General features: G+C 74.5%; 57 protein-coding genes and 1 pseudogene (2 of these 58 cut by a window edge). 30 read left to right on the top strand and 28 right to left on the bottom strand.

Annotated features, from left to right (window positions below):
• The 3 genes in view from ACL02O_RS04500 to ACL02O_RS04490 are tightly spaced (at most 54 nt apart) and all read left to right on the top strand, a layout consistent with a single transcriptional unit that may run on beyond the window.
• On the top strand, positions 1-1,240 hold the 3' portion of the coding sequence (locus ACL02O_RS04500; protein ID WP_412816656.1) for a glycoside hydrolase family 15 protein. Its footprint begins 593 nt before the window's first position; 1,240 of the gene's 1,833 nt are visible here — the last part of the coding sequence; its start codon lies off the left edge, out of view; its stop codon occupies positions 1,238-1,240.
• Positions 1,237-2,016: an SDR family NAD(P)-dependent oxidoreductase gene (locus ACL02O_RS04495; protein ID WP_412816655.1), complete on the top strand. Its 780-nt coding sequence runs from the start codon at positions 1,237-1,239 to the stop codon at positions 2,014-2,016. Before ACL02O_RS04500 ends, ACL02O_RS04495 begins: the two co-directional genes overlap by 4 nt.
• Positions 2,017-2,070: 54 nt before the next feature.
• On the top strand, positions 2,071-3,066 hold the full coding sequence (locus ACL02O_RS04490) for an NAD(P)/FAD-dependent oxidoreductase (RefSeq protein ID WP_412816682.1): 996 nt from the start codon (positions 2,071-2,073) through the stop codon (positions 3,064-3,066).
• Positions 3,067-3,081: 15 nt separating this feature from the next.
• Here ACL02O_RS04490 and ACL02O_RS04485 read toward each other — a convergent pair whose 3' ends face one another.
• From ACL02O_RS04485 to ACL02O_RS04475, 3 genes are all read right to left on the bottom strand, one after another.
• The gene (locus ACL02O_RS04485) at positions 3,082-4,377 is read right to left on the bottom strand and encodes a cation:proton antiporter (protein ID WP_412816654.1); all 1,296 of its coding nucleotides are present in this window, start codon (positions 4,375-4,377) and stop codon (positions 3,082-3,084) included.
• A 115-nt stretch (positions 4,378-4,492) separates the two neighbouring features.
• Positions 4,493-5,170, bottom strand: a complete 678-nt coding sequence (locus tag ACL02O_RS04480) for an HAD family hydrolase (RefSeq protein ID WP_412816653.1) — start codon at positions 5,168-5,170, stop codon at positions 4,493-4,495.
• A 41-nt stretch (positions 5,171-5,211) separates the two neighbouring features.
• Positions 5,212-7,350, bottom strand: coding sequence for a SpoIIE family protein phosphatase (locus ACL02O_RS04475; protein WP_412816652.1), 2,139 nt, complete (start codon positions 7,348-7,350; stop codon positions 5,212-5,214).
• Positions 7,351-7,550: 200 nt separating this feature from the next.
• Between ACL02O_RS04475 and ACL02O_RS04470 the strand changes: the two genes are divergently transcribed.
• Positions 7,551-8,411: a mechanosensitive ion channel family protein gene (locus ACL02O_RS04470; protein ID WP_412816651.1), complete on the top strand. Its 861-nt coding sequence runs from the start codon at positions 7,551-7,553 to the stop codon at positions 8,409-8,411.
• A 59-nt stretch (positions 8,412-8,470) separates the two neighbouring features.
• On the opposite strand, the gene ACL02O_RS04465 is transcribed toward ACL02O_RS04470, so the two are convergent.
• Complete coding sequence (locus ACL02O_RS04465; protein ID WP_412816650.1) at positions 8,471-8,833, bottom strand: DUF6401 family natural product biosynthesis protein; 363 nt, start codon at positions 8,831-8,833, stop codon at positions 8,471-8,473.
• A gap of 176 nt (positions 8,834-9,009) precedes the next feature.
• On the opposite strand from ACL02O_RS04465, the gene ACL02O_RS04460 reads away from it, so the two are divergent.
• Positions 9,010-9,441 (top strand): hypothetical protein, encoded by a 432-nt coding sequence (locus tag ACL02O_RS04460; RefSeq protein ID WP_412816649.1) that lies wholly within the window; start codon positions 9,010-9,012, stop codon positions 9,439-9,441.
• Positions 9,442-9,577: 136 nt separating this feature from the next.
• Here the strand turns inward: ACL02O_RS04460 and ACL02O_RS04455 are convergent, their stop codons facing one another.
• Positions 9,578-10,165 carry a hypothetical protein gene (locus ACL02O_RS04455; protein WP_412816648.1) on the bottom strand — a complete coding sequence of 196 codons (588 nt, stop codon included), beginning with the start codon at positions 10,163-10,165 and terminating at the stop codon, positions 9,578-9,580.
• Between the two features lie 458 nt (positions 10,166-10,623).
• On the bottom strand, positions 10,624-10,836 hold the full coding sequence (locus ACL02O_RS04450) for a hypothetical protein (RefSeq protein WP_412816647.1): 213 nt from the start codon (positions 10,834-10,836) through the stop codon (positions 10,624-10,626).
• Between the two features lie 178 nt (positions 10,837-11,014).
• Here ACL02O_RS04450 and ACL02O_RS04445 point away from each other — a divergent pair, with 178 nt between their 5' ends.
• Positions 11,015-12,391 carry an MFS transporter gene (locus tag ACL02O_RS04445; RefSeq protein ID WP_412816646.1) on the top strand — a complete coding sequence of 459 codons (1,377 nt, stop codon included), beginning with the start codon at positions 11,015-11,017 and terminating at the stop codon, positions 12,389-12,391.
• Between the two features lie 39 nt (positions 12,392-12,430).
• Here ACL02O_RS04445 and ACL02O_RS04440 read toward each other — a convergent pair whose 3' ends face one another.
• From ACL02O_RS04440 to ACL02O_RS04425, 4 genes are all read right to left on the bottom strand, one after another.
• A complete protein-coding gene (locus ACL02O_RS04440; RefSeq protein ID WP_412816645.1) occupies positions 12,431-12,694 on the bottom strand; it encodes a hypothetical protein in 264 nt (87 codons plus the stop codon).
• Positions 12,695-12,800: 106 nt separating this feature from the next.
• The gene (locus ACL02O_RS04435) at positions 12,801-13,262 is read right to left on the bottom strand and encodes an SRPBCC family protein (protein WP_412816644.1); all 462 of its coding nucleotides are present in this window, start codon (positions 13,260-13,262) and stop codon (positions 12,801-12,803) included.
• Between the two features lie 55 nt (positions 13,263-13,317).
• On the bottom strand, positions 13,318-13,734 hold the full coding sequence (locus tag ACL02O_RS04430; protein ID WP_412816643.1) for a DUF2795 domain-containing protein: 417 nt from the start codon (positions 13,732-13,734) through the stop codon (positions 13,318-13,320).
• A gap of 73 nt (positions 13,735-13,807) precedes the next feature.
• On the bottom strand, positions 13,808-14,782 hold the full coding sequence (locus tag ACL02O_RS04425; RefSeq protein WP_412816642.1) for a YihY/virulence factor BrkB family protein: 975 nt from the start codon (positions 14,780-14,782) through the stop codon (positions 13,808-13,810).
• A gap of 144 nt (positions 14,783-14,926) precedes the next feature.
• On the opposite strand from ACL02O_RS04425, the gene ACL02O_RS04420 reads away from it, so the two are divergent.
• Positions 14,927-15,331, top strand: coding sequence for a ChaB family protein (locus ACL02O_RS04420; RefSeq protein WP_412816641.1), 405 nt, complete (start codon positions 14,927-14,929; stop codon positions 15,329-15,331).
• Positions 15,332-15,389: 58 nt separating this feature from the next.
• Here the strand turns inward: ACL02O_RS04420 and ACL02O_RS04415 are convergent, their stop codons facing one another.
• On the bottom strand, positions 15,390-16,823 hold the full coding sequence (locus ACL02O_RS04415) for an aldehyde dehydrogenase family protein (protein ID WP_412816640.1): 1,434 nt from the start codon (positions 16,821-16,823) through the stop codon (positions 15,390-15,392).
• Positions 16,824-16,895: 72 nt separating this feature from the next.
• Here ACL02O_RS04415 and ACL02O_RS04410 point away from each other — a divergent pair, with 72 nt between their 5' ends.
• A complete protein-coding gene (locus ACL02O_RS04410; protein ID WP_412816639.1) occupies positions 16,896-18,488 on the top strand; it encodes a phytoene desaturase family protein in 1,593 nt (530 codons plus the stop codon).
• 269 nt (positions 18,489-18,757) lie between these two features.
• On the opposite strand, the gene ACL02O_RS04405 is transcribed toward ACL02O_RS04410, so the two are convergent.
• The gene (locus tag ACL02O_RS04405; RefSeq protein WP_412816638.1) at positions 18,758-19,525 is read right to left on the bottom strand and encodes a polyprenol monophosphomannose synthase; all 768 of its coding nucleotides are present in this window, start codon (positions 19,523-19,525) and stop codon (positions 18,758-18,760) included.
• A 307-nt stretch (positions 19,526-19,832) separates the two neighbouring features.
• On the opposite strand from ACL02O_RS04405, the gene ACL02O_RS04400 reads away from it, so the two are divergent.
• The 8 genes from ACL02O_RS04400 to ACL02O_RS04365 are packed head-to-tail and all read left to right on the top strand — an operon-like array spanning position 19,833 to position 28,521.
• Positions 19,833-21,518, top strand: coding sequence for an HAD-IIIA family hydrolase (locus ACL02O_RS04400; protein WP_412816637.1), 1,686 nt, complete (start codon positions 19,833-19,835; stop codon positions 21,516-21,518).
• Positions 21,515-22,489: a glycosyltransferase gene (locus tag ACL02O_RS04395; RefSeq protein ID WP_412816636.1), complete on the top strand. Its 975-nt coding sequence runs from the start codon at positions 21,515-21,517 to the stop codon at positions 22,487-22,489. The genes ACL02O_RS04400 and ACL02O_RS04395 overlap by 4 nt, the downstream gene beginning before the upstream one ends.
• Entirely contained in the window at positions 22,474-23,691 is a 1,218-nt protein-coding gene (locus ACL02O_RS04390) for a glycosyltransferase (RefSeq protein WP_412816635.1), read from the top strand. The genes ACL02O_RS04395 and ACL02O_RS04390 overlap by 16 nt, the downstream gene beginning before the upstream one ends.
• Complete coding sequence (locus tag ACL02O_RS04385; protein WP_412816634.1) at positions 23,691-24,374, top strand: D-sedoheptulose-7-phosphate isomerase; 684 nt, start codon at positions 23,691-23,693, stop codon at positions 24,372-24,374. The genes ACL02O_RS04390 and ACL02O_RS04385 overlap by 1 nt, the downstream gene beginning before the upstream one ends.
• A gap of 11 nt (positions 24,375-24,385) precedes the next feature.
• Positions 24,386-25,882, top strand: a complete 1,497-nt coding sequence (locus ACL02O_RS04380) for a PfkB family carbohydrate kinase (RefSeq protein ID WP_412816633.1) — start codon at positions 24,386-24,388, stop codon at positions 25,880-25,882.
• On the top strand, positions 25,879-26,583 hold the full coding sequence (locus tag ACL02O_RS04375; protein ID WP_412816632.1) for an SDR family oxidoreductase: 705 nt from the start codon (positions 25,879-25,881) through the stop codon (positions 26,581-26,583). The genes ACL02O_RS04380 and ACL02O_RS04375 overlap by 4 nt, the downstream gene beginning before the upstream one ends.
• Positions 26,580-27,548: a glycosyltransferase family 9 protein gene (locus tag ACL02O_RS04370; RefSeq protein ID WP_412816631.1), complete on the top strand. Its 969-nt coding sequence runs from the start codon at positions 26,580-26,582 to the stop codon at positions 27,546-27,548. The genes ACL02O_RS04375 and ACL02O_RS04370 overlap by 4 nt, the downstream gene beginning before the upstream one ends.
• Complete coding sequence (locus ACL02O_RS04365; RefSeq protein WP_412816630.1) at positions 27,532-28,521, top strand: DNA topoisomerase IB; 990 nt, start codon at positions 27,532-27,534, stop codon at positions 28,519-28,521. Before ACL02O_RS04370 ends, ACL02O_RS04365 begins: the two co-directional genes overlap by 17 nt.
• A 260-nt stretch (positions 28,522-28,781) precedes the next feature.
• Here the strand turns inward: ACL02O_RS04365 and ACL02O_RS04360 are convergent, their stop codons facing one another.
• From ACL02O_RS04360 to ACL02O_RS04335, 6 genes are all read right to left on the bottom strand, one after another.
• Positions 28,782-29,771: a helix-turn-helix domain-containing protein gene (locus ACL02O_RS04360; protein WP_412816629.1), complete on the bottom strand. Its 990-nt coding sequence runs from the start codon at positions 29,769-29,771 to the stop codon at positions 28,782-28,784.
• 137 nt (positions 29,772-29,908) lie between these two features.
• A complete protein-coding gene (locus ACL02O_RS04355; RefSeq protein ID WP_412816628.1) occupies positions 29,909-30,412 on the bottom strand; it encodes a hypothetical protein in 504 nt (167 codons plus the stop codon).
• 63 nt (positions 30,413-30,475) lie between these two features.
• Positions 30,476-32,107 (bottom strand): RecQ family ATP-dependent DNA helicase, encoded by a 1,632-nt coding sequence (locus ACL02O_RS04350; protein WP_412816627.1) that lies wholly within the window; start codon positions 32,105-32,107, stop codon positions 30,476-30,478.
• A 47-nt stretch (positions 32,108-32,154) separates the two neighbouring features.
• Positions 32,155-32,487: a hypothetical protein gene (locus tag ACL02O_RS04345; protein ID WP_412816626.1), complete on the bottom strand. Its 333-nt coding sequence runs from the start codon at positions 32,485-32,487 to the stop codon at positions 32,155-32,157.
• A 175-nt stretch (positions 32,488-32,662) separates the two neighbouring features.
• Complete coding sequence (locus tag ACL02O_RS04340) at positions 32,663-33,613, bottom strand: TIGR03557 family F420-dependent LLM class oxidoreductase (protein ID WP_412816625.1); 951 nt, start codon at positions 33,611-33,613, stop codon at positions 32,663-32,665.
• A 69-nt stretch (positions 33,614-33,682) separates the two neighbouring features.
• On the bottom strand, positions 33,683-33,805 hold the full coding sequence (locus ACL02O_RS04335; RefSeq protein WP_255352235.1) for a hypothetical protein: 123 nt from the start codon (positions 33,803-33,805) through the stop codon (positions 33,683-33,685).
• 136 nt (positions 33,806-33,941) lie between these two features.
• On the opposite strand from ACL02O_RS04335, the gene ACL02O_RS04330 reads away from it, so the two are divergent.
• Positions 33,942-35,441 carry a glycoside hydrolase family 3 N-terminal domain-containing protein gene (locus ACL02O_RS04330; protein ID WP_412816624.1) on the top strand — a complete coding sequence of 500 codons (1,500 nt, stop codon included), beginning with the start codon at positions 33,942-33,944 and terminating at the stop codon, positions 35,439-35,441.
• A gap of 64 nt (positions 35,442-35,505) precedes the next feature.
• Here ACL02O_RS04330 and ACL02O_RS04325 read toward each other — a convergent pair whose 3' ends face one another.
• Both ACL02O_RS04325 and ACL02O_RS04320 read right to left on the bottom strand, forming a co-directional pair.
• Positions 35,506-35,793: a GNAT family N-acetyltransferase gene (locus ACL02O_RS04325; RefSeq protein ID WP_412816623.1), complete on the bottom strand. Its 288-nt coding sequence runs from the start codon at positions 35,791-35,793 to the stop codon at positions 35,506-35,508.
• The gene (locus ACL02O_RS04320; protein WP_412816622.1) at positions 35,790-37,016 is read right to left on the bottom strand and encodes a cysteine desulfurase-like protein; all 1,227 of its coding nucleotides are present in this window, start codon (positions 37,014-37,016) and stop codon (positions 35,790-35,792) included. The genes ACL02O_RS04325 and ACL02O_RS04320 overlap by 4 nt, the downstream gene beginning before the upstream one ends.
• Positions 37,017-37,090: 74 nt before the next feature.
• Between ACL02O_RS04320 and ACL02O_RS04315 the strand changes: the two genes are divergently transcribed.
• The 7 genes from ACL02O_RS04315 (at position 37,091) to ACL02O_RS04285 (ending at position 41,462) form a co-directional block, all read left to right on the top strand.
• Positions 37,091-37,456, top strand: coding sequence for a hypothetical protein (locus ACL02O_RS04315; protein WP_412816621.1), 366 nt, complete (start codon positions 37,091-37,093; stop codon positions 37,454-37,456).
• Between the two features lie 59 nt (positions 37,457-37,515).
• On the top strand, positions 37,516-38,340 hold the full coding sequence (locus tag ACL02O_RS04310; protein ID WP_412816620.1) for a DUF1206 domain-containing protein: 825 nt from the start codon (positions 37,516-37,518) through the stop codon (positions 38,338-38,340).
• A gap of 79 nt (positions 38,341-38,419) precedes the next feature.
• A complete protein-coding gene (locus ACL02O_RS04305) occupies positions 38,420-39,616 on the top strand; it encodes a mechanosensitive ion channel family protein (RefSeq protein ID WP_412816619.1) in 1,197 nt (398 codons plus the stop codon).
• Positions 39,617-39,927: 311 nt separating this feature from the next.
• Positions 39,928-40,362, top strand: coding sequence for a phage holin family protein (locus tag ACL02O_RS04300; protein WP_412816618.1), 435 nt, complete (start codon positions 39,928-39,930; stop codon positions 40,360-40,362).
• Positions 40,359-40,700 carry a DUF3618 domain-containing protein gene (locus ACL02O_RS04295; RefSeq protein ID WP_412816617.1) on the top strand — a complete coding sequence of 114 codons (342 nt, stop codon included), beginning with the start codon at positions 40,359-40,361 and terminating at the stop codon, positions 40,698-40,700. Before ACL02O_RS04300 ends, ACL02O_RS04295 begins: the two co-directional genes overlap by 4 nt.
• On the top strand, positions 40,697-40,969 hold the full coding sequence (locus tag ACL02O_RS04290) for a DUF4235 domain-containing protein (RefSeq protein ID WP_412816616.1): 273 nt from the start codon (positions 40,697-40,699) through the stop codon (positions 40,967-40,969). Before ACL02O_RS04295 ends, ACL02O_RS04290 begins: the two co-directional genes overlap by 4 nt.
• A 289-nt stretch (positions 40,970-41,258) precedes the next feature.
• Positions 41,259-41,462, top strand: a complete 204-nt coding sequence (locus ACL02O_RS04285) for a cold-shock protein (protein ID WP_007075740.1) — start codon at positions 41,259-41,261, stop codon at positions 41,460-41,462.
• A gap of 105 nt (positions 41,463-41,567) precedes the next feature.
• Here the strand turns inward: ACL02O_RS04285 and ACL02O_RS04280 are convergent, their stop codons facing one another.
• Both ACL02O_RS04280 and ACL02O_RS04275 read right to left on the bottom strand, forming a co-directional pair.
• The gene (locus ACL02O_RS04280) at positions 41,568-41,765 is read right to left on the bottom strand and encodes a hypothetical protein (RefSeq protein ID WP_412816615.1); all 198 of its coding nucleotides are present in this window, start codon (positions 41,763-41,765) and stop codon (positions 41,568-41,570) included.
• Positions 41,766-41,856: 91 nt separating this feature from the next.
• On the bottom strand, positions 41,857-42,840 hold the full coding sequence (locus tag ACL02O_RS04275) for an aldo/keto reductase (protein ID WP_412816614.1): 984 nt from the start codon (positions 42,838-42,840) through the stop codon (positions 41,857-41,859).
• Between the two features lie 84 nt (positions 42,841-42,924).
• On the opposite strand from ACL02O_RS04275, the gene ACL02O_RS04270 reads away from it, so the two are divergent.
• Positions 42,925-43,719 carry a trans-aconitate 2-methyltransferase gene (locus tag ACL02O_RS04270; RefSeq protein ID WP_412816613.1) on the top strand — a complete coding sequence of 265 codons (795 nt, stop codon included), beginning with the start codon at positions 42,925-42,927 and terminating at the stop codon, positions 43,717-43,719.
• Positions 43,716-44,741: an adenosine deaminase gene (locus tag ACL02O_RS04265; protein WP_412816612.1), complete on the top strand. Its 1,026-nt coding sequence runs from the start codon at positions 43,716-43,718 to the stop codon at positions 44,739-44,741. The genes ACL02O_RS04270 and ACL02O_RS04265 overlap by 4 nt, the downstream gene beginning before the upstream one ends.
• On the opposite strand, the gene ACL02O_RS04260 is transcribed toward ACL02O_RS04265, so the two are convergent.
• The 3 genes from ACL02O_RS04260 to ACL02O_RS04250 form a co-directional block, all read right to left on the bottom strand.
• Positions 44,698-44,985 (bottom strand): hypothetical protein, encoded by a 288-nt coding sequence (locus ACL02O_RS04260; protein ID WP_412816611.1) that lies wholly within the window; start codon positions 44,983-44,985, stop codon positions 44,698-44,700. The two genes, ACL02O_RS04265 and ACL02O_RS04260, sit on opposite strands and share 44 nt — an antisense overlap.
• A gap of 235 nt (positions 44,986-45,220) precedes the next feature.
• A complete protein-coding gene (locus tag ACL02O_RS04255; protein WP_412816610.1) occupies positions 45,221-46,612 on the bottom strand; it encodes a HAMP domain-containing sensor histidine kinase in 1,392 nt (463 codons plus the stop codon).
• Positions 46,613-46,641: 29 nt separating this feature from the next.
• On the bottom strand, positions 46,642-47,331 hold the full coding sequence (locus tag ACL02O_RS04250) for a response regulator transcription factor (protein ID WP_089155714.1): 690 nt from the start codon (positions 47,329-47,331) through the stop codon (positions 46,642-46,644).
• A gap of 73 nt (positions 47,332-47,404) precedes the next feature.
• Between ACL02O_RS04250 and ACL02O_RS04245 the strand changes: the two genes are divergently transcribed.
• Positions 47,405-48,331 (top strand): ADP-ribosylglycohydrolase family protein, encoded by a 927-nt coding sequence (locus ACL02O_RS04245; RefSeq protein ID WP_412816609.1) that lies wholly within the window; start codon positions 47,405-47,407, stop codon positions 48,329-48,331.
• 428 nt (positions 48,332-48,759) lie between these two features.
• Here the strand turns inward: ACL02O_RS04245 and ACL02O_RS04240 are convergent.
• Positions 48,760-49,263, bottom strand: a pseudogene (locus ACL02O_RS04240) (DUF1775 domain-containing protein); the annotation flags it as partial.
• A 220-nt stretch (positions 49,264-49,483) separates the two neighbouring features.
• Here ACL02O_RS04240 and thrS point away from each other — a divergent pair.
• Positions 49,484-51,496, top strand: coding sequence for a threonine--tRNA ligase (gene thrS, locus ACL02O_RS04235; RefSeq protein WP_412816608.1), 2,013 nt, complete (start codon positions 49,484-49,486; stop codon positions 51,494-51,496).
• Positions 51,497-51,837: 341 nt separating this feature from the next.
• Positions 51,838-52,395, top strand: a complete 558-nt coding sequence (locus tag ACL02O_RS04230; protein ID WP_412816607.1) for an HIT family protein — start codon at positions 51,838-51,840, stop codon at positions 52,393-52,395.
• A 26-nt stretch (positions 52,396-52,421) separates the two neighbouring features.
• On the opposite strand, the gene ACL02O_RS04225 is transcribed toward ACL02O_RS04230, so the two are convergent.
• Complete coding sequence (locus ACL02O_RS04225; RefSeq protein ID WP_412816606.1) at positions 52,422-52,958, bottom strand: hypothetical protein; 537 nt, start codon at positions 52,956-52,958, stop codon at positions 52,422-52,424.
• A gap of 101 nt (positions 52,959-53,059) precedes the next feature.
• Here ACL02O_RS04225 and ACL02O_RS04220 point away from each other — a divergent pair, with 101 nt between their 5' ends.
• Positions 53,060-54,118 (top strand): aldo/keto reductase, encoded by a 1,059-nt coding sequence (locus tag ACL02O_RS04220; RefSeq protein WP_412816605.1) that lies wholly within the window; start codon positions 53,060-53,062, stop codon positions 54,116-54,118.
• Between the two features lie 218 nt (positions 54,119-54,336).
• Here ACL02O_RS04220 and ACL02O_RS04215 read toward each other — a convergent pair whose 3' ends face one another.
• Positions 54,337-54,673, bottom strand: the 3' portion of a protein-coding gene (locus ACL02O_RS04215; protein WP_412816604.1) for an elongation factor G-like protein EF-G2. 1,826 nt of this gene lie beyond the right edge of the window; only the last 337 of its 2,163 coding nucleotides appear in the window; its start codon lies off the right edge, out of view — the gene reads right to left on this strand; its stop codon occupies positions 54,337-54,339.

Below are 54,673 nucleotides of genomic sequence, written 5' to 3'. Positions count from 1 at the left end.
CGACGCCGACCAGGTGGTGGCCGAGACGGTCGCCGGCTGGCGGTCCTGGACCGGACTGCACGAGTATCGCGGGCTGTACCGGGACGAGGTGCGGCGCAGCGCCCTGGTGGTGCAGGGGATGACCTACGGGCCGAGCGGGGCGGTCGTCGCGGCGGCCACCACCTCGCTGCCGGAGCAACTGGGCGGCGACCGCAACTACGACTACCGCTACGTCTGGATACGCGACTTCAGCCTGACCCTCCAGGCACTCTGGCGGGCCGCCTGCCCCGACGAGGCGAACCGGCAGTTCGCCTGGGTGTCCCGGGCGATGGGCCGGATCGGCGACGAACGGGTGCCGATCATGTACGGCGTCGAGGGCGAGCGGGACCTCACCGAACACCACCTCGACCACCTCTCCGGGTACGCCGACAGTCGGCCGGTGTTCATCGGCAACGACGCCTGGCGGCAGCGGCAGACCGACGTGCTCGGTGAGGTCCTCGACGCCGCCTGGCTGATGCGGCACTACCTCGACCCGATGTCGCCGGACGTCCGCCACCTCCTACACGCCCTCGCCGACCAGGCGGTACGGGACTGGCACCGCCCGGACGCCGGGATGTGGGAGGCCCGCGACGCCGAACGTCACTACCTGTCCTCGAAGGTGCAGTGCTGGACCGCCCTGGACCGGGCCGTCCGGTTCGGACCGCTGATCGGCGACGCCGACGACGTGGCACGCTGGGCGGCGGCCCGGGACGAGGTGCGCGAGGCGGTGCTGACCCGGGGCTGGAACGAGCGGATCGGGGCGTACACCGGGGCGTTCGACTCCGACGACCTGGACGCGTCGGTGCTGATCATGCCGCTGGTCGGTTTCCTGCCGGCCGACGATCCCCGGATGCGGGCCACCGTCGACGTGGTGGAACGCCGGCTCTCCCGGGACGGCCTGCTGCGGCGGTGGGACGACGATCCCGCGGGTTTCGTGATCTGTTCGTTCTGGCTGGTCGGCTGTCTGGCCGAGGCCGGTGAGCTGGACCGCGCCCAGCGTCTCTTCACGCAGTTGGCCGCCCGCGTCAACGACCTCGGCCTGTACGCCGAGCAGATCGACCAGCGCACCGGCGAGCAGCTCGGCAACTTTCCGCAGGCCTTCTCGCACATCGGCCTGATCAACGCCGCCGGGCACATCACCGACGCCGCCGAACGGCTCGGCGCTGCCGCCCGACAGACCGTGCCGCCCGGTACGGCGATCACGAAGGGAGCACCCGGATGACCGGACGACTGGCGGGCAGGACCGCCCTGATCACCGGATCGGACTCTGGCATCGGCCAGGCCACCGCCATCGAGTTCGGCCGTGAGGGCGCCGACGTGGTGGTGCACTACCTGCACGACCACGCCGGGGCGAACCACACCAAGGCCGAGATCGAGAAGGCCGGCCGGCGGGCGGTGGTGGTGCAGGGCGACATCAGCGTGGAACACCAGGTCGACGCGATGTTCGACGAGGCCCTCGCGGAGTTCGACCGGCTGGACATCCTGATGAACGACGCCGGGGTGGACGCCTCCGGCATCCCGGTGGCCGACCTGGACACCGAGACCTGGGACCGGTGCATCCGGACCAACGTCTACGGCACGTTCTTCTGCTCGCGCCGCTTCGTGCGGCACCGGAGGGACCAGGGCGGCGGTGGTCGGATCATCAACATCACCTCCATCCACCAGGAGGTGGCCCGGGCCGGTGGCGCGGACTACGACGCCAGCAAGGGGGCCATGCTGGAGTTCGCCAAGAGCCTCGCGCTGGAGGTGGCGCCGATGCACATGAACGTCAACAACATCGGCCCCGGCATGGTGCTCACCCCGTTCAACCAGCGGGCCATCGACGACCCGAAGTACCTGGAGGAGCAGGTGCAGAGCATCCCGTGGAAGCGGGCCGCGCAACCCGAGGAGATCGCCAAACTGGCCGTCTTCCTGGCCAGCGACGACGCCGAGTACGTGACCGGGTCGACGTACTTCATGGACGGCGGCCTGATGCAGAACCAGGGACAGGGCGCCTGACCCTCACGCGGATGGCCTCGAACAGGTGTGCACCACCCGGGCCTCCGGCTCTTCATGCCGGCCGCCGAATACGCTCATCGGGTGACTGCGGACCGGGCAGGTGTGGTGGTGGTCGGTGCGGGCATCGCCGGGGTGGTGTGCGCCAACGAGTTGGTGCGGGCGGGCATCCCGGTGGAGGTGCGGGAACGGGCCCGGGTGACCGGCGGGCGGATGGCCAGCAAACGCTTCGACGGCCGTCCCGCCGACCTCGGCGCGGCCTACTTCACCGTCGACGACCCCGACTTCGCCGAGGTGGTCGAGGGGTGGCGGGCCGCCGGGCTGGTGCGCGAGTGGACCGACACCTTGGTGACGTACGGGCCGGACGGGCGGCGCGAGACGACAGGTCCGACCCGCTGGGCGGCGCCGCTGGGACTCCGCTCACTGGTCGAGCGGTTCGCCCGGGACCTTTGCGTGGCGCACAACCGCCTCGTCATGATGGTGGAGCCCGGTCCCCGGGTGGACGGCCGGGCCGTCGAGGCGGTCGTGCTCGCCATGCCGGGCCCGCAGGCGGCCCTGCTGCTGGACCCGGCACTGGCGGCGGCAACCCGGGCGGTGGCCGGGCAGCGCTGGGCGTCGGCGCTTGCCGGTGTGCTTCGCTTCCCGGCCCGGCGCTGGCCGGACTTCCATGGCGCGTTCGTCAACGGACATCCGGTGCTCGGCCTGGTCTGCGACGACGGCGACCGGCGCGGTGACGGGGCGCCGGTGCTGGTCGCGCACACCACTCCCGAGTTCGCCGCCAGGCACCTGCTCCAGCCCACCGCCGCCGGCCCGGCGATCGAGCAGGCGGTCCGGGACCTGCTCGGGCTGCCCGAGCCGGCCGAGCTGACCCACGTGCACCGCTGGACGTACGCGAAGCCGGTCGCCGGCGGCGACGGGACGTACCACCTGGACGACGACGGGATCGGCCTCGCCGGGGACGCGTTCGGGCGGCCCCGGGTGCAGAGCGCCTGGCGCTCCGGCCGGGACCTGGGCCGGGCGCTGGCCGCCCGGCTGCTCGCGGACCGTGGCTGAGCGTCGCCACCCGGGTCAGCCCGGGACGCCGCCCAGGACGGGCTCGTCCGTCCGGCTGGGCGCTGAGTCGGCGCGGGTCCGCTCACCCGCCCGGTCCAGCAACTGCATCACCGGGGTGGCCGCGATCCCGTGCACCACGACCGAGACGACCACCACCAGGCCGACCGTGGCCCAGAGCAGCTCGGCCTGCGGGAAGTCCGTCTTGCTGGTGGCGTACGCCAGGTAGTAGAACGAGCCGACGCCGCGGATGCCGAACAGCGCGATCACCCAGTGCTCCGCCGGCCGACCGGGGGCGCCGCGCAGCGACAACCAGCCGGCCAGCGGCCGGATCACGAAGACCAGGGCCAGCCCCACCAGCGCCGCCGGCCAGGTGAGCGGGGCCAGTAGCCCGCCGACCACCGCGCCCCCGAGGAGCAGCAGCAACAGCACGGTGAGCAGCCGCTCGACCTGCTCGGCGAAGTCGTGCAGCACCGAGTGGAACTCGTGGGTCCGTTCGGCCGCCCGGATCGCCCGGGCGGCCACGAAGACGGCCAGGAAGCCGTACCCGCCGGCCACCTCGACCAGGCCGTAGGCCAGGAAGGTCGCGGCGAGGGCGAGGAAGCCCTCGGCGTGCCGGGCCAGCCGCAGCTCGCTGGGCGCGCGGAAGAAGAGCTTGCCGAGCAGCCAGCCGACGAGCAGGCCGCCGCCCACCCCGACGGCCAGCTTGTAGAGCACGTCGACGGTGAACCAGCGGGCCAGCCAGTCCGCCGGGGCGAGGCTGGTGGTGGCGATCGCGATGGCCGCGTACACGAAGGGGAACGCCAGGCCGTCGTTCAGCCCGGCCTCGGAGGTGAGGGCGAAGCGCACCTCGTCCTCGGAGTCCTCCACGTCGGTCGGCTCGCCCACCTGCACGTCGGAGGCGAGCACCGGGTCGGTCGGGGCGAGGGCCGCCCCCAGCAGCAGCGCCCCCGCCGGCACCAGGCCCGCCCACCAGCAGCCGAGCAGCGCCACCGCCGCGATGCACAGCGGCATGGCGACGGCCAGCAGCCGCCAGGTCGACGACCAGCGGGCCCAGCTGAGGGGCCGGTCGAGCTTCAGCCCGGCACCCATCAGCGCGACGATCACGCCGACCTCGGTGAGGTGGGTGGTGAGCTCCGGCCAGCGCAGCGGGTCCGGCGAGGGCAGCCCGGTGGGCAGCAGCGAAACCAGCATGCCGAGCCCGAGAAACGCGATCGGCATGGAGAGCGGCCGGCGCTCCAGCGCGCGCGGCAGGATCCCCGCCAGCAGCGCGCCGACGCCCAGCAACGCGAACATGACATCGACCGGTTCCACGGCACCACCCTTCCCACCGCCCGCGCACCCGGGGTGGTCACCTGTGCCCGGTAACCGCGTCCGCTATGCCTGGGCGTCCGGGTTGTTCGGGTGGGCCCGGTCACCGGGCGCCGGGTCAGCCCAGCGCGGCGATGGCGCTGTCGCCGAGACCGTGGAGCAGCGCCGCCGGGTCGTCGTAGACCGCCACCGCGCCGGCACCGGCGAGCTCCGCCCGGCTGGTGCCGCCGCAGGTGAGGCCGATGCAGGGGATGTCCAGCTCGCCGGCCGCGGCCACGTCCCAGACCGAGTCGCCGACGAACACCACCCGCCCGGCGCTCAGCCCGGACTGGTGCAGCGCGGCGACCAGGATGTCCGGCGCCGGCTTGCTCTCCTCGGCGTCCGCCGAGGAGGTGATGGTGTCGATCACGTCGTCGGCGCCGAGGGCGGCGCGCAGGGCGGCCACCTCGTGCTCGGCCGCCGAGGTGGCGAGCACCACCCGCAGCCTGCGGGCGGCGCAGGCGCGCAGCAGGTCCACCGCGTGTGGCAGCGGCGTCAGCCGCTCCCAGTACTCGGCGTAGCGGGCGTCGTGCGCGTCCCGCAGCCTGCCGTCGCCGCTCCGGTCGCGTTCGGGCCCGAGCAGGTGGTCGAGGAGCTTGTCGGAGCCCATGCCGACCGAGCGGTGGATGCGGGCCATCGGCACCCGGTGGTCGGCCTGGCGCAGCGCCTCCCACCAACTCACCGTGTGCAGATACGTGGTGTCGACCAGGGTGCCGTCCACGTCGAAGAGGACGCCGCAGCGGTTGTCGTCAGGCATGGCGCTCCTCCTACCCGCCCGCGTCGTCGCCGACGCGCCGCTCAGTTGGTCGGGATGAGGATCTCGAACCAGACGGTCGAGCCGCGCACCGTCGGGTCGGTGCCCCAGGCGTCGCTCAGCTCCTCGATCAGGCCGAGGCCACGGCCCCGGCTGCTCAGGGTGTCGGTCCGGGTCCGGGTCACCTGACCCCGGGTACCGGAGTCGGCCACCGAGACCAGCAGCCGTTCCGCGCTCAGGTCGATCTCCACCCGGGCGGCGGTGCCGGCGTGCAGCAGCGCGTTGGTGGTCAGCTCGCTGGTGCACAGCACGGCCGCGCCGATCACGCCCTCCGGCACCTGCCACTCGCTGAGCTGCGCGGTCATCCAGTGGCGCACCCGGCTCGGCGCGGTCGGCTCGGCCGGCACCTCCATGCCCGCCGAGCGGCTCGGCCGCACCGCGTGCTCCACCGCGAGCACCGCCACGTCGTCCTCGGTGGCACCGGGCACGGCGGCGGTGGCCACCGCGCAGAGGGCCCGGGGGTCGCCGCTGCCGGCGGCGGTCACGGCCGCGCCCAGTCCGGCCAGGCCGGCGGTCAGGTCCTGCCAGCGCCGCTCCACCACCCCGTCGCTGTAGAGCAGCAGGGTGTCGCCGGGGCGGAACGGCACGGCGGTGGTCCGCGGCTGGCAGCCCAGTCCCAGTGGCGGGCCGGGTGGCAGCTCGACGTACTCGGCCGCGGGCTCCGCGTCGTCCGGGCAGCGCCGGATCAGCGGGGCGGGGTGGCCGGCGCTGGCCAGCGTGATCCGCTCCCGGTCGGCCTCCACCACCCCGAACACCACGGTGACGAAGAGCTCCTGCGTACCGCCCTCGACGCCGAGGCTGGCGACCAGCCGGTCGAGGCTGGCCAGCACCGCGTCCGGGCGGGGGTCGCTGAGCGCCAGGGCGCGCAGCGCCGCGCGCACCTGGCCCATCCGGGCGGCGGCCTGCACGTCGTGCCCGGCCACGTCGCCGAGGACCACGCCGAGCGCGCCGTCGGGCAGCACGAAGGCGTCGTAGAAGTCGCCGCCGGCGGCGTTGCCGTCCACGCCGGGGTCGTACCGGGCGGCGATCCGCAGCCGGGGCAGGTCGGGCAACCTCTCGGGGAGCATGCTGCGCTGGAGCAGTTGGGCGGTGCCGTGCTGGGTCTCGAAGCGACGGGCCCGCTCGGCGGCCTGGCCGACCAGCTCCGCCGACGCGGCGAGCAGCGCCCGCTCCGCCGGGGACCAGGGGTGCTTCGCCTGGTAGCCGACGGCCAGCGCGCCCCGGACCACCGTCGAGCGCAGCGGCAGCGAGGCCAGCGCCCGGATCTTCTCGTCGTGCCGGTCCGCCGCGGTCTCCCGCAACGGCTGCCCGTCGCCGATGAAGGAGGGCACCCCGCTGCGGGCGGTGACCACGATCGGGACGGCCGTGTCGGCCGGCATCCGACGCCACAGCGGGGGCAGCCGCTCGTCGGCCTCGTCCAGCAGCTCACCCCGGACCCGGCGGACCATCCGCCAGGCGGAGCCCTCGTCGACCACGAAGGCGACCCGGTCGGCGTCGAAGGAGTGCAGGCAGTAACGCAGGGTGACCCGGGCGACGTCGTCGAGGGTGAGCGTGCCGGAGAGCGCGGCGGCGAAGTCGCTGAGGCTCTGCAGCTGCTGGGTGACCTGGGTGGTCTGCGCGGCCACGCTGAGCACGCCGACGATCTGGCCGGCGCTGTTCCGGACCGGGGAGTAGCCCCGGGTGAACACGGCCGGCTCACCACCGCCGCGGTGCCGGTCGACCGGCAGCACCGCCTCCCGTTCCAGGAAGGGCTCCCCCCGCCGGTACGCCCGCTCCAGCACTTCCCCGATGCCCGGTTCGTGCCAGATGTCGGCGTACACCTCCGCCGCTGGTCGTCCGAGCGCGCCCGGGTGGCGGGCGCCGATCAGCTCGGCGTACGCGTCGTTGTAGAGCAGGACCAGGTCTGCGCCGTAGAGCAGGGCCATCGGTACGGGCGAGGCGAGCACCAGGTCGACCACCGCCCGCACCGCCGGGTCCCAGCCCTCGGGCGCGCCGAGCGGGGTGTCCGCCCACGGGTGGGCCAGCACGGTGCCGGCCGTCCCGGAGCTGGCGGCACCCTGCTCCGGGGAGGCGCCCGGGGTGGGGGCTGATGGCGTGGGAACCCGCCCGACGGTGCCTGGCATGACCGCAGCCTATCCGGAGCGTGGCGGACACGTTCCGATCGCGTGTCCGGGTGCCGTACCGGGCCGTCGCGACACGGCTGTCCGGGCTGGTCGGGGCCGGTTCGATGGGTCTTGTCGGGAAATTGCCGGGGCCGGGCGCGGCGTGCTGACGCAACCACCGGGTATGCGGGCGTCGCAGTTCACGCGACAGGAGGGACATCATGCCGAAAACCCTCGCGGTCGGGCAGGTCGACATCGGTGCCGCCCTGACCGATTTCTGGAGGGCGGTGCTGCTATTCATCCCGAGGGCCGTCGCGTTCATCGTGATCCTCGTGGTGGGTTGGCTCATCGCCCGTGCCGTCCTCAGGATCGTGGACGTGGCACTCGAACGGGTGGGCTTCGACCGGGCGGTCGAACGCGGCGGCGTCAAACGCGCGCTCGAGCGAACCAAGTACGACGCGAGCGACATTCTGGCCAAGTTGGCCTACTACGCCGTCCTGCTGTTCACGCTGCAGTTCGCCTTCGGCATCTGGGGGCCAAACGCGATCAGTGACCTGATCCGCGGCGTGGTCGCCTGGCTGCCGCGGGCGTTCGTGGCGATCGTCATCGTGGTCGTCGCCGCCGCCATCGCCAACGCGGTCCGGGACCTGATCACCGGATTCCTCGGCGGGCTCTCGTACGGCCGGGTGCTGGCCGACCTGACCGCGATCTTCATCCTGGCGCTCGGCGTGATCGCCGCGCTGAACCAGGTGGGTATCGCCACCACGGTCACCACGCCGGTGCTGATCGCGGTGCTCGCCACGGTGGCCGGCATCCTGATCGTCGGTGTCGGCGGTGGTCTGGTGAAGCCGATGCAGGACCGCTGGGGCGGCTGGCTCGACCGGGTGGCGGAGGAGTCGCGCGCGATCCGCGAGCAGCGCCAGGCGCAGGGCACCGGGCGACGCGACTACGAGCGGCAGATGGCCGACCGGGGCGCGCAGCCCAGCCCGGCGACGCAGCAGTCGTCGATGGCCGGTGCCGGGCAGTACCGGTCGGGGAACACGGGCGACGAGACTCAGCAGTTCCAGCGGCCGAACGGCTGACGAACCGACAGCGCGAGGGAGGGTGCCCGCGGGTCGATCGCGGGCCCCTCCGCCGTGTCTCAGGCCAGGTGACGCGGGTCCAGTGACCGAGCCAGGGCGCAGACCGCGAGCAGGCGGGTGAGCGGCCAGTCCGGCTGCGTCCAGTCGACCGCGGTGGCCGGCGGCTGCCAGCCGTGCTCCAGGGCCGCGGCGCGGACCCCCTCGGCGTACCCGGCGAGGGCGGCCACGGTCAGCGGCCGGCGGTCGCCGTGCAGGCTGTCCCGTACGGCGGCGGCGTGCTGGTCGACCACGGCGAGCAGGCCGGGGTTGGCCGCGGCCGCGGCGAGTCCGGCGGTGCCGACGACGGCGGTGAGCGTGGTGAGGCTGGAGCGCGCGGACACCGCCGCGGAGCGGGTCGCCACCCGGTTGTCAGGCACACGCATGGTGACCGAGGCTAGCCGCGCGGCGACGGGGCCGGCCTCGTCCGACCGGTCGATGGTCCGGTCGTCCGGGTGACGTACCGGCTCCGCCGCGCGCATCGACCCGGCCGTGTGGGGGCAAAGGGAAACCGCGCGATCGGCGCGAGCGACCCCAGGGCGCGACGGAAGGGGACAGGCAGGTGGACGGACCGGACGAGGCGCACCGCCGGCCGGCCGGCGTGAGTGACACCACGGTCGAGGCGCTCGGCCGGCTCAGCGAGGCGCTGGAGACCGTGGAGCGGGCCCGGGGGCACCTCTATTCGCTGCACCAGCTGATCGGACACGCCGACCTGATGCTGGACGGCGCGGTGGAGCTGTTCCGCTCCGCCGGCCACGACGAGCTCGCCGACCGGATCGCCCGCGACCTGCTCGGCCGCAACGTGATCGCGGGACGCTGGACGTTTCAGATCGTCGAGGACTTCGACGACGGGTACTACGCGCTCTTCCGTGAGCTGGACCGCCGGGCCCGCGACGAACTGGTCGGCGGTCGCCGGCACCTTTACGAGGCGGAGATGAAGGAACGCCGCCGCACCCCGGGCCGGCCGGGGCACGAGGCGCGCCCCGGCGCCTAGTCGTACCGGCGGATCCGGCCGGGGTGGCAGCACGGAGCGGAGCGCCTCGCCCGCGGAGTAGGCGGAGATGTCGGTGACGCACCCGTGCCCGGTGTGGGCCAGCCACCACGACCCGTCCCGTTCGGCCAGCAGCGCCTCAGGCAGCGGGATCGAGTGCACGCCACCGGCGCCGTCGACGACCGCGACGCTCCTCCTGCAGCGCCCGAACCTGGGCCTGCGGCGTGTCCTCGAGCGACGCCGCCTCCCGGTCCAGCTCCGCCTGGTCGAGCCCGTCGTGGGCCAGCCGCCGCAGCTCGGTCCAGAGCACCTCGGCGGCCCGCGCCGCGTGCTTCGCCGCTTTCCGGCCCTGGAGCCGGACGACCAGGCCGTACTCGTGCGTGGTGTCGTCGACGGGCAGGTACACCGGGTCGGCGAGGCAGGCGACCCCGGCACGGGCGAGGGCCGCGTCGGTCCGGGCCTTGAGCAGCCGGAAGAGGATGAGCGCCGCGACGCCCGGGGCGGCCCGGAACGCCAGGCCGACCCCCCCGACCTCGTCGGCGTACCAGCCCGGGCCGGCCTGGTGGGGCACGGCGGGCGCGGTGCGGGTGACCCGTGGGCCGGCCGGTAACGGCAGGCGCAGGGCCGGCGGCGGGTCGGCGGTCAGCGCCAGGACGGCGTTGCCCGCGGCGAAGTACGTCCGTACGTGCCGGCGGATCTCGGCGGCGGTGAACAGCCGGTAGTCCACCACCGGCCAGCGGGCCAGCCCGGGGGGCGCGGGCCGTAGCGGCGGGCCAGCAGCGACCCCCAGGGATCGCGCAACCCGTCCTCGACGTCGCCGAGGTAGCGGTCCTCGGGCGCGGAGTCGAGCAGCGCCTCGGCCAGGTCGGTGGGCGGGAGATCCGACAGGGCCGCGCAGATCGCGGTGAAGTGTGCGGCGAGCTGCTCCGGCCGCGGTGAACGAAGTCTCGCAGATATCGGACATCTCGGTGTGCCTGTCCGCCACGTACGGCTCGGCCCACAGCACCAGCTCCTGCACCAGATGGGTCAGGCCGATGGTGTCGAGGTCCTCGTCGCGGGGGTCGCAGCCGAAGGACAGCTCCCCGAACGGCGTACCCGGCAGGTCCTGCCGAAGGACGGTCACCCCGTCGATCTCGCCTCGTCGCACGCCGGGGATCGTAGGGACGCCCGGCAAACCCGCCCGGGTCAGTCGGAGGAGCGGACGTCCGCCGGCTGCCGGCGCATCGCGTCGTCCGCGATGATGACTGTCGCGACCATCAACGCCACCACCAGGCTGAACAGCCAGGAACTGTCGGAGGCGAGCTTGGCGGCGACGGGCGCCTGGACGGCGGCGAGCAGGAAGCCGAGCCAAGCCAGGCGGCGCTGACGTGGGGTGAGAAAGCCGGTGCCCTGTTGCATCCCGAAATCTTTACGCGGGACCCAGGTATCGCCGTCCCCCGTTCGGCCGATTCTGGATGGGCTGTCCGTTTTTTTAACCTTTGGTGCCGTATCCCGTGCCCGTTCGGGGGAGGTGCGTTGAGCGCGGACCGGCTAGCGGCGTTCGCCCTGCGTGCTGCGTGAGGCAGGATGAAACCTTGTGCCCCGCGCCGCGCCGCCCCGGCCGTCCCTGCTTCTCCTCGCCTACCTGGCGTTCGTCAGCCTCGGCCTGCCCGACGGCCTGATCGGGGTGGGCTGGCCCTCCATCCGGCTCGACCTGGGCGTTCCCACCGAGGCGGTCGGGGTGGTGCTCGCCGCCGGCACCCTGGCCTACCTGACCTCCAGCGTGCTGGCCGGGTTCACCCTGGCCCGGCTGGGCGTGGGCTGGCTGCTGGCCGGCAGGACCCTGCTCGCCGGCCTGGCCCTCACCGGATACGCGCTGACCCCCGCGCTCGTCCTCATGGTGGGCTTCGCCCTGCTGCTCGGGCTCGGCTCCGGCGCGATCGACGCCGGCCTCAACGCGTACGCGGCCGGCGCGTTCGGGCCACGGCACATGAACTGGCTGCACGCGTTCTTCGGGCTCGGGGTGGCGACCGGTCCGCTGATCATGACCGGGGTGATGGGCGCCGGCCTGAGCTGGCGCTGGGGGTACGGCCTCGTCGCCGCCGCCCAGCTCGCCCTGGCCACCGCCTTCGCGCTCACCGCACGGGCCTGGCGGGAGCGCGCGCCGGTCCCGGTGCCGGCCGACCCGGTCGCGCCCGGGATGGTGCCGGGCAGCCCCGCCGAGGCGGTCGCGGTGCCCGCCGGCCGGGCCGCGGCGGCGGGGCCCGGGGTCCCGTTCGGCCCGGCGACGGGGGCGGGATCAGCGTCCGACGAGGGGCGGGAGCCGGTGGCCGCCGGGATCCCGCTGGCGACGCCGGCCGGCGGGGCGGGGGAGGACCGGCCGGTGGCCCGGCCCCCGATCGCCGAGACGCTGCGGCTGCCGGCCGTCTGGCTGGGTGGGGCCGCGTTCGCCGTCTACGTGGCGGTCGAGGTGACCACCGGGCTCTGGGCGTTCCTGCTGCTCACCGACGGACGGCAGGTCGGCCGGCCGGTCGCCGGGCTGTGCGTCTCCGGCTACTGGGGCAGCCTGTTCCTCGGGCGGGTGGTGCAGGGACTGGTCGCGGAGCGGCTCGGCACCGGCCAGGTGCTGCGGGGGAGCCTGCTCGGCCTGGTCGGGGGAGCGGCGCTGATCGCCCTGCCCGCCCCGGCCTGGGTGACGGTGGTCGGTCTGCTGGTGGTCGGCTTCGCGGCGGCGCCGGTCTTCCCGCTGCTCACCCTCAGCACGGCGGACCGGGTCGGCGCGGCCCACGCGGACCGGACCATCGGGCTCCAGATCGGCGCGGCCGGGGTGGGGGCCGCGCTGGTGCCGGCGGCCGTCGGGGTGCTGCTCGCGCGTACCTCGGTGGCGGTGCTCGGGACGACCCTGGTCGTGCTCACGCTGGTGCTCGTCGCCCTGCACGCCGCCGGCTCCCGGGTGCCGCGGCCGGCCGGCTGAGTCCGCGCCGGCCACGCCGCCCGCACGGCCGGGACGGGCTCACATGCTGTCCGGGCCGGTCCGCCCGGTCGTCGACGGCCGGTACGCCCGGTCCGCGTCGGTCATCTCCCGACGCTCGGCCTCCGGGCCGGCGCCCCGGTCCACCGCCTCGGGTCCGTGACCGAACGTGGCCTCCTCGCCGGCGTCGTTGCCGGTGGCGTCGTCGGCCTGCCCGTCGAGGGTCGACCGGGCGATCGCCCGGTCCAGCTCGTGCAGGGGAGTGCGGTCCTCGTCGCGCCACACGTGGCTGTCGTTGTCGGTCATTCCCCAGTGGTACCCGGGCCAGGTGATCGCAAACGGCCGGCGGGCACGGCGATGGCCGCCGAAGCACCGGCGGCCATCGCGAACCGTCTGTCCGAGGGCTACGAGGTCAGGGGGTCGGCCGGTCGACCGAGCCGCGCCAGGCGCCGGTCTCCTGACCGCGTCGTTCGATGAACTGCTTGAACCGCTCCAGGTCACCCTTGGCCCGGTGGTCCACCACGCCGAGCTTGTCGCCGGCCCGCTCGACCACTCCGTGCGGTTCGAACTCCATCTGCAGGGTGACCCGGGTGTGGCCCTCGTCGAGGCGGTGGAAGGTCACCACGCCGGCCTGCTGGGTGCCCCCGGTGGACCGCCAGGCCACCCGCTCGTCCGGCAGTTGCTCGGTGATCTCGGCGTCGAACTCGCGCTTCACGCCGGCGATCTCGACCGTCCAGTGGGTCATCGTGTCGGAGACCTGCCGGACCTCCTGCACACCCTCCATGAAGTGCGGAAACTCCTCGAACTGCGTCCACTGGTCGTAGGCGGTCCGGATCGGGACGGACACGTCCACGTGTTCCATAACGCCGCTCATGTCGCGGATCCTCCTGTTCCGCCGGTGTCGTGTCGCGGATCGTGGGCCGATCCACTCACCAGCGCGTCGTCTCGTTCTTGTGCCCGAGCGCGGCCCACACCTCGGAAACCGTCTGGTAACGGGTGCCGTCGGGCAGGCGTTCCAGGGCGGCGACGATGTCGGCGGGCGCCTGGTTCTCCCGCGCGTTGGCCACCAGCGTCTCGCGGTCTCCGGGCAGGGCGGTCATGGTGATGAACTTGCCGAGCCGACTGCGCGCCTCGACGTCGTCCATGCTCATTCCCTGCGGGTTGCCGCCGCGGCTCGCACCGGCCGTGAGCGTCTTCGGCTCCGGCTGGTCCTCGCCCGCTGGCTCCGGCTGGCGGGATTCCTCGACGCGCGAGCCACCGGTGCCGGGCCCCTGGACGAGACCCTCGACCTCCTGGCGCATGTTGTCGTCGACCCTGGGCGAGTGCTTGCTGTTGCCACGTTCCATGCCGACAGACATGCCCGAGGGGACCGCCGGTAAACCGGGCGCCCGCCGGCCCGGACACCGGCGACCGAACCGGTCAGGCGTCGGCCGGGGTGCGCGGCGGCAGGACCGGCTCACCCGGATCGCCGTCGCCGGCCTGTATCACCCGCCCGCGCTGGAGTTCGGCGTTGACCTGCACACCCAGCATCAGCGCACAGTTGGACAGGTAGAGCCAGACCAGGAAGGCGATGACCGCGCCGAGACTGCCGTACGTGACGTCGTACGAGCCGAAGTTGGCGACGTACAGGCCGAAACCGAAGGAGGCGAGCACCCAGGCCAGCAGGGCCAGCGCGCCGCCCGGGGTGAGCCAGCGGAACCGCGGCTGCCGGACGTTCGGGGCGATCCAGAACAGCAGCGACAGCAGCGTCATCGCCACCAGGGCCAGCACCGGCCACTTCGCCACCGTCCACACCGCCCGGGCCAGGCCGCCGGCGTGCAGCTGGTCGCCGACCGCGTCGGTGACCGGGCCGCTGACGATCAGCCCGGTGGCCACGATCGCGAGCAGCAGCAGCGACAGCGCGGCCAGCCCGATCTGCAGCGGGCGCAGCCGGTAGAACGGCCGCCCCTCCTCGACGCCGTAGATGGCGTTGGAGGCCCGGGTGAACGCGCCGATGAACCCGGAGGCCGACCAGAGCGCGCCGAGCAGACCGAAGCTGAGCAGCACCTTCGCCGAGCCCTGCTGCGCCACCACCCCGCGGACGACGCTGACGAACCCGTCGTTGCCGACCACCGAGCCGGCCCCGATCTCCCGGGCCAGGCCGATCACCGTGTCGACGGTCCGCTCGCCGTCGGAGACCAGCCCGACCAGGGCGACCACCACGATGGTGGCGGGAAAGAGCGCGAGCACGCCGTAGTAGGTGAGCGCGGCGGCCCAGTCCGCGCAGTTGTCCTTGACGAAGTTCCGTCCGGCGCGGACCAGCACCCCGCGCCAGGTCGCCCAGCTGAGCTGGCGGATCCGCCGGGGAAGGCGGGCCCGCTGCCGATCGGTGAGCACCGGCTCCGTCGTCGCCATGACCGCTCCCTTCGCCTGCGGGCGCACCTTCGGCGCGTGGCCCGGCGGTACCCCGTGGTGAAAATCGACAAACCGGGTGCCGGTTTGCCGTCGGGGCGTGGGGGAACGGTCAATTGACAACCCAGCAAGACGGAGGAGGACGACATGCCCGGGCGCGAGGTACTGCCCAGCACGCTGCGGCGCTCCCCGGCGAAGGCGCAGCGGACCTGGGAGAAGACGCACGACTCGGCAGTCGAGACGTACGGCGAGGGCGAGCGGGCGCACCGCACCGCGTTCGCCGCCGTCAAGAACGAGTTCGAGAAGGTGGGCGACCACTGGGAGCCGAAGGGCCGCAAGGGCCCGAGCGACACACAGGCCGCCGGCGGCGGGCCGGCCCGGCGTGCCCCCACGGCCGCCGGGGTGGACGCCAACGCCCCGAAGGAACACCTGATGGAGGTGGCCAAGAAGCTGGACGTCCCGGGCCGGTCCCGGATGACCAAGCCGGAACTGGTCAAGGCCATCCAGAAGGCGAACCTCAACGCGACCCGGGCGGCCCGCGGCGGTCGTTGACGGCGAGTGACACCCCGGGAGCCCGGAACCGCCGGTTCCGGGCTCCCGTCGTCCGCGGTCACCAGTGGCCGCCGCCGGGGGCCTCGATGTGCACGGCCTTGACGGCGCTGAACTCGTCGAGCAGTTCCGGGCCGTACCCGAAGCCCTGGCCGCTGCCGCGGCGCGGCTGCGCGGCACCGCCCGGCGCGCCCCCGAACACCGCGTTGACCTTCACGGTGCCCACCGGCAGTTCCCGCCAGGCCCGCTGGGCGTGACTCATCGACCCGGTCAGTACGGTGGCCGCCAGACCGTAGGGCGAGTCGGCGGCGCAGCGCAGCCCCTCGCTGAACGAGTCGACCACGACGACCGGGGCGACCGGCCCGAACGTCTCCTCGCGGATCAGGGCCATGTCGTGCCGGCAGTCGCCTACCACGGTGGCCGGGTAGAAGGCGCCCGGCCCGTCCGGAACCGTTCCGCCCGTGCGGACCCGCGCCCCCTCGGCCACCGCCGCGGTGACCTGCCCGTGCACGTGGTCCCGGTGCCGCCGGTCGACCAGCGGCCCGAGTTGGGTCCGCGGCTCCCGGCCGGGGCCGGTGGCGAGCGCCTCGGCCCGTTCGACCAGCGCGTCGACGAAGTCCTCGGCGATGTCCCGGTGCACGTAGATCCGCTCCACCGCGACGCAGATCTGCCCGGCGTTGGCGAAGCAGCCGAGCGCGGCCTGGTCCGCCGCCCAGATCGGGTCGATGTTCGCGTCGACCACCAGCGGGTCGCTGCCGCCGTTCTCCAGCAGCACCTTCGCGCCGGTACGTGCGCCGGCTGCGGCGATCGCCCGGCCGGTGGCGGTGGAGCCGACGTGGGCCACCACGTCCACCTCCTGCCCGGCCAGCGCCGCGCCCACCTCCGCCCCGCCGGTGAGCAGCGACAGCACCCCGGCCGGCAAAGCCGAGTCCAGGGCTTTCGCCAGCAGCCAGCCGGTCGCCGGGGTGCGCTCGCTCGGCTTGTAGAGCACCACGTTGCCGGTGACCAGCGCGGCGCCGAGCAGCCCGCAGGAAACCGCGACCGGATCGTTCCAGGGGGTGATCGCGGCGACCACACCACGCGGTTCGGGGGCCATGAAGTCCATCGAGGAGTGGTCGCCGTGCAGGGTCCGCCCGCCCCGCAGCGGGGCCAGTTCGGCGTACTGTCGCAGGGTGCCGATGCCGGCTGCCACGCCGCCGCGGGCGTCGTCCAGCGGCTTGCCCATCTCCGCCGTGGTGGCCTGCGCCAACTCCTCGGCGGCGGCCGACACCGCGTCCGCCGCCCGGTGCAGCGCCGCCGCCCGCTCCGCCGGGGCGGTGGTCGCCCACTCGACCGCCGCACCCCGAGCGGCCTCGACCGCCTTCGCCACCTCGTCCGCCGTCGCCACCGGCACGGTGGTCACCGCGGAGCCGTCCGCCGGGTCGGATACGACCAGCTCGCCGCCCGCGCCGCCCGCGCCCCACACTCCACCTATGAGCTGCGCAACCGTGTACATGTGCCGGGGAGTGCCCCGGCCTCGGCAAGGCAAACGCGTTTCGCCTGGTAACCGGCAGGGTAGGCGGGCCGGATGACTTCGAGCGCGGACGCCGTCGTCATCGGGGCCGGGCACAACGGTCTCGTCGCCGCGAACCTGCTGGCCGACGCCGGCTGGGACGTTCTGGTGCTGGAGGCCACCCAGGTTCCCGGCGGTGCGGTCCGCTCCGCCGAGGTCACCGCCCCCGGCTACCTGAGCGACCTCTACAGCTCCTTCTACCCCCTCGGGTACGCCTCCCCGGTGCTGCGCGGGCTCGGCCTCGACCGGTACGGGTTGCGCTGGACGCACGCCCCGGACGTGCTGGCCCACCTGCTCCCCGACGGCCGGGCGGCGGTGATCAACCGGGACCTCTCCGCCACCGCCGCCTCGCTGGAGACCTTCGCCCCAGGCGACGGGGACCGCTGGCGGCGGGCATACGCCGACTGGCGCGAGGTGGCCGAGCCGATGCTCGACCTCATCACCAGCCCCTTCCCGCCGGTCCGGGGTGGCCTCGGGCTGCTGCGCCGGCTCCGGGTGTCCGGCGCGCTCCGGCTGGCCCGCCGGTTGATGGTGCCGGTGCGGCGGCTCGGCGACGAACTCTTCGCCGGCGAGGGCGGGCCGGCGCTGCTGGCCGGCTGTGCGCTGCACACCGATCTGTCTCCGGAGGAGGCCGGCTCCGGGCTGTACGGCTGGCTGCTCACCATGCTCGGCCAGCAGGTCGGCTGGCCGGTCCCGGTGGGCGGCGCCCAGCAGATCACCGACGCGCTGGTGGCCCGCCTGATCGAGCGGGGCGGGCGGATCGACTACGCCGCCCGGGTCGACCAGGTGCTCGTTGCCCGGGGCCGGGCGATGGGCGTGCGCACCGCCGGCGGCGCCGCCTGGCGGGCCCGCCGGGCGGTCCTGGCGGACGTGCCCGCCCCGGCGCTCTACCTGGACCTGGTGGGCGCGACGGCGCTGCCGCCCCGGCTGGTCGAGGACCTGACCCACTTCAGGTGGGACGGCTCCACCCTCAAGGTCGACTGGGCGCTCTCCGCGCCGGTGCCGTGGCGGAACCGGGCGGTGGCCGGCGCGGGCACCGTGCACCTGGGCGCGGACCTGAACGGGCTGACCACGTACTCGGCCGCGCTGGCCCGGGGCGAGGTGCCGCGGGACCCGTTCCTGCTGGTGGGGCAGATGTCGGTGGCCGATCCGAGCCACTCACCGCCGGGCACCGAGTCGCTCTGGTCGTACACCCACCTGCCGTTCCGCCGGCACTGGCGGGCCGAGGAGGTCACCGCCCACGTGACCCGGATGGAGAACGTGCTGGAGGAGGCCGCCCCGGGTTTCCGCTCGCTGATCGTCGGGCGGCACGTGGCCGGCCCGGCCGACCTGGAGGCCGGCGACCCGAGCCTGGTCGGCGGGGCGCTCGGCGGCGGCACCGCCGCCGCGTACCAGCAGCTCTTCCTCCGGCCCGTCCCCGGGCTGGGCCGGGCGGACACCCCGGTGGACCGGCTCTTCCTGGCCAGCTCGTCGGCGCACCCGGGCGGCGGCGTGCACGGTGCGCCCGGCGCGAACGCCGCCCGGGCCGCCCTGGCCCGGGACCGCGCCCTCACCGGCGGCCTCTACGCGGGCGTCATCGACGCGGCGCACCGGACGGTCTACCGCTGAGCCCAGGCGGCGTCGGCGCGCGGCTGCCGAGCCGGCTGCCGGGATCCCGACAACCCCATGTGCGCGCCTTTGCTCTGCTGCACTCCACGCGACAGTCACCCGCCGTGACGGCCGGTGGTCGGCCGAACGGTCGCGCACGGTGGGTCGTTACCAGGTCAGTGCCGTGTTGCGGGGGCTGAAGCAGAGCAAAGGGGGCGGGACATGCAGACGGCCCCATCCGGGTTGTCACTGTGGGCGACAACCCGGACGGGGCCGTTGAGCGAGGGGAGTCAGCGCTCCAGCTTGCGGTGCTTGGTCCGCAGCTTGAACGGCATCAGCGCACTCTCGATCTTGGTGGCGGTGGTCATCTTGGACGCGCCCTCGCGCCGCTCCTCGAAGCGGATCGGCACCTCCAGGATGGTGTGGCCCAGCTTGGTGGCCAGGTAGTGCATCTCCACCTGGAAGCTGTAGCCGTTGGACTGCACCCGCTCCAGGCCGATGTCGCGCAGCGCGTCCGCCTGCCAGATCTTGAAGCCGGCGGTCAGGTCGCGGATCCGCACCTGGAGCAGGGTGTGCACGTAGAGGTTGGCCCAACCGCTCAGCGCCCGGCGGTAGAGCGGCCAGTTCTCGTCAAGCTCGCCGCCGGGTACGTACCGGGAGCCGATGACCACGCCGGCCTGGGTGGAGAGCAGCGCGCCGAGCATGCCGGGCAGCGCCTCCGGCGGGTGGGACAGGTCGGCGTCCATCTGCGCGACAAAGTCGGCGCCGTCCTCCAGCGCCCGGCCGATGCCGTCCACGTAGGCCCGACCGAGGCCCTCCTTGCCGGGCCGGTGCGCCACCATCACCCGGTCCGGGTGCTCGACGGCCAGCTTGTCGGCGACCTCGCCGGTCCCGTCCGGGGAGTTGTCGTCCGCCACGAGCACCTTCAGACCCGGCAGTGGCAGGGCGAGGAGCCGCTCGACCAGCGCCGGGAGGTTGCCCGCCTCGTTGTAGGTGGGAACGACGACGGTCAGACGTGCGTCGCGCCACGGGGCGGGCAACTGCACGGGTTCGATCATCACGGACTTCCTCGGTCGGTCGACAGGTTCACCTGAGAGGGTAGCCACTCCGTCCGGTGCGCTCCGCACAGACGCCCGTCCGGAGCGTCGCGGCGGACCGGCCGCGACGCTCGCCGGGGCCGGCCGACGGCTGCCGTACCCCCCACCCGGTACGCCGTCGACGGCCCGCCCGGGTTAGCTTCTCGGGGGCGGCGGGTATCGCCGGACCGGGCGGGCGCGGCGCGGTACGAGCGCCCGGCGACCAGCGGCGGAGGCGGCTCCGCCGGAGTTGATGTTTACTCCTCGGGGGGTCGGGAACCCGCGGCCCGTGCGACGGGACCACGAGCGGGATCAGTGCAGGTCAGCCGGGGTTGACCCCGGTGCTGGCCGGCTCCCGTCCGGCCTGTACGACGCGGTCCTGCTGGACCGGGACGGCACGCTCATCGAGGACGTGCCCTACAACGGTGACCCGGAGAAGGTCCGCCCGGTGCCCGGCGCGCGGGAGGCCCTGGACCGGCTGCGCGCGGCGGGCCTGCGCCTGGCGGTGGTCAGCAACCAGTCCGGCCTGGCCCGGGGCTGCTTCACCGCCGAGGACCTGCGCCGGGTCAACGCCCGGGTGGAGGAGCTGCTCGGGCCGTTCGACACCTGGCAGATCTGCCCGCACGGCGAGCCGGACGGGTGTGCCTGCCGCAAGCCCGCCCCCGGGATGGTGCACGCCGCCGCCCGGGCGCTGGGCACCACCGCGGCCCGGTGCGTGATGGTCGGGGACATCGGCGCGGACATGACCGCCGCCGCGGCGGCCGGCGCCGCGGGTGTCCTCGTCCCCACCCCGGCCACCCGGTCGGCGGAGGTGGCCGCCGCGCCGACCGTCGCGGCCGACCTGCCCGACGCGGTGGCCGAGATCCTGAACCGGGTCCGGCTGGTGGCCGCGCCCGCCACGCCGCCCCGCCGGGGCACCGTCCTGGTGGTGCGCAGCGACGCCGCCGGGGACGTGCTGGTCACCGGACCGGGTATCCGGGCGGTGGCGGCCGGCGCCGAACGGGTGGTGCTGCTCTGCGGCCCCCGCGGCCGGGCCGCGGCCGAACTGCTGCCCCGCGTCGACGAGATCATCGAGTGTCCGCTGCCGTGGATCGACGCCCCGGCGCCGCCGGTCGACCCGGCGGCCATGCGGCAACTCGTCGACCGGATCGCCGCCGTCGGCGCGCACGAGGCCGTCGTCTTCACCTCCTTCCACCAGTCCGCGCTGCCACTGGCGCTGCTGCTCCGGATGGCCGGCGTGCCCCGGATCAGCGCGATCAGCGACGACTACCCGGGCGCCCTGCTCGACGTACGCCATCGGGTACCCGTCGGAGTGCCCGAACCGGAACGGGCGCTCTCCCTCGCCGCCGCGGCCGGCTACGCCCTGCCCGACGGGGACGAGCCGGGGCTGCGATTGCGGCGGGACCGGCTGCCCCCGGCCCCGGCCGCGCTCGGCACGCCGGGATACGTCGTGCTGCACCCGGGCTCCTCGGTGGAGACCCGGGCCTGCCCGCCCGAGCTCGCCACCCGGATCGTCCGGGTACTCGCCGCCGCCGGCTACCGGGTGGTGGTGACCGGCGGACCCGACGAGCGGGAGCTGACCGCCCGGGTCGCCGCGGCCGGCGGGCTCGACCTGGGCGGCCGCACCGGGCTCGGTGAGCTGGCGGCGGTGGTCGCCCGGGCCGGCGCGCTGGTGGTCGGCAACACCGGGCCGGCGCACCTGGCCGCCGCGCTGGGCGTACCGGTGATCAGCCTCTTCGCCCCGACCGTGCCGTTCGCACAGTGGGGGCCGTACCGGGTGCCGACGGTGCGGCTCGGTGACGCCGGGGCGGCCTGCCGGGACACCCGGGCCACCTGCTGCCCGGTTCCCGGCCACCCCTGCCTCACCGACGTGGAACCGGGGCGGGTGCTGGAGGCGTTGCGCCTGCTCGGCGTACCCGCCGACGCCGCGGAGCCGGTCGGCGTGGGTCCGGTCCCCGGTGGGGTGGCGCGATGAACGTCCTGGTGTGGCACGTGCACGGGTCGTGGACGACGTCGTTCGTGCACGGCAAGCACCGGTACCTGGTGCCGGTGACCCCGGACCGGGGCCCGTACGGGCTGGGCCGCGCCCGGACGTACCCGTGGCCGGACACCGCCGTCGAGGTGACCCCGCAGGAGCTGCGCCGCGCCGAGGTGGACGTGGTGCTGCTGCAGCGCCCCGAGGAGTTCGACCTGGCCTGCGAATGGCTGGGCCGGCGGGTGGGCCGCGACGTGCCGGCGATCTACGTCGAGCACAACACCCCGAAGGGCGACGTGCCCAACACCCGGCATCCGATGGCCGACCGGGACGACCTGCTGCTCACCCACGTCACCGGATTCAACGAGCTGTTCTGGGACAACGGCGGCACCCGCACGGCGGTCGTCGAGCACGGGGTGGTCGCCCCGGCCGCCGAGTGGACCGGCGAACTGGACCGGCTGGCCGTGGTCATCAACGAGCCGGTACGCCGCTGGCGGGTCACCGGCACCGACCTGCTGGTCCGGTTCGCGGAGATCGCCCCGCTGGACGTCTACGGCATGAAGGTGGCCGGCCTCGCCGAGCACCTGGGCCTCCCCCCGGAGCGGCTGACCAGCCACGACGACGTGCCGCAGCACGCCATGCACGCCGAGCTGGCCCGCCGGCGGGCGTACCTGCACCTGTGCCGATGGACCTCGCTGGGGTTGAGCCTGATCGAGGCGATGACCATGGGCATGCCCGTGGTGGCGCTGGCCACCACCGAGGCCGCGGAGGCGGTGCCACCGTCCGCCGGCGCCATCTCCACCCGGGTCGACGTGCTGCTGGAGGCGGCCCGGGCCCTCGTCGACGACCCGTCGGCCGCCCGCCGGGCGGGCGCCGAGGCACGGGCCGCCGCACGGAACCGCTACGGCCTGGAGCGTTTTCTCGCCGACTGGGACCGGCTGCTGGAGGAGGAAGTATGCGCATCGCGATGATCTCGGAGCACGCCAGCCCGCTCGCCGTCCTCGGCGGGGAGGACGCCGGTGGCCAGAACACGCATGTCGCGGAGCTCTCCGCCGCGCTCTCCGCCGCCGGCCACGACGTGCGGGTCTACACCCGGCTCGACGCCGTGGACCTGCCCGTGGCGGTGCGCGCCCCCGACGGGTACGACGTGGTGCACGTCCCCGCCGGGCCGGCCGAGCCGGTGGCCAAGGACGACCTGCTGCCGTACATGCCGGCGTTCGGGGAGTGGCTGGCCGAGCGGTGGCGCACCGGTGACTGGCAGCCCGAGGTGGTCCACGCGCACTTCTGGATGAGCGGTCTCGCCGCGCTGGCCGCCGGCCGGCGCACCGGGGTGCCGGTGGTGCAGACGTACCACGCGCTGGGCACGGTGAAGCGGCGCCACCAGGGCGCGCAGGACACCAGCCCGCCGGGCCGGCTGGCCCACGAGCGGGAGCTGGGCTGCTCGGTCGACCGGGTGGTCGCCCAGTGCCAGGACGAGGTCGCCGAGCTGGTCCGGATGGGGGTGCCGCGGTCCCGGATGACCGTCGTCCCGTCCGGGGTGAACCTGTCCACGTTCGCCCCGCTCGGCCCGGTCGCCGAACGGGACGGCGACCGGCCGCGCATCCTCACGGTCGGCCGGCTGGTGGAGCGCAAGGGCTTCCAGGACGTCATCCGGGCCACCGCGCTGGTGCCCGACGCCGAATGTGTGGTGGTGGGGGGCCCACCGGCCGGGCTGCTGGAGACCGACCCGTACGCGCTGCGGCTGCGGGCCGTGGCCGAGTCGTGCGGCGTCGCCGACCGGGTCAGGCTGCTCGGCGCGGTGCCCCGCGAGGAGATGGGCCGCTGGTACCGCTCGGCGGACGTGCTGGTCGCCGCCCCCTGGTACGAGCCGTTCGGGCTCACCCCCCTCGAAGCGATGGCCTGCGGGGTACCGGTGATCGGGACCGCCGTCGGCGGCCTGATCGACACCGTGGTGGCGGGACGGACCGGCGACCTGGTGCCGGCCCGCGACCCGCAGGCGCTCGGCGCGGCGATCCGCCGGCTGCTCGGCGACCGGATCCGCCGTTTCGGGTACCACACGGCGGCGCTGGAGCGGGCCCGCACCCACTACTCCTGGTCGACCACCGCGGAGCGGCTGGCGGAGCTGTACGCCGAGGTGGCCACCGTCCGCCGGCCCACCCGGGTGGTCGCCTGATGGCGGCGCCCGGAACCGCCGCCGGCGGCACGGTCCTCGAGGACCACCTGACCCACCTGGCTGCCGCGCTGCTCCCGTTCCGGCAGTGCGAGCAGCTGCTGGCCCGCTGGGGCGCCGACCTCGCGCAGCGGCTGGCCGGCGGCGGGCGGTTGCTGGTAGCCGGCAACGGCGGCAGCGCCGCCGAGGCCCAGCACCTCACCGCCGAACTGGTCGGCAAGCTCCGCGACGACCGGGAACCCCTCTCCGCCATCGCGCTGCACGCGGAGACCTCCGCCATGACCGCCATCGGCAACGACTACGGCTACCAGGAGGTCTTCGCCCGGCAGGTCCGCGCGCACGGCCGACCCGACGACATCCTGCTGCTGATGTCCACCAGCGGCACCAGCGGCAACCTGCTCACCGCCGCCCGCGCCGGCCGGGACGCCGGGTTGCGCTGCTGGGCCTTCACCGGCCCCGCCCCCAACCCGCTCGCCGAACTGTGCCACGAGACCCTCGCCGTCGACTCGCCGGAGAGCCAGGTGGTGCAGGAGCTGCACCTGGTCGCCACGCACGTGCTCTGCGAGTACGTCGACCGGTCCCTGCCGGCGGCCCTCGCGGCCCGGACGACCGGGGCCACGCCGGTGCGCACCGGTGTGGAGGTGGTGCTCGGCGACGCCCCCGACCGGGAGGTGCAGGCCCGATGAGGAGGTCGAGCATGACGGGACCCGTGGTGGTGATCGGTGACACCCTGCTGGACCGGGACGTCGAGGGAACGGTGAACCGGCTATGCCCCGACTCCCCCGTGCCGGTGCTCGACGAGACCACGTACGTCGACCGGCCCGGGGGAGCCGGCCTGGCCGCGGTGTTCGCCGCCGCCGCGGGTGCGGAGGTCGCGCTGGTCACCGCTGTCGCCGACGACGCCGGCGGGGCCCGGATCGGCTCCCTGCTCGCCGCCGCCGGGGTGCAGTTGTACGCGCTCCCGCTGGCCGGCAGCACCCCGGAGAAGATCCGGCTGCGTGCCCGGGGCCGGGTGCTGCTGCGCCATGACCGCGGCGGCCGGGCCGCCGAGCCGGGCGAGCCGAGCGAGGCGGTGCTGCGCCTGCTCGCCGACGCCTCGGCGGTGCTGGTCAGCGACTACGGCCGGGGTGTCGCCGGGCAGCCGGCGCTGCGCGCCGCGCTGGCCGCCACCCGCGCCCCGGTGGTCTGGGACCCGCACCCGCGCGGCCCGGCGGCGGTGCCGGGCGTGCACCTGGCCACCCCGAACGAGTCCGAGGCGCGGGATTTGGCGAAGGGCCCACCCGGCGGGTCCCGGCTGGTCACCGCCGCCCGGAGCGCGCAGGCGCTGCGGCAGCGCTGGCAGGCCGGTGCGGTCGTGGTGACCCTGGGCGGGGACGGCGCGCTGCTCTGCCACGCCGGCGCCACCCCGCTGGTGGTGCCCGCCCCGGCCGCCGAGGGGGACACCTGCGGGGCGGGGGACCGCTTCGCAGCCACGGCGACCCTCGCGCTGGCCCGGGGCGCGCTGGTCTCCGAGGCGGTGCAGGAGGCGGTCGCCGAGGCGTCCGCGTACGTGGCCGGCGGGGGAGTGGCCACCGCGCTGCCCGCGCCGGTGCGGGCGGCCTCCCCGGTGGTGGTCAGCGGCGGCGGCGACCGGATCGGGGCGGCCGCGGCCGGCGCGGTGGTCGCCGAGGTACGGGCCGCAGGCGGCACCGTGGTCGCCACCGGCGGCTGCTTCGACCTGCTGCACGCCGGGCACGTGGCGACCCTCCAGGCCGCCCGCCAGCTCGGCGACTGCCTGGTCGTCTGCCTCAACTCCGACGTCAGCGTGGCGGGGCTGAAGGGCCCGGAACGCCCGGTCGTGCCGCAGGGCGACCGGAGTCGGCTGCTCGCCGCGCTGAGCTGCGTCGACGCCGTGATGATCTTCGACGAGCCGACCCCGCACGCCGCCCTGTCCTGGCTTCGGCCCGACATCTGGGTCAAGGGTGGCGACTACGCCAGCGGCGGCGGCGAGGAGACCCTGCCCGAGGCGGAGGTCCTGGCCCGCTGGGGCGGGCACACGGTGGTCGTGCCGTACCTGGACGGCCGGTCCACCACCGACATGATCGCGGCGGCCCGGGCCGGCCGCGGCCCGGCCGGGTTTCCCGCCGTGGCGGTCCCGGCGGCCGGGGCGCGCCGCGAGCCGGCGTCCCGACCGACGGCGGAGGGAGCACGATGAGCAGCACACCACCACTCGGGGCCGGCCCCACCGTCCTGGTCACCGGCGGTTCGAGCGGGCTCGGGGCGGCGGTGGTCGCCGCGGTGGCCAGGGCCGGTGGACGGCCCCTCGTCCTGGACCGGCACCGGCCGGGTGACGGGGTGCCCTGGGTCGAGTGCGACCTGGCCGACACCCGGGCCGCCGAGGTGGCCACCCGGGAGCTCGCGGAACGGTCCGGCGGCCTCGACGCGGTGGTGACCGCTGCCGGCATGGACATGCCGGGCAAGCTGGCCGACGTCCCGGCCGAGACCTGGGAGCGGATCGTCGCGGTGGACCTGCTCGCCACCGCGGCGGTGATCCGGGCCGCGCTGCCCTACCTGGCGGCGTCCCGGGGCAGCATCGTCACCGTCGCCTCCACCCTCGGGGTCAAGGCGGTCAGCGACGCCACCGCGTACTGCGCGGCCAAGTTCGGCGTGGTCGGCTTCACCCGGGCGCTCGCCGCCGAGCTGGCCGGCACGGTCGGGGTCACCCTGCTCATCCCGGGCGGCATGCGCACCGCCTTCTTCGACTCCCGGGACACGCGGTACCGCCCCGGGCCGGACGCCGCGCTCAACGAGCCCGCCGACACCGCAGCCGCGATCATGTTCGCCCTGTCCCAGCCGCCCGGCTGCGTCGTACGGGAGATGGTGGTCTGCGCCGAGCAGGAGACCTCGTACCCGTGATTCTCGTGCTCCGGGCGCTCGGCGTGGGCGACCTCGCGACGGCTGTGCCGGCGCTGCGCGGCCTGCGGGCCGGCTTCCCCGGCCGCGAGCTGGTGCTGGCCGCGCCGGCCTGGCTGGCGCCGCTGGCCGAGCTGGTCGGCGCGGTCGACCGGGTGCTACCCACGGACGGCCTCGACCGGTTGGCCTGGCCGGGCCCGCCGCCGGGGCTGGCGGTCAACCTGCACGGCCGGGGCCCGCAGTCGCACCGGGCGCTCGCCGCCACCCGACCCGGCCGGCTGCTCGCCTACCGCAACGCCGACGCCGGACATTCCGACGGGCCCGCGTGGGACGACGACGAGCACGAGGTCGACCGCTGGTGCCGCCTGCTGCACGGGTACGGACTCCCGGCCGACCCGGCCGACCTGGCCCTGCGCCGCCCACCCGTCGCCGAGGTCCCGGCTGGCGCAACCGTGCTGCACCCGGGCAGCAAGATCCCGGCGAAGCGCTGGCCGGCGGGACGCTTCGCGGCGCTCGCCCGGACCCTCGCCGGCCACGGGCACCGGGTGGTACTCACCGGCAGTGCGGACGAACGGGCCCTGGCCGAGCGGGTGGCCGCCGACGCCGGGCTGCCGCCGGCGGCGGTGCTCGCCGGCCGGACCGGCCTGGCCGAGCTGGCCGCGCTGGTGGCCGACGCCCGGCTGGTGGTCAGCGGGGACACCGGGGTGGCCCACCTGGCGACCGGCTACGGCACCGCGTCGGTGGTGCTCTTCGGCCCGGTGCCCGCGAAGCAGTGGGGCCCGCCGCCGGACCGTCCGCGGCACCGCGCGCTCGGCACCACCCCCGGTGTCGTGACCGGCCCGGGCTGGGCCGACCCGGGTGGGCCGGCCAGCCATCCGACGCTGGCGGCCATCGGTGTGGACGAGGTGCTGGCCGCCGCGGCGGAAGCGGAACGGGCGGTGCGGGTCTCCGGTGCGGTTGCGGCGTAGTGATCCGGGCCGGCCGGGGTACGGACGCCGGCGGCGCGGCAAGGGCTGGCTCTTCGTCGATGCGAAGGGCGAGCCGGTCCGCGACCCCGACGAAGTGGGCCGGCTCCGTGACCTCGTGATCCCGCCGGCCTGGCAGGACGTGTGGATCTCGCCGTACCCGAACGGGCACATCCAGGCCACCGGGATCGACGCGGCCGGGCGCAAGCAGTACCTCTACCACCCGCAGTGGCGGCAGAAGCGGGACGAGGCCAAGTTCGACCACATGCTGGAGGTGGCGCACCGGCTGCCGGTGCTGCGCGGCCGGGTCGACCACGACCTGACGCTGCGCGGCCTGCGGCGGGAACGGGTCCTCGCCACCGTCACCCGGCTGCTGGACATGGGCATGTTCCGGGTCGGCAGCGACCAGTACGCCACCGGGGACGACCCCACCTTCGGGGTCGCCACGCTACGCCCCGAGCACGCCCGCTCCCGGGACGGCTGCGTGGTCTTCGAGTTCCCGGCCAAGGGGGGCGTCGAGCAGGTGCGCCGGATCGAGGACGACGAGTTGTGCCGGGTGCTGACCAACCTGCGCCGCCGGCGGCGCAGGCAGGAGCGCCTCTTCGGCTACTGGGACGGCCGGGCGTGGCGGGACGTGCGCAGCGACGAGGTCAACGACTACCTGCGCGACGCCAGCGGCGGGGAGATGACAGCGAAGGACTTCCGTACCTGGCACGCCACCGTGCTGGCCGCCACCGGGCTGGCCACGGCCGGTGCGCAGCGCTCCGAAACGGCCCGGCGGCGTGCGGTCGCCGCAGTGATGCGTTCGGTCGCCGAGCTGCTCGGCAACACGCCGACCGTGGCGCGGGCGTCCTACGTGGACCCTCGTGTGGTCGACCTCTACCACGACGGGGTGCTCGCCCCGGTCGAGCCGGAGATGCCCCGGGAGTCGGTGGAGCGCGCCGTGCTGGCCCTGCTCGGGGAGAAGGTGGCCTGACCGGCCCCGTCGCCGGTCCTGGGGGAGAGACGACGGGGCCGGGGCCCGGTGCGGCCGTCGTCGGCCGGTGGTGTCCGGGAGGTCGGCCGCCGGTACGCCGGCGTCGGCACCGGGCGGCCGCCCGCGGCGGTCCGCCGCGGGCGCCTCGCCACGGCCCCCCGATACCAGTGGGCCGCGCCGGTCACCCGGCGGTCGGCCCGCAATCAGTATGTCGGCTGCGAGTTGACCGCGGATGCCGGAGTGTTGACGATCCGTGCCGCTCAGGGCCGGTGTCGCGCCCGGTACGCCTGCGGGGTCTCCTGGTACGCCGCCCGGAACGCCCGGCTGAAGTGGGCCTTGTCCCGGAACCCCCAGCGGCCGGCGATGTGCTGGATGGGGTGGTCCCGCAGCGCCGGGTCGGTGAGGTCGAGGCGGCAGCGTTCCAGCCGCTGGTCTCGGATGTACGCGGCCACGGTGGTCTCCTCGTCCTCGAAGAGCCGGTGCAGGGAGCGGACCGAGATGTGGTGTGCGTCGGCGACGCCCCGGGGACTCAGGGTCGCGTTCCCCAGGTGCTGGCGGATGTGCGAGCGGACCTGGGCCAGCAGCGCGCGGCGCCGCACCTCGGTCGGGATCTCGTCCTCGGAGACCAGGTGCCGGCCGAGCATGGTGGAGGTCAGGTCCAGCCCGATGCCGGCGAGCCGCTCCGCGTCCGCCGCGTGGTACTGCTCCGGATGGCTGCTGAGCTGGATCAGGTAGTCCGCCAGCAGCGCCCCGATCCCTTCGGTGCCGGACATCCGGCCCGCGAACAGCGGGGCGAGCCGCCCCTGGGACAGCGGCAACGCGTCGTAGGGGAGGAAGGCCACGACGGAGCTGGCGTGCTCGCGTCCGCCGTCGAGCCCGTGGTGGCTGACCTCGTGCGGGCGGGAGCAGTCGTAGAAGGTGAACTCGCCGGGCCGGCACTGGCTCCGCTGCCCCTCCTGCCCGGCGACCCCGGTCCCGGTGAGGGTCAGCGCGAGGCAGTAGTAGTCCGGGTCGGAACGCTGGATCAGCTTGGCGGTCCGGACGCAGTCCACCGACGGGTAGCGGTAGCGGATGAGGCGCATCCGGCCCAGCTCGATGAACTCCGCCCGGGCGACGAAGTTGTCGGCGTGCGCCGTCCGCACCCGCAGCGGCGCGGGGGAGTCGGCGATCATGTCCAGCCAGAGCCCGAACCGCTCCGGCGCCGGCACCTGCTCCGTGTCGAGGACGTGCTGGTGCAGTCCGGCGTCCATCAGCGACCTCCCCGCAGTCCGTCACCCGCTACTGTCGAAGACGCCCCGGGCGGGTCGCGAGCGACCGCCGGGGCGTCCGACATCCGTCATTGACGGCAATCATCTCTTCTGGTCCGGCTCCGCCGGTAGCGGGAATTTCAGTCGTTGAGCACCTGGGCGAGCCGGTCCCGGAACCGCCGCTCCGAGACGCTGACCACGTCGCCGCCCAGGCCCAGGATGCCGCCGCTGGAGGCCGCCGTGACCACCTGGTCGGCGATCTCCACCAGCCAGTGCCGGTACGCTCCGGCCTGCCCCTCGTCCACCTTGGCGGCCAGCAGGGCGGTCGCCTGGCCGGCCCGGGCGAGCACGTCGTCGATCATCGCCTGCGGCTCGGCGGGCATGAGGACCGGCAGCTCCGCGCCGGCCTCCGGGTCGCCCACCTGCGAGACGACCTCGCCCGCCACGGCGGCCACCAGTGGGCTGGCCGACTCCCGCCCCGCGGAGATGGTCTCCAGCCCGGCGGCGTTCTCGGCCATGGTGCGCTTGGTGCCGTCGGACTCGGCCGCGCTCGCCGCGGTGATGACCGCCTGCGGCAGCCCGACCAGCAGGCCCCACTCCTCGTCGGAGAAACCGAACCCGGTGTACGCCGGCTGCTCGATCACGATCAAGCCCCTTTCGCCGTGGTGGTCGTTGTCGACGGGCACCGTCCCGGTGCCCGGGTCAGGCTAGTCGAGCGCGAGCAGGCCCTGTTCGGACACCACGCGCACCGACAGCGTCTTGTAGCCGACCTCGTCGAAGAGCACCGTCATCCGGTCCTCCTCGTAGCTCAGCACCAGGCCGGCGCCCCATTCCGGGTGCCGTACCTGGCTGTGCACCGGGAACGGCCCGACCGCCCGGTCGTCGGCGACGCTGGTGCCGGCGTGGCAGTTGTCGCAGTGCCCGCAGACCTCGTGCATCTGCTCGCCGAAGTACGCCAGCAGCGCCTGGCCGCGGCAGCCGGTGGTCTCGGCAAAGGCGCGCATCATGTCGGTACGGGACCGGGTGACGGCCTGCTGCCGTTCCGCCTCGGCGAGCGCCGCCCGGCCGGAATCGGCGGCCGGCGGGGCGTACCGGGGGGCGCCGATGCGCTGGCGGGCGCGCGGCTCGGCGGCGCTCACCTGCTCCAGCAGGGACAGGTACTGGCCGAGCTTGCGCGGGCCGAGGCCGGTCAGCTCACGCAGTTCCTTCTTGCTCCGCGGCTGCTTGCGCAGCAGCGCGGCGAGCTCCCGCAGTTCCTGCTCGTCGGGCAGGCCGCCGGTGAAGTAGCGCTGCAGGCCGACGTCCTCGGCGCGCCACAGCAGCAGCACCCGGGCCGGCTGGCCGTCCCGGCCGGCGCGACCGATCTCCTGGAAGTAGCTGTCCGGGGAGTCGGGCAGTGCCATGTGCGCCACCCAGGCGATGTTGGGTTTGTCGATGCCCATGCCGAAGGCCGAGGTCGCCACCATGATCGGCACCTGGTCGGCGAGGAACGCCTCGTGCAGCTCGTGACGGGCGGCGGTCGGCATGCCGCCGTGGTAGTACTGCGCGGGGAAGCAGGCGTCGGTCAGCCGTCCGGCCAGTTCCTCGGCGGCCCGCCGGGTCGGCACGTAGATGATCCCGGGGCGCTCGTCGTCGCGGAGCAGCGCGGTCAGCCGCCGCCACCGGTAGTCGTCGGTCGGGCAGTGCGCCACCTCGAGGAAGAGGTTCGGCCGGTCCAGCCCGGAGACCACCACCTCGGGGTCGCGCAGCCGGAGCCGGGCGATGATGTCGTCGCGTACCGGCGGGGAGGCGGTGGCGGTCAGGGCCACCACGGGCGGCCGGCCGATGCCCTCGATCAGGTGCCCGAGCGCCAGGTAGTCAGGGCGGAAGTCGTGCCCCCAGGCGGAGATGCAGTGCGCCTCGTCGATCGCCACCAGGGCCGGCTTCAGCGAGCGGACCTCGGCCAGCCGGTCCGGGTTGCTCAGCGCCTCCGGGGTGATGAAGAGGAACTCGGCCCGGCCCCGGCGGATCTCCTCGATCGCCTCGGCCTGCTGCGCGGCGGTCTCGTCGGAGCTGATCCGCACCGCCCGCAGCTCGGGGCGCTGCCGTTCGTTGAGCGCGGCGATCTGGTCCTGCTGAAGCGCCAGCAGCGGGGAGATGACGACCGTGGGGCCGGGGATCAGGCTGGCCGGGATCTGGTAGATCGCCGATTTGCCGGCGCCGGTGGGCAGGACCACCAGGGCGTCGCGTCGCCTCATGACCGCCCGCATGGCGGCGAGTTGGTTGGGCCGCAGCGTGGTCCAGCCGAAGAGGCTGCGCGCCGCGCGGCGCAACGTCGTGGAGTGCGTCGTCAGTCTCATCAGTGGCCGCAGGTACCCCCGGCGATCACCGCCGAAACCGGGGCGGCTCAGCCCACGAACGGCGCGACCGCCACCAGGGTGATGACGACCGCGAAGACGCCGACGAGGTACCCCGCCGCACACGGGCGCGCCGCCGGCCGGAACAGGCCCACCAGCGCGAGGAGCAGCAGCGCGGCGTCCACGAGCAGGAAGGCCGCCGCCCCGAGGGTGAACACGTTGAACCCGCTGTCCGGGCTCGCGGTCGCGGTGAAGCTGCGGACATAGAGCAGGATGAGCAGCGGCGGCACCGCGTTGAGCAGCACCGCGGGCAGGAACCCGGCCAGTGCCACGGCCAGGGACCGCTGCGGTGGTGCTGTCACGGTCGTCGTCGTGTCGGTCATGCCGCCACCTCCGGGGAGCACCGTACCGACGGCACCGCCGCATTCGCGACGCGGTGATTGCGCTGCTGCGCCGTCGTGCTGCGGTGCTCCGTCGACCGTCCCGAGGAGCGGGCCGCGCTCGGCAGCCCGGTCGGGGACGAGCGGTTGCGGCGGGCGCTCGGCGCCGGCTGAGCGGTCAGCGCAGCCGGGGCAGGACCTCGCGCCGGTAGAGGTCGAACAGGCCCGGCCAGTGCGGCCCGGTGTTCGCCACGTAGACCTCGTCGAAGCCGGCCCGCGCGTACCGGTCGATCATTTCCAGGTGCGCGTCGACGCTGTTGCCGCAGACGAACGACTCCTTCATCATGTCCGGCCCGATCAGCTGCGCGGCCTGCTCGAAGTGGCGTGGCGAGGGAAGCACCTGGGACAGCTCGCCCGGCACCCCGGCGTTGGGCCACTTCTGGTACGCGATCAGCGCGCCCGCGTCCTCGCTGTCGGCGTACGCCGCCTTGAAGCCGGCCTGGCACGGCTTGTCGCCGCCGCCGGCGTCCCGGAACCGGCGGACCATCTCGGCGTCCGGCACCGTGCTCACGTAGCCGTCACCGATCCGGGCGGCCAGCTCGATCGACTTCGGACCGAAGCCGGAGACGTGGATCGGCGGGGGTGTGTCGGGTCGGGTGTAGATCCGGGCGTGCTCGACGGTGTAGTGCTTCCCGTGGTGGTTGACGAAGTCTCCGCGCCACAGCTCGCGGATCACCCCGACGGCCTCCTCGAGCATCTCCAGGCGGACGTCGGTCTGCGGCCAGACGGCGCCGAGGATGTGCTCGTTGAGCGCCTCGCCGGTGCCCACGCCGAGCCCGAACCGGCCCTCGTGCAGCACGGCGCTGGTGGCCGCGGCCTGGGCGATCACCGCCGGGTGGATGCGCATGGTGGGACAGGTGACCGCGGTGGTCACCGGCAGCCGGCAGACCTGGCTGAGCGCGCCGATGGTGGACCAGACGAAGGGGCTCTGGCCCTGCGCGTCGACCCAGGGGTGGTAGTGGTCGGAGATCCACAGGGCCTCGAAGCCGGCCCGTTCCGCGCCGCTGGCCTGCGCCAGCAGTTCCGCCGGCGGGTACTCCTCGCTGGACAGAAAGTAGCCGATCTTCACGCTTCCCCCTCGCCGCCACGGTTCGGACAACGAGCGCCGTACCCCGCCGGAAGCGGTCCGAACGCGTGGTCAGCGGCGGAACATCGCGCGGATGGCGATCAGCAGGAACAGGCCCCCGACCACCAGGCCGAGCAGGCGTACGCCCGGGATGTCGGCGGCGGTGGTGGCGTCGGCGAGCAGCGCGGGGTGCATGGTCGCACTCTCCCATTGCGGTGCCCGGTCCGCCAGCAGCTAACAGTTAGGAATGTTGACTATTTAGGGACGCGAGTGTGACCATGTCTGCACCGCCGGGGCGGCGGGTCGTGGGGAGACGGGGGTACGACAGCGCATGAGCGAGCGGATCGTGGGAGCGAGCCCGGACCTGGCGGCCCTGGCCGCTGCCGTCCTGCAACCCGGGTTCGTCGGCACCGCCCCGCCGGACTGGGTCTGCCGGTGGCTCGGCGAGGGGCTCGGCTCGGTGGTCCTGTTCGCCCGCAACGTCGTCGACCACGACCAGCTCGCGGCGCTCACCGCGGCGCTGCGGGCCGAGCGGCCCGACGTGGTCGTCGCGATCGACGAGGAGGCCGGAGACGTCACCCGCATCGAGTCGGCCCGGGGCAGCTCCCGGCCCGGCAACTTCGCCCTCGGCGCGGTCGACGACGAGCGGCTGACCGAGGAGGTGGCCCGCGACCTCGGCGTCGAGCTGGCCGACCTCGGTGTGACCCTCGACTACGCCCCGGACGCCGACGTCAACTCCAACCCGGCCAACCCGGTGATCGGGGTGCGGTCGTTCGGCCCCGACCCGGCCCTGGTGGCCCGGCACACCGCCGCCTGGGTACGCGGGCTCCAGGCCGGCGGGGTGGCTGCCTGCGCAAAGCACTTCCCCGGCCACGGGGACACCCGGGTCGACTCCCACCACGACCTGCCCCGCATCGGCGGCGACCGGGCCCGGCTGGACGCCGTCGAGCTGGCCCCGTTCCGGGCCGCGGTGGCTGCCGGGGTGCAGGCGGTGATGACCGGACACCTGCTGGTGCCGGCGCTCGACCCGGAGCTGCCGGCCACGCTCAGCCCGCGCATCCTCGGCGGGCTGCTCCGGGACGAGCTGGGCTTCCACGGGGTGGTGGTGACCGACGCGGTGGAGATGCGGGCGGTCGCCGACCGGTACGGCTTCACCGGCGCGGCGGTGCGTGCCCTCGCCGCCGGCGCGGACGCGATCTGCGTGGGCGGCGAACGGGCCATCGAGGCCGACGCGGTGCAGCTGCGCGACGCGATCGTCGCCGCGGTGGTCGCCGGGGAACTGCCCGAGGAGCGGCTGGCCGAGGCGGCCAAGCGGGTCGGTCAGCTCGCCGCGTGGAGCGCCGCCGCGCGGGCCGACCGGCCGGCCCGGATCCGGAACGACGACGGCTCCGCGGTCGGCCTGGCCGCCGCCCGCCGAGCGGTGCACGTGGCCGCCGGGGCCGGGCGGCTGCCGCTGGCCGGCCCGGCGCACGTGGTGGAGTTCGCTCCGCCCCGCAACATCGCGATCGGCGAGGAGACCCCGTGGGGGCTCGCCGCGCCGCTGGCCGACCTGGTGCCCGGCACCAGCGCCGCCCGGTACGCCGAGGGCGAGGTCCCGGCCGACCCGGTGGCCGGATCGGCCGGCCGCCCTCTGGTGCTGGTGGTGCGCGACCTGCACCGCCACGACTGGATGCGGGCGGCGGTCACCCGCGCCCTCGCCGCCCGGCCGGACGCGGTGGTGGTCGAGCTGGGCGTGCCCGTGCTGGTCACCGGCGCGGTGCACCTGGCCACCCACGGAGCCACCCGGGCCGCCGCGCAGGCCGCCGCCGAACTCCTCGCCGGCGCCCGCTGACGGTCGGGCGCCGCCCACGTCGCGGCCGGGCCGCCTGGACGCGACCGGCCGGTCGGGGCCTGCCTCAGGGCTCCGGGACCACCAGGTCGGCGTAGTCCGGGTGCCGCTCGATGAACGCGGCCATGGACGGGCACCTCGGCACCACCCGGCCGCCGCGGGCGCGGATCTGGTCGAGGGTGGCCTGGATCAGCGCCGCGCCCACGCCCATGCGCTGGTAGCGCTCGTCCACCTCGGTGTGGGTGAAGACCAGCACCTCGCCCCGCGGCAGGTACGCGGAGAACCCGGCCAGCGCGTCGTCGACCAGGATCTCGAACCGGTGCTTGGCGGGGTTCTCCTCGACCAGGAAGCTCACCGCGCCATTCTCTCCCGGCCACCAGCCAGCCGGTCCAGTTCGGCCAGCAACCGGTCCACCTCCTCGACCGTGTTGTAGTGGTAGACGCTGGCCCGTACCGCTCCGCCGCTGTCCCGCAGCCCCATCGTGCGGAAGTACTCGTAGGCGTAGTAGTCGCCGGCGGAGAGGCAGCAGCCGGCCGCGCCCAGCGCCGCCGCGGTCTGCGCCGGGGTCAGGCCGGCGACCCGGAACGACACCGTGGGCCAGCGCCGGGCCGGGGAGCCGTACACGGTGACGGCCGGGTTTTCGGCCAGCCCGGTGAGGAGTCGGTCGAAGACGGCCTCCTCGTGCGCCTGAGCGGCGGCCAGCCCGGCCCGGACCCGCTCCCGGCGGCTGCCGGTCGCCGCCGGATCGAGGGTGGCCAGGTGGTCCACCGCGGCGGCCACCCCGGCCAGCATCGGGAAGCTCGGCGTGCCGTACTCGAACCGGTCCGGGACCGCGTCGGAGGAGGGGAGCAGCTTCGCCGGGCGCAGCGCCGCCCAGCGGGTCGGGTCGGCGACCATCGCCGCCAGGTGCGGCCCCGACCACTTGTACGCGCTGGTGACCAGGAAGTCCGCGCCCAGCGAGGCCAGGTCGGTGGGGCCGTGCGGCACGGCGTGCACCCCGTCCACGCAGACCAGCGCGCCGGCGGCGTGCGCGGTCTTGGCGATCGCCGCGACGTCCGGCGCGGTGCCGATCGCGTTGCTGCCGGCGGTCACCGCCACCAGCCGGGTGCGCTCGCCGACCAGGTCCGCGTACTGGCCGGCGGGCAGCTCGCCGGTCGCCGGGTCGAACTCCGCCCAGCGCACGGTCGCGCCGGCGGCCTCGGCCGCCTGTACCCACGGCCGCACGTTGGCGTCGTGGTCCAGCCGCGAGACCACCACGTCGTCGCCCGGCCGCCAGGTCGCGCCGAGCGTCCGGGCCAGGGTGTACGTCAGCGCGGTGGCGCTCGGCCCGAGCACCACGCCGTCGGGCTGGGTGCCGAGCAGGTCGGCCACCGCCGAGCGGGCGGCGGCCACCAGGTCCAGCGACCGCCGGCCGGGCTCGAAGGCGCTGCTCCGGTTGCCGATCGCGGTGGACATCGCGGCGCCGACCGCGTCGATGACCGGCTGGGCGGTCTGGGTGCCGCCGGCCCCGTCGAGATGGACGAAACCCTCGGCCAGGGCGGGGTACGCGGCCCGGGTCCGGGCGATGTCGAAGGGCATGCCGGGACCCTAACGTGCCGCCCGGTGATCACCGGGAGACGGCGGCGTGACCGGCGTCTCGTACCCTTGCCCGGGTGACGAACCGACGCGTTACCCCCTCGCAGACCCCCGTCCGTCGCGCCGCCGGCCTGCTCGCCGGCCTCGCCCTCGGCGCCGCGCTGCTGGCCGGTTGCAGCTCGGAGGGCGCCGCCACCGACTGCGGCCTGAACGCCTGCACGGTGACCTTCGACCGGGGCGTGGACGCCAGCGCCACCATTCTCGGTGTCGAGGCGAAGCTGGTCGGCGCCCAGGGCGACCAGGTGACCGTCGAGGTCGCCGGGGAGCAGCTCTCGCTCACGGTCGGCCAGCAGGCCACCGAGGTGGGCGGCTTCCAGGTGAGCCTGGACAGCGTCACCGACCAGCAGGTGGTCCTCCGCGTGGCGCACGACCGCAACGGCTGATCCGCAGGCTGGGCGGCGGCCGACGTTTGGAAATCTTCGCATCGGGAGATTGTGGCGCCATGTCTCTCACCCGGAACGCCGGAGCCACCGCCGCCCAGGCCGCGAACAGCAGGTGGCTCGAACTGTTGGCCCGGGCCGGTTTCATCGGCTACGGGATCGTCCACCTCCTCTTCGCCTGGCTGGCGCTGCAGATCGCGTTCGGCAAGTCGTCGGGCAAGGAGGGCAACCAGACCGGTGCGTTGCGCACCCTAGCCGGCGAGCCGCTCGGCAAGTTCCTCCTGATCGCGATCGCGGTCGGCCTGCTCGCCATGGCGATCTGGCAGGGGCTCGAGGCGGCCTTCGGGCACCGCGACAAGCACGGCCGAAAGCGGATCTTCGAGCGGATCGCCTCCGGATTCCGGACGGTCATCTACCTCTGGCTCGCCTGGACGGCGGTGAAGGTCTTCCAGGACGCCGCGTCGAACAGCGCCGCGAAGCAGGAGGCGCTCACCGGCAAGCTGATGAGCTCCCCCGGCGGGCGCTGGCTGGTGGGCCTGATCGGCCTGGCCATCGCCGCCTTCGGCATCGGCATGGTCATCTACGGGCTCAAGAAGAAGTTCCTGAAGAACCTCCGCACCGGTGAGATGAGCCCGAAGACGCGCACCCTGGCCCGCCGCCTCGGCATGGTCGGCTACGCAGCCCGCGGCTCCGTATTCGCGATCGCCGGCCTGTTGATCATCGTCGCCGCCGCCAAGTACGACCCGGACAAGGCCCGGGGCCTGGACGCCGCGTTGCGGACCCTGCGCGACCAGTCGTACGGGCCGGTGCTGCTGACCCTGATGGCGCTCGGCATCGCCGCGTTCGGCCTCTACTGCTTCCTCCAGTCCCGCTACCGCAAGGCCTGAGCTGGCCGATTCCGGGGTTGCCAGGCACCATTGGGCCTTTGCCTGATCAAGGCTGACAGCTCGGAGGAGGAAGCAACGCGTGCAGAGGTACCTCGTGACGATCGTCGCCGCGCTCGCCGCGGCGGCGATCGCGCTTGTGGTGGTGGAGGTGGTGCACCGCGTCACCCGACGGTTGGGGCGCCGTTCGGTGCTGATGACCGAGCTCACCGAGCACGCGCACCGCTCGTTCCAGGTGGCCGCGACGGTGCTCGCGGTCCAGTTCGCGGTCCGGTACAGCACGGGCTACGCGGTCGGCACGCCGTTTCGTAAGACGGTGCTGCACATCCTGGTGCTCGGCGTCGTCGCGACCATCGCCTGGCTGGTCGCCTCCCTGCTGGTGGTGATCGAGGACACCGCGCTGGCCCGGTTCCGGGTGGACGTGCCGAACAACCGGCACGCCCGCCGGGTGCGTACCCAGGTGGTGCTGCTGCGCCGGCTGACCATCGCGGTGATCGTGGTGCTCGCCCTCGGTGTGATGCTGATGACCTTCCCCGCCGTACGCGGTATCGGCGCCGGCGTGCTGACCAGCGCCGGTGTGGTCGGTGTGGTCGCCGCCCTCGCGGCGCAGAGCCTGCTCGGCAACGTCTTCGCCGGCCTCCAGCTCGCCTTCAGCGACGCGGTACGCCTCGACGACGTGGTCGTGGTGGAGGGGGAGTGGGGCCGGATCGAGGAGCTGACCCTCAGCTACGTGGTGGTTCAGATCTGGGACGACCGGCGACTGATCCTGCCCACCTCGTACTTCACCAGCACCCCGTTCCAGAACTGGACCCGCACCGAGGCGGCGGTGCTCGGCACCGCCGAACTCGACGTCGACTGGGCTGTCCCGGTGCAGGCGATGCGGGAGGAGCTGCGCCGGCTCTGCGAGGGCACCGACCTGTGGGACGGCCGGGTGTGCGTGCTCCAGGTGACCGACGCCACCGGCGGCATGGTCAAGGTTCGGGCGGTGGTCAGCGCCGCCGACGCCGGCAGCCTCTGGGACCTGCGCTGCCTGGTCCGCGAGCAGTTGGTGGCCTGGATCCGCGACCAGCGGCCGACCGCGCTGCCCCGGATGCGCGCCGAGGTGGGCGATGCCGCCGGGCCGCTGCCCTGGCAGGTGATGGTGCCGCGCCGGACCGTCCGCCGGCGGCCCGACACGGACATTCCCGACGACGCGCGCGTCTTCGGCGGCAGCGACGACGGGGAGGCCCGCAGCGAGGTCTTCGTCGGCCCGGACGAGCCCGCCGAAGCCCGCCGCTGACCCCGTGCTGGCGAACAGCCCCCGGCCGCCTCTGGGCGGCCGGGGGCTGTTCGCGTCCGCCGCCGGGTGACCAGGAGCGGGGTGTACCCGTTGCACCTGTGGGACGAAAAATCCCGGCGGCCGGACATCTCGGCTCCGCCGGGTTTGTTCCGCCCGTTCCGGGGGACCTGCTGCGCACGCGCCGGCTCCGGCCCGCCTGCGGGCGGGCCGGGCGCACGGTGGCGCATGGCCGGGCCGGCCGGCCGTTCCGCGCAGGATTGACGGGCGGCGACTCCGGGCATACAGCGCGGTGATGATGAAAGGAGGACAGCATGGCTGACGTCGCGAGTCGCAGCACGTCCCGGACCGGGAACGAGCCCTCCACCGCCGAACTGGTGCAGCGGGCCACCGAGCAGGTCTCCCGCCTGGTACGGGACGAACTGGCGCTGGCCCGGGCGGAACTGGCCCAGAAGGGCAAGCACGCGGGCATCGGGATCGGTCTGTTCGGCGGCGGCGGGGTGATGGCCCTCTACGGCGCCGGCGCGTTGGTCGCCACGGTGATCCTGCTGCTGGCGCTGGTGATGCCCGCCTGGCTGGCCGCCCTGATCGTGGCGGTGGCGCTCTTCCTGCTCGCCGGGATCTTCGCGCTGGTCGGCAAGCAACAGGTCAGCCGTGCCGTTCCGCCGGTGCCGGAGGCGACGGTTCGCAGCGTCCGGGCGGACGTGGACACCGTCACCGCCGCGGTGAAGGACGGGAGGCGGGCATGACCGGTAACGGGACCGGGGACGTGGCGGCGCTCCGCGAGGAGATTCGCCGGACCCGGGTGGAACTGGGTGAGACGATGGAGTTGCTGGCCGCCCGGGCCGACCCGAAGGCCCTGCTCCGGCACTCCGCCGAGCAGGCGAAGGTGCGGATGCGCGAGCAGGCCGCGGCGACCGTGGCCCGAATGCGCGGCCAGGCGGCGCAGCGGGCCCGGCTGGCGCGGGCGCAAGCTTACGAGAAGAGTGGGGCGATCGGGCGCAGCCCGCTGCCGTGGGCGGCCGTCGCGGCCGGCGCGGTGGCCACCGCGGTGGTGCTGCTGATCGTCCGGGGGAGGCGCAGGTGAGCAGCAGAATCGGCAAGGCCGCGTACAAGCCCGTCGGGGTGCTGCTCGGGCTGGCCGCCGGCACGGTCGCCGGGGCGATCTTCCGGCAGGTCTGGAAGGTCACGGCCGGCGACGGCGACGCGCCCAGCGCCACCGACGAGGACCGTGGCTGGGGTGAGGTGCTGGCCGCCGCGGCGTTGCAGGGGGCCATCTTCGCGGTCGTCCGGGCCGCCGTGGACCGGGGCGGCGCGGTCGGTGTTCGTCGGCTCACCGGCCACTGGCCCGACTGATCTCCGACAGCGCGTCGGCCCCCTTTCCGGTATCCGGGAAGGGGGCCATTCGCATGGCCCGTTCGGTCCGCCCAGTGGGTCTGCCGCAACCGTCAGGTCACATGTCGGAGAATTTCGTCGGGTAGGCTGTGCAGAGTTTTTGCGTACGTGGTTTGCTGTCTCACGCTGTTGAGAGACGCGTGGGTTGAGAGAAGTCTCCTTCACCGGGGGCCGCCTCAGGCGCCGCTGCTCGAAAACGGCCAATCGGCCGCACGGCGTGCTCGGCCGCCAGTTTTAGAAGGAGATACACATGGCGCAGGGAACCGTGAAGTGGTTCAACGCTGACAAGGGCTTCGGCTTCATCACCGTCGACGGCGGGGGTGCTGACGTGTTCGTCCACTTCTCGGCCATCCAGACCAGCGGCTACCGCACGCTGGAGGAGAACCAGCGGGTGGAGTTCGAGATCGCCCAGGGTCAGAAGGGTCCGCAGGCCGAGCAGGTCCGCCCCATCTGAGCTACCGAGCCGGCCACGCCGGCCGGCACGAAGCCCCGTGTCCCGTTCTCGGGATGCGGGGCTTTCCGTATTCGTGGACCACTTTCGAATTCGGCGGCTCCGGCTTCAGCCCCGCTTGCGACGGGCCCGCATGCCGTACCAGAGCGCCAGGAGTCCGATCAGGACGAGAACCGGACCGATCACCGCCCAGATCCGTTCGCCGGTCATCACACTGCCGTCCACGTAGCCCAGCCCCTGCACGGTCCAGAGGGCGCCCAGCACGACGGCCAGCAGTCCCACGGTGAGCCGGAACCAGCCCCTCATCGTTCCCCCTCCGACGACGCCCGTCCGACTCCAGCATGCCCGCCGGCGCCGGCCTCCGGCGACGGCGCGCCGCAGGGCCGGCGGGCCGGGGTCACCACCGGTCGTGCACCTGCGGCCGGATCAGCTCGTCGTACGTCGCGCGGACGGCGGCCAGCTCCGCCTCGTCGAGCGGCGGCAGGTCGGCCGCGGCGGCGTTGCGCCGGGCCTGCTCGGCGTCGCGGGCACCGGGGATGACCACGGTGACGCCGGGCTGGTCGAGGATCCAGCGCAGCGCGAACTGGGCCATGGTGCGGTCGCCGCCGACCAGCGGGGCGAGCCGGCGCACGGCGGCCAGGCCGAGGTCGTAGTCGACGCCGGAAAAGGTCTCGCCGACGTCGAAGGACTCGCCGTGCCGGTTGAAGTTCCGGTGGTCGTTGGCCGGGAACGTGGTGTGCTCGTCGTAGCGGCCGGAGAGCAGACCGCTGGCCAGCGGCACCCGGGCGATGATGCCGACCCCGGCCGCGGCCGCGGCGGGCAGCACCCGCTCCAGGGGCTTGTGCCGGACCGCGTTGAGGATGATCTGCACGCTGGCCACCCCGGGGCGGGCGATGGCGGTCAGCGCATGGTCGCAGGTTTCCACGCTGACCCCGTAGCCGGCCATCCGCCGCTCGGCGACCAGGGTGTCGAGGGCGTCGAAGACCCGGTCGTCGGCGAAGACCGGGGTGGGCGGGCAGTGCAGCTGCACCAGGTCGAGGGTGTCCACCCCGAGGTTGGCCCGGGAGCGGTCGGTCCAGGCCCGGAAGTTGTCCAGGGTGTACGCCGCCGGCGTCTGCGGCACCCGCCGGCCCATCTTGGTGGCGACGGTGAGCCCGTGCCCCGGGTGTTCGCGCAGGAACCGGCCGATCAGCCGCTCGCTGCGACCGTCGCCGTACACGTCGGCGGTGTCCAGGAAGGTGACCCCGGCCCCGACGGCGGCGGCCAGAACGTCCAGGGCCGCACTCTCGCTGACCTCACCCCAGTCGGCGCCGAGCTGCCAGGCGCCGAGTCCGATGCTGCCGACGTGCCGGCCGAGCCGGTCGAAGCTGCGTTGTTCCACGGGTCCGAGCCTAGTGATCCCCTTGCTGACCGGCGCGTCGGGCCGTACCGTTTAACAAGACGTACGTACGGTTTGGAGATTGCCATGTGGGACCCGACCACCTATCTGCGCTACGGCGACGAGCGCTCACGGCCCTTCCACGACCTCGTCGCCCGGATCCCGACGCGGCGGCCGAGGGCGGTGGTGGACCTCGGCTGCGGCCCCGGCACCCTGACCGCCACCCTCACCAACCGCTGGCCGCAGGCCCGGGTGAGCGGCATCGACTCGTCCCCGGAGATGGTCGACCGGGCGACCGCCCTGGCCGCCCCGGTCGACTTCGCCGTCGGGGACGTGCGGTCCTGGCACCCGGCGGCGGACGTAGACGTGCTGGTCAGCAACGCGGTGCTGCAATGGGTGCCCGGCCACCAGGCACTGCTCAGCCGCTGGGCTGCGGAGCTGCCCCCGGGGGCGTGGCTGGCGTTCCAGGTGCCGGGGAACTTCGCCGCCCCGTCCCACCGGGCGCTGCGCGAGGTCGCCGGGCGGGACCGGTGGCGCGGCACCCTCGCCCCGCTGCTGCGCGAGGCGCCCGTGGACGACCCGGTCGACTACGCCGCGCTGCTGGTCGGTGCCGGCTGCGCGGTCGACGCCTGGGAGACTACCTACGTGCACCTGCTTCCGGCCGCCGCCGCCGCGGACCACCCGGTGCTGGCCTGGATGGAGGGGACCGCCCTGCGCCCGGTCCGGGCCGCGCTGGACGCCGCCGGCTGGGCGGACTTCCGCGCTGAGCTGGGGGTACGCCTCGCGCAGGCGTACCCGGCGCGGCAGGGTCAGGTGTACTTCCCGTTCCGCCGGATCTTCGTGGTGGCCCGTACCGGCGCCCGCGCAGAGGAGAAGCTGTGACCGACCTGCCCACCTTCATCGCCGGACTGCCCAAGGTGGAGCTGCACGTGCACCACGTCGGCTCCGCCTCGCCCCGGATCGTCGCCGAGCTCGCCGCCCGGCACGAGGGGCGCAGCCCGGTGCCCGCCGACCCGGAGGCGCTCGCCGACTACTTCGCGTTCCGCGACTTCGCCCACTTCATCGAGGTCTACCTGAGCGTCGTGGATCTGATCCGGGACGCCGACGACGTCTGGCTGCTCACCCACGAGGTGGCCCGGGAGCTGGCCCGGCAGCAGGTCCGGTACGCGGAGCTGACCGTCACGCCGTACTCCCACGTGCACCGCGGCATTCCCGCGCCGGCATTCTGCGAGGCGATCGAGGACGCCCGCAAACGGGCCGAGGCGGACTTCGGCATCGCGCTGCGCTGGTGCTTCGACATCCCGGGTGAGGCCGGCCTGCCGGCGGCCGAGGAGACCCTGCGGATCGCCCTGCAGGAGCGGCCGGGCGGGCTGGTCAGCTTCGGGCTGGGCGGCCCCGAGATCGGGGTGCCCCGGCCGCAGTTCAAGCCCTACTTCGACCAGGCCCGGGCGGCCGGCCTGCGCTCGGTGCCGCACGCCGGCGAGACCACCGGCCCGGAGACCATCTGGGACGCGCTGCGCGAGCTGGGCGCCGAACGGATCGGCCACGGCATCGCCGCCGCTTTCGACCCGGAGCTACTCACCCACCTCGCCGAGCGGCGGATCCCGCTGGAGGTCTGCCCCACCTCCAACGTCCGCACCCGGGCGGTGGCCACCATCGAGGAGCACCCGCTGCGGCAGCTCGTCGAGGCCGGGCTGCTGGTCACCATCAACTCCGACGACCCGCCGATGTTCGGCACCACGCTCAACGAGGAGTACGCGGTGGCGGCCCGGCTGCTCGACCTCGGCCCGGAAGGGCTGGCCGCGCTGGCCCGGGACGCGGTCACCGCGTCGTTCCTGGAGCCGGCGGAGCAGGCCCGGCTCAGCGGCGAGATCGACGCCTATCTGGCGGCCGCGACACGCTGACCGGACGGGACGGCACCGGTCGCCGTGACACCCGCGGCGGCCGGTGCCACCCGGACCGGGTCAGCGCGTAACCGGCCAGCGCGGCGACCGCGGCGGCCGGCCCGACCTCGAGGGCGGGCACGCCGGGGTTGGGACGTCCGGGCCCGTACGCGAGCACCGGGTCCTGCCAGGCGGCGAGGGTGAGGGTGATACCCACCCCGAGTACGGCGGCCCAGCGGAGCAGGCGGCCCGCGGTCGGCGTCATCACGGTCACCTCACGCCCGGGGTGCGGCTCGACGGGGGAGCGGCGCGCGACGGGAGTGAGGTGTGGGGGGACCGACTCCCGCCGCGCGCACGGCTCCACCGACCGGATGGTGTTACGGGGCGTTCCGGCCGATGGAACTGATGGGTTCGGTCCGATCCTGACAGCCCGGTGCGCCCGCACGGCCGTCGTTAACCCTTATCTAAGGAAGACTTGCGTCGGCCCACAGCCAGGGCCCTCAGCGCGGCCGCGGCCACCGCCGGGCGCTGCTCTTCTGCTCCCGTGCGTCCCGGGCCATCCGGCCGACCAGCCCGAACCGGTTGACCTGCCGGGGGATCGCCTCGGGGTCGGCCAGCAGCATCACCACGCTGGCCCCGCCCAGCCGGGCCCGGTCGATGCTGACCGACCCGTTGGCCTGCAACGCGACCCGCTTGGCGATGTCCAGTCCCAGGCCGGTGGAGCCCTGGTCGCTGGCGCCCCGGCGCAGCGCCCGGTCGGGGTTGGCGATGCCCGGGCCGGCGTCGTCGACCCGGATCGCCACCCAGCCGTCCCGCCGGCTCACCGCCACCTCGAACGCGGTGCCCTGCGGGGTGTAGCGGAAGACGTTGCCGATCACCGCGTCCAGCGCGGCGGCCAGCTCGGCCCGGGGCACCGGTGCCGGGATGCGCAGCTGCGCGCCGATCACCCGGTGCGCCCGGTTCTGATCGCCCGCCAGGGCCGACCAGAAGACCATCCGGTCCCGGACCACCTCGCTGACGTCGCAGCTCGCCGGCCCCGTCTCCTGGCCGACCGCCTTGCGGGTGGTCTTGATCAGCTGATCGACCTCGCCCTCCAGGGTGACGATGGCCTGCCGGATCCGGCGGATGCCCCGGCGGCGGTCCAGCTCCGCCTCGCTGAAGGTGCCGATGCTGGTGTCGTCGGACTCCAGCGCCTCGGCGTCGAGCCGCAACGCGGTCAGCGGGGTACGCAGCCGGTGGGAGAGGTCCGCGACCAGCTCCCGCTCGTCGGCGCGGAGCGCGACCAGGTGCTCGGCCATCCGGTTGAAGGCGTGGCCGACCTCGGCCAGCTCCCGTGGGCCGGTCGGCTCGACCCGTACGGCCAGGTCGCCGTCGCCGACCGCGAGCGCCGCCTTGACCAGGTCGCCGGTGGCGTCCACGGCGCGGGCGGCGACCCGGTCGACCACGATCACCGTGGCCCCGACCAGGGCCACGGCCACGGTGAGCAGCAGCAGCCACCGCCTGCCGGCGTGCTCGTCGAGCACCCGGTCGGGGACGAAGACCTCCACCACGGCGACCTTGTCGCCCAGCACCACCGGGTCCAGCCGGAGCACGCCGCCGGGCACGTCGGTGACCAGGGAGTGCCGCTCGGCCTCGGCCCGGGCCAGCGCCGCCGCGTCGGCCCGGCCGCCGGACTCGTCGGTCCCGACGCCGTGCACGACCGGCCGCAGCGCCGGGTCGCCCCCGCTGGCCGCCACCGCGCGCCGGACGACCGCCGGATCGGTGCTGACCGCGAGGGCGCCGGTGACCAGGGCGGCACGCCGGGCGGCGTCGGCCAGCTTCTCGTCCCGTGCCTGGTCACCCAGGCTCATCCCGAGCGGGATGAGGAAGGCGAGCGCGACCAGGCTGCACATGCCGGCCGTGAGCCAGGCCAGCGCCGACCTCAGTCCGGCGCCACCAGTCGGAAGCCGACCCCCCGCACGGTGCGCAGGTAGCGCGGCTTCGCCGCGGACTCGCCCATTTTGCGACGCAGCCAGTACAGATGAACGTCGATGGTCTGGTCCTCGCCGACCGAAGGCTGGCGCCATACCTCCTCCAAGAGTTCCCGCCGGGACACTACCCGGCCGGGACGCGCGGCGAGATACGCCAGCAGGTCGAATTCCTTGCGGGTCAGCGCCAGCGGCTCGCCGTCCAGCACCGCGCTGCGCTCGCCGACGTCCACCCGCAGCCCGCCCACCGTGTGCACGGCCGGCTGCACGGTGCGGCTGGCCCGGCCGGCCCGGCGCAGCACCGTGGTGATCCGGGCGTCCAGGTGCGCGCCGGTGAACGGCTTCACCATGTAGTCGTCGGCGCCGGCCCGCAGCAGCCGGACCACCGACTGCTCGTCGTCGCGCGCGGTGGCGATGATGATCGGTACGTCGGTGATGCCCCGCAGCATGCGCAGCGCGTCGGAGCCGTCCAGGTCGGGCAGGCCCAGGTCGAGCACGACCAGATCGGGGGTCTCGGCGGCCACCCGGCGCAGCGCGTCCAGCGCCGTGCCGACGGCGTGCACGGCGTGTCCCCGGTCGGTGAGGGACCGCAGCATCGCGCCGCGTACGACGTGATCGTCTTCGACCAGGAGGACGGTTGCCACGTCAGCACCGTACTCGGCGTGGCAAGTCGATCGCGTTGCGGCACTCCTGGCAACCGGGCAAGCTGGGACGACGATGACGTTCACCCTCTTCCCCGACACCCGGTTCACGCTCGCCCGCGACTCGCTCGCCGGCCTCTCGGTCGGCGACGCCCTCGGCTCCCGGTTCTTCGTCCCCGGCCGGCCGGTGGCGCCCTGGCGTGACGACCTTCCCCCGGGCCCGTGGCCGTGGAGCGACGACACCGAGATGGCCTGCTCTGTCGTGGCCGTGCTGACCGGGGCCGGGAAGATCGACCGGGACGCGCTGGCCGCCGCCTTCGCCGACCGCTACGACCCCGCCCGGCGCTACGGCGCGGGTGCCGTCGAGCTGCTGGAGCTGATCCGGACCGGCACGCCGTGGCCGGTGGCCGCCGCCGCCGCGTTCGACGGGCAGGGCTCCTGCGGCAACGGCGCCGCCATGCGGGTCGCCCCGCTCGGCGCCTGGTACGCCGACTCGACCCGGCGCGCCGCCGGCCAGGCCCGCGCCGCCGCCGAGGTGACCCACGCCCACCCGGAGGGCATCGCCGGGGCGGTCGCCGTGGCGGTCGCCGGCTCCCTCGCGGCCCGGGCCCGGCTCGACGGTGGCCGCCCCGACCCGGCCCGGCTGCTCGACGCGGTGGCCGGCGTCCTCGACCCGGCCGGCGCGGTGCACCGGGGCCTCCGGCGGGCCGCCACGCTGCTCGGGCATCCGGCCGAGGAGGCCGCCGCCGCGCTCGGCAACGGCGCCCGGGTGACCGCGCAGGACACCGTCCCGTTCACCCTCTGGGCCGCCGCCACCCATCTCGACGACTATCCGGGCGCGATCCGGGCCTGCGTGGCGGCCGGCGGGGACGTGGACACCACCGCGGCGATCGTCGGCGGGGTGGTCGCCGCGTACACCGGGGTCGGTACGGTCGGCGGCGTCCCGGACGGCTGGCTCGCCGCCCGCGAGCCGCTCCCCGGCTGGCTCCCCACCCACGCCTGAGCCGCACCCGCTCCGCCGCCCCGGATCGGCGCGGCCCGTCCCGGCGCGGGTGGTCGGCGGGTGACGGCGACGCGGGTCGGGTCCTCGACCGTGAGGACGGGTTCTCCGGTGTCGCCCCGGGCGGGGTGAGGATCCTCGGAGTCGGCCGGCCCGGCCCCCTCGGCGGGGGCCCGCTCGTCCTCGGCGGGGGCGTCGTCCGCGGGCAGCGCGAGGACGCCGCGCCGCCGGCGGCTGAACAGCCAGCCCAGCGCCGCGCCGCCGGCGAGCCCGGCCAGCAGCCCGCCACCGAGCAGCAGGTCGGCGCTCGGGCCGTCCCCGCCGTCCGGTTCCGCCGCCGGCCCGGCGACATCGGCCGCCCCCTCGACCACGCCCCCGCCGTGCCCGGCGTGCCCGCCCGCGTTCGGCACGGGCGGCAGCAGGGCCACGGCCGGAGCCGGGTGCGCGCCGCCCGGCGGGTCGACCCAGCGCACCACGGTGCCGTCGGCGTACGTCTGGATCACCTGGAAGGTGAGCCGGTCGGTGGCCGGCATCGGGCCCATGGCCAACGGCAGGCGGGCCGGCCCCGTCGCCCCCGGCATCCGGATCCAGGTCACCGCGTCGGTCACCTCGCTCAGCTCGGAGATGTGGATGCCGGCGACCGGCTGGTCGAGGGTGCGGGTGCTGATGCTCGGGGCCCAGTCGGGCACCGAGAGGGGATAGACCTCCCCGATCGGCGCGTCCGGCGGCATCCGCAGTTCGATCCGGGTGGTCCGGCTGCCGGGCCGTTCCTCGGGCAGCACCACGGCCAGCTCGATAGCGTCGCCCTGGTGCGCCTGGCCCGGGGAGGTGGTGGTGACCGTCACCTCCGCCGCGCCGGCGGCGCCGGGCCAGGCCGTCGCCCCCACCGTGGCGGCCACCAGCGCCGCCACCCACCACCGACCCCGACGGGTCATCCCCATGGTCGCCCCCATCCGTCTCGACGCGGGCCGGCACCGGCTCCGGCCACATCCGGTAGTTCGGGCCGGGGCGCGGAAAGGTTCAACGCGGGACGGAATTCGCCGCGGCCACCGATCGGGACGGCACGGCGTCGCCGACGGTGCGGGACGGGCGACCGATAGCATCGCAGGGGCCGGTACCCGGCACATCCGATACCCATCGACGACAGGAGTCACCGTGTCCGCACCCCGTACCCCCGTCGTGGCCGACCAAGTTGTCGTCGCCGCCGGGACGACGGCGGCCGACGCGGTGGCCGCGGCCGGACTGCCCATGACCGGCCCGAAGGCCGTCGTGGTGGTCCGTGACCCGCTCGGCCAGCTGCGTGACCTGGACTGGAAGCCGGCCGAGGAGATCAGCGTCGAGCCGGTCAGCATGGACTCCCCGGACGGGCTCAACGTGTTGCGCCACTCGACCGCGCACGTGCTCGCCCAGGCCGTGCAGGACGTCTTCCCGGAGGCCAAGCTCGGCATCGGGCCGCCGATCGAGAACGGCTTCTACTACGACTTCCAGGTCGACAAGCCGTTCCAACCGGACGACCTGGCGAAGCTCGAGAAGCGGATGCAGGAGATCATCAAGTCCGGTCAGCGGTTCCGCCGGCGGCGCTTCACCAGCCTGGACGAGGCGAAGACCGAGCTGGCCGCCGAGCCGTTCAAGCTGGAGCTGATCGACGTCAAGGGGGAGGGGCTGGACTCCTCCGAGGTGATGGAGGTGGGCGGCGGCGAGCTGACCATCTACGACAACCTCGCCGCGAACGAGGACAAGGTCTGCTGGTCGGACCTGTGCCGTGGCCCGCACCTGTCGAACACCCGGCTGATCGGCGCGTTCAAGCTGATGCGCTCGGCCGCCGCGTACTGGCGGGGGTCGGAGAAGAACCCGCAGCTGCAGCGGGTCTACGGCACCGCGTGGCCGACCCGGGACGAGCTCAAGGCGTACCTGAAGCTGCTGGAGGAGGCGGCCCGGCGCGACCACCGCAAGCTCGGCGCGGACCTGGACCTGTTCAGCTTCCCCGACGAGATCGGCTCCGGCCTGGCGGTCTTCCACCCCAAGGGCGGCGTGCTCAAGCGGGTCATGGAGGACTACGTCCGCACCCGCCACATCGAGGAGGGCTTCCAGTACGTCGGGTCGCCGCACATCTCCAAGGAAGGTCTCTTCCACACCTCGGGACACCTGCCTTACTACAAGGACACGATGTTCCCGCCGATGGAGATGGAGGGCAGCGACTACTACCTCAAGGCGATGAACTGCCCGATGCACAACCTGATCTACCGGTCGCGCGGGCGGTCCTACCGTGAGCTGCCGATGCGGCTGTTCGAGTTCGGGTCGGTCTACCGGTACGAGAAGTCCGGCGTGATCCACGGGCTGACCCGGGTGCGCGGCTTCACCCAGGACGACTCGCACTCCTACTGCACCCGGGAGCAGGCGCCGGCCGAGATCAAGCACCTGCTCGGCTTCGTGCTCAGCCTGCTGCGGGACTTCGGCATCGACGACTTCTACCTGGAGCTGTCGACCCGCGACGACGCCAAGCCGGACAAGTTCGTCGGCACGGACGAGGACTGGGCGACGGCGACCGCCGTGCTGGAGCAGTGCGCGCGGGAGACCGGGCTCGACCTCGTCCCCGACCCGGGCGGCGCGGCCTTCTACGGCCCGAAGATCTCCGTGCAGGCCAAGGACGCGATCGGCCGTACCTGGCAGATGTCGACCATCCAGTACGACTTCAACCAGCCGAAGGGCTTCGGGCTGGAGTACCAGGCGGCCGACGGCAGCCGGCAGCAGCCGGTCATGATCCACTGTGCGAAGTTCGGGTCGATCGAGCGCTTCATCGGCGTGCTCACCGAGCACTACGCCGGCGCGTTCCCGGCCTGGCTCGCCCCGGTGCAGGTGGTCGGCATCCCGATCCGCGAGGACCACACCGACTACCTGCAGGACTTCGTCACCACGCTGCGCAAGCAGGGGATCCGGGCCGACGTGGACGCGGGCGACGACCGGATGCAGAAGAAGATCCGCAACGCCCAGCAGCAGAAGATCCCGTTCATGGTGATCGCCGGGGACGACGACGTGGCCGCCGGCACGGTCTCCTTCCGCTACCGGGACGGGTCGCAGCGCAACGGCGTACCGATGGCCGAGGCGGTGGCCCACGTGGTCGACGTGGTCACCTCGCGGACCAACGCGGGGCCGTCGGCGGAGAGCTGACCGTCCGACCTGTCGACACGGCGGCGTTCCGGGCGACCGGACGCCGCCGTGTCGCGTTCCCGGACCGGTCCGGCGGACCACCGCCCGGCTGCCGCCCCCGGCCGGGAACGGGTGCGGCCGCCCGGGTCGGGTGCGACATCAGCTCCGCAGCGTTTGGCGACGTCCCGGGGCCGGCTCCGGCGTCCCGGCCATGGGCGCCGCCCCGCCGACCGGGCTCCCGCCGGGCACCCGCCCCGACCGGCCGCAACCGGCCCCCGACGAGGCGGCCCGGCCGGCCCGGCGCGCCGGGCCGGCCGGTGCGGACGGGTGGGGCGCGGTCCGGTGACCGTAGGATCTGCGATGTGACTGGGGCGGATCGACACTTCGAGAACGGCACCGACGACGGTCTGGCGGACGGGCTGGAACGGCTCTGGACGCCGCACCGGATGACCTACATCTCGGGGGAGGACCGCCCCGAGGGCGGCTACGAGAAGCCCACCGGCTGCCCGTTCTGCCGCGCCCCGGGCCTGCCGCCGGACGAGAGCCTCGTCGTCGCCCGCGGCGAGCACGTCTACGCGGTGCTCAACCTCTACCCGTACAACCCGGGTCACCTGCTGATCTGCCCGTACCGGCACGTCGCCGACTACACGGAGCTGGACGCCCCGGAGACCGCCGAGCTGGCCTCGTTCACCAAGGGCGCAATGCGGGTGATCCGTCACGTCTCCAACGCGCACGGCTTCAACCTGGGGATGAACCAGGGCGGCGTGGCCGGCGCCGGCATCGCCGCGCACCTGCACCAGCACGTGGTGCCGCGCTGGGGCGGGGACGCCAACTTCATGCCGGTGATCGGCCGCACGAAGGTGCTGCCGCAGCTGCTCGCGGACACCCGCGACCTGCTCGCCAAGGCCTGGCCGGCCTGACCCGGCCCGCTCCCGGGCCCGCCCCCTCAGCGCAGCCGGCCCCGGACCCGGGCCAGCCGCCGGCGGGCGGTGGCGGCGGTGCGCTGGGCCGAGTCGGCCCGGTCGGTCGCGAGCTGGGCGCGGACGGCGAGCTGGCGCAGCCGGCGGGCGACCATCCGATCGCCGTGCCGGGCGATCCAGAGGCAGACCACGGCGAGCGGCAGCTCGACCAGCCCGGCCAGCAGCACCGACACCACCAGGTCCGGGCCGCGGGGGGTGGTGACCACGTCGAACCAGGCGTCCACCGCCAGCATCGTCGCGGTGCCGGCGGCGGCGAGCACCACCTGGCGCCCGCCCCGGTACGCGTACCAGGCGGTCAGCCCGAGCATGGCCACCAGGCCCAGGTCGAAGCCGACCCAGGCGGCCCGGTAGTGCACGGTCACGGTGTGCCGGGGCAGGGTCACCGCCAGGTACCCGATCCAGGGCAGGGTGAGCAGGGCCAGCGCCACGAAGGTCGGCGCCACCCAGCGGGGCACCGGTCGTACCTCGGCCGCCCGTTCGATCTCGTCCGCCGTGGTGCTCATCGTTCCTCCGCCGATCCGGGCCGCCGACCGACCGTGCGTGCGGGCTGCACGCGTCGTGACTTCCTTCCCCTCAAGTGTGCTCGAAGTGGCAGGATGCGGCGATGGCAGTCAGCACACGGCCGTTGGGCCGCAGCGGCATCGAGGTCAGCGCCCTCGGCATGGGGTGCTGGGCGATCGGTGGGCCGTGGGCCGAGGGGAACCGGCCGCTGGGCTGGGGTGCGGTCGACGACGAGGAGTCGGTGCGGGCCGTCCGCCGCGCGCTCGACCTGGGGGTGACCCTGTTCGACACCGCCGACACGTACGGGGCCGGACACGGCGAGCGGATCCTCGGCCGGGCGCTCGCCGGCCGCCGCGACGAGGCGGTCATCGCCACCAAGTGGGGCTACACCTTCGACGAGGCCGCCCGGCAGGCCACCGGGGAGGACGCCTCGCCCGGATACCTGCGGCGGGCGGTCACCGACTCGCTGCGCCGGCTGGACACCGACCGGATCGACCTCTACCAGCTGCACCTCGGCGACCTCCCGGTGCCGCGCGCCGAGGCGCTGATCGGGACCCTGGAGGAACTGGTCGCCGACGGGCTCGTCCGGGCGTACGGCTGGAGCACTGACCGGGCCGACCGGGCGGGCGCGTTCGCCCAGGTCGCCCGGGGAGCCACCGCCGTGCAGCACGGGCTGTCGGTGCTTCGCGACGCCCCGGCCATGCTGGCCGTCTGCGACAAGCACGAGCTGGCCAGCATCGCCCGCGGGCCGCTCGGGATGGGCCTGTTGACCGGCAAGTACACCCCGGAGTCCACGCTGCCGCGCGACGACGTCCGGGGCACCGCGCCGACCTGGCTGGAGTGGTTCCGCAGTGGCCGGCCGGCGCCGGAGTGGCTGCGTCGGGTGGCCGCCGTGCGGGGTGCGCTGACCGCCGACGGCCGGACGCTCGCCCAGGGCGCGCTCGGCTGGATCTGGGCGCGCAGCGGGCGGACCGTGCCGATCCCGGGGGCGCGTACGGTCGCCCAGGTCGAGGAGAACGCCGCGGCCCTGCGCCGGGGCCCGCTCGCTCCCGACCAGTTCGCCGAGGTGGAACGCCAGCTCGCCGCCCTCCGGTCGGCCGCCCTCCGCGACGCCGACCGCCCCCACTGGCCGATGCCCCCCGTCCCCGCCGCCCGCCCCTGACACCCACGCTCCCACCCCACGCCGCGCCGCCCACGCCGCGCCGCCCACGCCGCGCCGCGTCGCCCAATCCGCGCTGATTCACGGAAATAGTGGCCTCCCGCGCTGCGGAGACCACTATTTCCGTGAATCAGGCGCCTCGGGCCCGGCCCGGCCCGGGGCGGGGCGGGCCCGGGGCGGGGCGGGCCCGGGGCGGGGCGGGGGCGGGTCGGGCTGCGGGGTTAGGGGTGGGTGGCGTGTTCCTTGCGGATCTGCTCGGCGAGGTGGGCGGGCATCGGCTCGTAGCGGGCGAACTCGCGGCGGAAGGTGCCCGTGCCGGCGGTCATCGAGCGCAGCTCGACCGCGTACCGGAGCAGCTCGGTGGCGGGCACCTCGGCGCGGACCAGGCTGCGCCCCTCGGCGTCCGGGTCCGGCTCGGTGCCGAGCACCCGGCCACGCCGGCCGGAAAGGTCACCCATCACCGCGCCCACCGACGAGTCGGGCACCCGGATGGTCACCTCATCGACCGGTTCCAGCAGCGTCGGCTGGCCCTTCTCGGCGGCGTCGCGCAGCGCCAGG

The organism is Micromonospora mangrovicola (genome assembly GCF_047200535.1).
Classification (GTDB): domain Bacteria; phylum Actinomycetota; class Actinomycetes; order Mycobacteriales; family Micromonosporaceae; genus Micromonospora.
This window is presented reverse-complemented; position numbering and strand designations above follow the sequence as displayed.

Bases quoted from the DNA above. Each gene is read 5' to 3' on its own strand.
- ACL02O_RS04420 (WP_412816641.1), top strand. From the start codon at position 14,927: ATGCCCGGGCGCGAGGTACTGCCCAGCACGCTGCGGCGCTCCCCGGCG.
- ACL02O_RS04440 (WP_412816645.1), bottom strand. From the start codon at position 12,694: ATGACCGACAACGACAGCCACGTGTGGCGCGACGAGGACCGCACTCCC.
- ACL02O_RS04225 (WP_412816606.1), bottom strand. From the start codon at position 52,958: ATGAGCACCACGGCGGACGAGATCGAACGGGCGGCCGAGGTACGACCG.
- ACL02O_RS04390 (WP_412816635.1), top strand. From the start codon at position 22,474: ATGCGCATCGCGATGATCTCGGAGCACGCCAGCCCGCTCGCCGTCCTC.
- ACL02O_RS04375 (WP_412816632.1), top strand. From the start codon at position 25,879: ATGAGCAGCACACCACCACTCGGGGCCGGCCCCACCGTCCTGGTCACC.
- ACL02O_RS04335 (WP_255352235.1), bottom strand. From the start codon at position 33,805: ATGCACCCCGCGCTGCTCGCCGACGCCACCACCGCCGCCGACATCCCG.
- ACL02O_RS04480 (WP_412816653.1), bottom strand. From the start codon at position 5,170: ATGCCTGACGACAACCGCTGCGGCGTCCTCTTCGACGTGGACGGCACC.
- ACL02O_RS04410 (WP_412816639.1), top strand. From the start codon at position 16,896: ATGACTTCGAGCGCGGACGCCGTCGTCATCGGGGCCGGGCACAACGGT.
- ACL02O_RS04255 (WP_412816610.1), bottom strand. From the start codon at position 46,612: ATGTGCAGCCTGGTCGCGCTCGCCTTCCTCATCCCGCTCGGGATGAGC.
- ACL02O_RS04450 (WP_412816647.1), bottom strand. From the start codon at position 10,836: ATGCAACAGGGCACCGGCTTTCTCACCCCACGTCAGCGCCGCCTGGCT.
- ACL02O_RS04280 (WP_412816615.1), bottom strand. From the start codon at position 41,765: ATGAGGGGCTGGTTCCGGCTCACCGTGGGACTGCTGGCCGTCGTGCTG.
- ACL02O_RS04380 (WP_412816633.1), top strand. From the start codon at position 24,386: ATGACGGGACCCGTGGTGGTGATCGGTGACACCCTGCTGGACCGGGAC.
- ACL02O_RS04405 (WP_412816638.1), bottom strand. From the start codon at position 19,525: ATGATCGAACCCGTGCAGTTGCCCGCCCCGTGGCGCGACGCACGTCTG.
- ACL02O_RS04415 (WP_412816640.1), bottom strand. From the start codon at position 16,823: ATGTACACGGTTGCGCAGCTCATAGGTGGAGTGTGGGGCGCGGGCGGC.
- ACL02O_RS04465 (WP_412816650.1), bottom strand. From the start codon at position 8,833: ATGCGTGTGCCTGACAACCGGGTGGCGACCCGCTCCGCGGCGGTGTCC.
- ACL02O_RS04310 (WP_412816620.1), top strand. From the start codon at position 37,516: ATGTCTCTCACCCGGAACGCCGGAGCCACCGCCGCCCAGGCCGCGAAC.
- ACL02O_RS04385 (WP_412816634.1), top strand. From the start codon at position 23,691: ATGGCGGCGCCCGGAACCGCCGCCGGCGGCACGGTCCTCGAGGACCAC.
- ACL02O_RS04330 (WP_412816624.1), top strand. From the start codon at position 33,942: ATGAGCGAGCGGATCGTGGGAGCGAGCCCGGACCTGGCGGCCCTGGCC.
- ACL02O_RS04300 (WP_412816618.1), top strand. From the start codon at position 39,928: ATGGCTGACGTCGCGAGTCGCAGCACGTCCCGGACCGGGAACGAGCCC.
- ACL02O_RS04435 (WP_412816644.1), bottom strand. From the start codon at position 13,262: ATGAGCGGCGTTATGGAACACGTGGACGTGTCCGTCCCGATCCGGACC.
- ACL02O_RS04270 (WP_412816613.1), top strand. From the start codon at position 42,925: ATGTGGGACCCGACCACCTATCTGCGCTACGGCGACGAGCGCTCACGG.
- ACL02O_RS04430 (WP_412816643.1), bottom strand. From the start codon at position 13,734: ATGGAACGTGGCAACAGCAAGCACTCGCCCAGGGTCGACGACAACATG.
- ACL02O_RS04475 (WP_412816652.1), bottom strand. From the start codon at position 7,350: ATGCCAGGCACCGTCGGGCGGGTTCCCACGCCATCAGCCCCCACCCCG.
- ACL02O_RS04285 (WP_007075740.1), top strand. From the start codon at position 41,259: ATGGCGCAGGGAACCGTGAAGTGGTTCAACGCTGACAAGGGCTTCGGC.
- ACL02O_RS04495 (WP_412816655.1), top strand. From the start codon at position 1,237: ATGACCGGACGACTGGCGGGCAGGACCGCCCTGATCACCGGATCGGAC.
- ACL02O_RS04425 (WP_412816642.1), bottom strand. From the start codon at position 14,782: ATGGCGACGACGGAGCCGGTGCTCACCGATCGGCAGCGGGCCCGCCTT.
- ACL02O_RS04350 (WP_412816627.1), bottom strand. From the start codon at position 32,107: ATGAGACTGACGACGCACTCCACGACGTTGCGCCGCGCGGCGCGCAGC.
- ACL02O_RS04490 (WP_412816682.1), top strand. From the start codon at position 2,071: ATGCCGGCCGCCGAATACGCTCATCGGGTGACTGCGGACCGGGCAGGT.
- ACL02O_RS04395 (WP_412816636.1), top strand. From the start codon at position 21,515: ATGAACGTCCTGGTGTGGCACGTGCACGGGTCGTGGACGACGTCGTTC.
- ACL02O_RS04260 (WP_412816611.1), bottom strand. From the start codon at position 44,985: ATGACGCCGACCGCGGGCCGCCTGCTCCGCTGGGCCGCCGTACTCGGG.
- ACL02O_RS04320 (WP_412816622.1), bottom strand. From the start codon at position 37,016: ATGCCCTTCGACATCGCCCGGACCCGGGCCGCGTACCCCGCCCTGGCC.
- ACL02O_RS04220 (WP_412816605.1), top strand. From the start codon at position 53,060: ATGGCAGTCAGCACACGGCCGTTGGGCCGCAGCGGCATCGAGGTCAGC.
- ACL02O_RS04295 (WP_412816617.1), top strand. From the start codon at position 40,359: ATGACCGGTAACGGGACCGGGGACGTGGCGGCGCTCCGCGAGGAGATT.
- ACL02O_RS04345 (WP_412816626.1), bottom strand. From the start codon at position 32,487: ATGACCGACACGACGACGACCGTGACAGCACCACCGCAGCGGTCCCTG.
- ACL02O_RS04245 (WP_412816609.1), top strand. From the start codon at position 47,405: ATGACGTTCACCCTCTTCCCCGACACCCGGTTCACGCTCGCCCGCGAC.
- ACL02O_RS04470 (WP_412816651.1), top strand. From the start codon at position 7,551: ATGCCGAAAACCCTCGCGGTCGGGCAGGTCGACATCGGTGCCGCCCTG.
- ACL02O_RS04360 (WP_412816629.1), bottom strand. From the start codon at position 29,771: ATGGACGCCGGACTGCACCAGCACGTCCTCGACACGGAGCAGGTGCCG.